This is a genomic window from Acinetobacter silvestris (assembly GCF_002135235.1).
In the GTDB taxonomy this organism is placed as follows: Bacteria; Pseudomonadota; Gammaproteobacteria; order Pseudomonadales; family Moraxellaceae; genus Acinetobacter; species Acinetobacter silvestris.
This window is the reverse complement of sequence record NZ_NEGB01000001.1, coordinates 288358-346028: the sequence shown is the minus strand read 5'-3', so window position 1 is coordinate 346028 and position 57671 is coordinate 288358. Positions and strand designations below refer to the sequence as shown.

The window sequence follows — 57671 nt, the reverse complement described above, 5'->3', positions numbered from 1 at the left end:
TCGTGAACGGGTTAAAAATTAGGTCGATAGTCAAAATTTTGTAACGTAATTGAATCTGAAAATGGACGAATCGACTTCTTTGCCAAAGTTACACTGTTAATGAGGTTGTTGGGAAAGATTTGAATGGTGTTATTAAACTCTTCGACATTTCGGTTAAAGATGGTAATCGCAGCACCGACATTTTCATTTTGTTCTTGAATATCATCCATCATCTTTGCATACAAAGTATCTGCTTTTAATTCTGGATAGTTTTCAATCACGACATTTAAGCTACGCATCACATCTTGGTTGAGCTTTTCAATATGTTGTAAATGTGAGACATCGGCATGATCGAGATTTAAATTCAAAATTTGTTGGCGTAATTCTGTCACTTTTTCTAAAGTCGATTTTTCAAAGTGAGTGTATTGCGCTAGCGTTTGCTCTAAAGCCTCCAAAGTTTTAACTTTTTGGCGTTCAAAATTGGCCACTTCAGCCCACGCTCGTTTGGTTGCATTAAAATAACGAACAATGTTATTACGAATTGAAATCGCCCAAATTGCAGCGATAACAAAAATACCAATAAAAATCAATAAACCCATAGTCGTTATTCCTTGTTTATTTGTTATGCAATTAAGTTTAGCATGCTCTGTTTGAAATTTTCATATTCAGGTAAGGTCAATGTACGCAAATGGCCTCTTAATACAGAAATATCGGTGATGTCTTGTTTCTTTCGAGATACACGTAATAAGTTTTGCTCACCAATATAGCAGAGTATATTCTCTTGAAAATGATAGACCACATCACCTGAATAATGCTCAAAAAAATCACTTAACTTTAAGGTTAAACTGGGGCTAATGGTTCGTGCAAGTTGATGCTGATCATAGCCAAAGATATGTAGGTTTTGATTGACTAAGATATCACTGGTTAACCAAGTTTGGGTATACGGATAAATAAACTCATCATGTTGATTGCTGGCAGCAAAACCTAAAGCTGGCATTTGAAAGATAAAAGCCCCCCATTGATCTTTATGGATTTCCTTTATTTTTTGTTTTTCAGTATCTAAACCACGTATAGAGAGTTCATTGGCATAGTGATATTGAAACAGCATCACTTGGTGCTCAATTTCTCCATCATGCCAAGTTGTAGATGCAAACTGGATAATTTCATTAGAAACATTGCCTTGAGAAAACAAAGGAAAAGTTTGTTTCAACTTGCTCAGGACCAATAATGGATTACTGGTGGCTGAAATATAGCTTGGCATCTTATTAAAGTGTAAATCGTAGCGAAGTAATAATATTCGTTGTTCTAAATATTGAGTGATCTCCACAATAGGATCCTCACTTTCATAGATAAGATAAGCAAGGAAACCACAGAGGAAACTTGCCAGCAAACTTAAAGGATAGGGGAAATAAGGATGAATAAACCAGCCAATAAGGATGGTTAGAACAGCAATAATAATGAGTAAGCGTGGAATGGTATTATAAAAGGATAAATCTTTGCTTGTACCCCAAGGATGTAAGGCATCTAAAATATCTTGTGCAGACGTTGCTTGTCTGCCGATATCCCAAAGACGCGCGATATTTTCCATGACTTGTTTATTTTTTTTAGTTCTAAGATGAAGAATGTACTGTACGGTATCTAGAGGCATGAAATCTGTATGAGCTTAAGTGGCAGTTAAGGGGATTTAAGCACAAGTATTAAATCGTAATGTGCTGGATTATGCGCTAAAAACAATCTATTTGAAATTCTATCTCTTTAAATTTTTGAGTATTTTTATTGATAAAAGAGCTGGTTGTTGCCAGCTCTTTTATTTCAGCTTTAGATTCGATCAACCAACATAGCATCACCATAACTAAAGAAACGGTATTGTTGAGCAATTGCATGCTGATAAGCATTTAAAATATTTTCTTGATTGGATAATGCTGAAACGAGCATTAATAGTGTTGATTCAGGTAGGTGGAAGTTCGTGATTAATCGATCTACCACGCAGAATTGATAACCTGGATAAATAAAAATTTGTGTATCACCCATCCACGCACCAATTTTGCCACCGCAGGCTTGAGCTGCACTTTCCAATGCACGAGTCGCAGTGGTCCCAACGGCAATGACTTTATTACCACGTGCTTGGGTCTCTTGAATGAGTTTGGCAGTTGCTTCTGGCACATCGCACCATTCACTATGCATCACATGATTTGCAATATCTGTAGTGCGTACAGGTAAAAATGTGCCTGCGCCCACATGCAATGTCACGAAAGCTTTATGGATGCCTTTTTGTTCCAATTGATCTAATAAGTTTTGGTCAAAATGTAGGCTTGCTGTCGGTGCAGCAACACTGGCTAGTTTGGTGGGATCATTAAATACGGTTTGATAACGAACGGTATCAATTTCTTCTGCTTCACGATTGAAATAAGGCGGGATTGGTAGTTGGCCATAACGATCTAAAACTTGCAAAATAGGTTGTGAAAATTCAACTTCAAACAAATTTTCATGACGACCAATGACTGTGACTTTAATTGCATCTTCACCAATAAAGAGTTCAGCTCCCGCTTTGGGTGAATTACTGGCTTTAATATGACAATGCGCAATTGTTTGATTAAAAATACGTTCAACCAAAACTTCAACGGCACCACCAGTAGCGCGCTTACCTTTAAGGCGAGCTTTCATCACTTTAGTATCATTCAGCACCATTAAATCACCTTCTTCGAACAGATCTAAAATATCTGTGAAGTGAAGATCTTGATAACTGCCACTGGTATTTAAATGAAGGAGGCGAGAAGCACTGCGAGTTTCTAAAGGATAACGGGCAATAAGTTCATCGGGGAGGTCAAAATTAAAGTCAGAAAGTTGCATCATGGAATACGATAAAAACTGCGAAGTAAAAACTGGAGCTAGTATAGTCTTTTTTCGATTTGATGGCTAAAATTGCTGATTTATACATCAAAATAACCAATTGTGATTTAAAAATAACCAATTGTAAAAAGTTGTCGTTGACAACAAAATCAAACACGCTATTATACGCACACAACCTCTCCCGAGGTGGTGAAATTGGTAGACGCGGCGGATTCAAAATCCGCTGTCAGAGATGACGTGTCGGTTCGAGTCCGACCCTCGGGACCAAATTCAGAATCATGAGATTCTAAAAACCCCAAGCTTGTACTAAAGGCTTGGGGTTTTTTATTGTCTCAATAAAATGTGATTAGATTGCATGGTATTTATTTTTTATTATAATAAGTTATTGTTTGTATTTTAAAAATAACTTTAAAGTGAAGCGTGAAGTGAAATAAATAACGTTTTGCTTTCGATAAAGAAATCTATTCAGTGTTTCTTCTTAACGAAACAGTATGAATTTAAAAATATTATTGATATATTGGATTGTGTAAGTTTTGTAAAAATATAAATAAAATACTCATCATTGCTAGAGAGGCGGGGTATGAGGCTAGAATTTTTAGAACTTGGTCAGGCTGATCAACTCAGTGCATGCAAATTATCTTTGTTATTAGGCGTTTTTACCGCAGATAATCGTATTGATGGGTTTTTAAAATGTGCACGAGGGATTTTACAAGCAGATTGTGCAATTTTAGCTTTTCATCATGAGCCATATATTTGGTATTCATCTCAGGATGGCTTTAAAGCATTACAGGCAAAAAAAGAAGCCAATTTAACGCCTTATTTTGCAGGTGATTGGGTGCTTGATTTGCATCATGAGAACTTTCCGGCTTTTTCACAACATATTCAAGATCTTGGGGTTAAGCATCATCGAATTGTCGCTTTTGATTTAAAAATCAATACGACGGAATCTATTGGTCAAGTCATTTTATTTGATCAAAAAAAAGAATCCTACAGTGCGCAAAATTTAGAACTGGTACAAGAGTTTGCCATGAGTATCATGGATATTATTGAGTTGCGTTTAGAATATGATGAGTTAAAAGAATTATACGAACAACAATCTGCATTAAATTCAAGTAAGACAAAATTTTTCCAAATTATTGCGCATGATTTACGCGCGCCATTTCATGGTTTAATTGGCTTCTCTGAGGTCTTGGCAGAAGAGCGCGATACTTTAGCTGAGCCTGAAATTCAAAATATTGCTGAATATTTGCATGATACGACTCAGTCGACCTATAACTTGTTAGAAAATTTGTTGAATTGGGCCATGGCTGAAGGTGGTCGTTTTGTCTATCACCCAATCCATTTTAATTTAAAGCAAGTGACGCAAATTGTTTATGCAGTACTCAATACGCTTGCAGTTAAAAAAAATATTGAACTGATCGAAGATGTTTCTGAGGACATTAAGGTGTTTGCAGATATCAATATGATGACATCGGTGATTCAGAACTTGGTGTCAAATGCTTTAAAATTTACCCATGTTGATGGCTCGGGCAAAGTTTCGATTCGCGCCAGATCATCCGCACAGGGTGTAGAGGTTGAGATTCAAGATTCGGGTTTAGGTATGACAAAAACGCAAATCGAAACGATCTTTGATCCGCATATTCAAGTGAGTCTAAAGGGGACATCGGGCGAAAAAGGGACGGGTTTAGGATTGGTGCTGTGTAAACGATTTATCGATTTAAATTACGGGAAAATTACCGTGCAATCGAAAGAGGGTGAAGGAACCACATTTAAAGTATTATTACCAACAGCGGCAAAGACGAGTTCTGTTTTGCAGGTGCAAGAGTATTTACATCAATAAGCATTTAAAATTCAAATAAAAGTAAATTAATTTTTCTCAAATTAGTTTTCACCTGCTATAAATAAAACATAATTAAGACGTACAGGCTTTTCCGATGAACGCTGAACAATTGCAAAAAACTTTACGTGCAAGTCAGTATGCAGAACAAGTATTAAATTTACATCAAGCTGTTTTAGAACAAGATTATGCAGTTGATCAATTTAGTAGTTCCTTCTCAACGGAAAAGATTCAGCATCTAGTACAAGACGCTTTAGTCTCCATTCATGATGAAATGACGTGGATGCATACAATTCGTGTATTGCGTGCTCGTCTAATGTTTCGTTGGATTTGGCAAGATGCCAATCAAATGACTGAGGTCGTGACATTAACGCGTGAGCTTTCCGATTTTGCCGATGCCAGTATTATTGCTGCAAAAGCTTTTGCACGTGCTCCGTTGGTGGCGAAACATGGAGAGCCGATCGGTTATTCCGGTAAGGTGCAAGATCTGATTGTGATCGCCATGGGGAAATTGGGTGCACAAGAGCTGAATTTATCCAGTGATATTGATTTAATTTTTGCCTTTGATGAACAAGGTGAATGCAATGGGCGCAAGTCGATTGATGTGCAACAGTTTTGTATTCTTTGGGGGCAAAAGTTGATTTATCTGCTTGACCACATCACGGCAGATGGTTTTGTTTTTCGGGTCGATATGCGTTTGCGCCCTTGGGGTGATGGTTCTGCCTTAGCCATCAGTCATGTCGCGCTGGAAAAATATTTGAGCCAGCATGGGCGTGAATGGGAGCGTTATGCATGGATTAAAGCCCGCATTGTTTCGGGGGGTAAGGAGGGCGATGATTTACTCGAGATGACTCGTCCTTTCGTGTTTCGTAAATATGTCGATTACACTGCATTCGAAGCGATGCGCGAAATGAAAGCCATGATTGAGCGTGAAGTTACACGCCGTAATATTGAAGATGATATTAAATTAGGTGCCGGTGGTATTCGAGAAGTTGAATTTATTGTCCAAGTTTTCCAGTTAATTTACGGTGGTTCAAAACTAGAATTACAAGATCGGCAATGTTTAGTCAGTTTGCAGCATTTGGGTCAGGTGGGGCTTTTAGAACAAAATGCTGTCTCAGACTTAGAGGATGCTTATTTATTTTTGCGCCGTGTTGAACATGCGATTCAGGCATTAAATGACCAACAAACACAGTCACTTCCTACAGAGCCAGATTTACGCCATAGAATGAGTGAAACATTGGGTTTTGAGAGTTGGGAAGCATTCATTGCGTGTTTGAATCAAAAGCGTAGCAAAGTGATTTACCAATTTGAGCATCTTATTAAAGAAAAAGGTTTGGATGCTACAGTTGAAAACTTTGGTCAATTGGAAAAGCAATTGGATGTGGTTCTTGATGAAAAAACTAAAAACTTAATTCATGAGTTTTGGTTTGGTCATGCGATTAAGAAATTACCTGCTAAAGCGGTACAGCGTTTAAAAGAGTTTTGGCCACATTTAATTGAAGTTGTTTTACAGTCAGATAAACCACAAATTGCATTGCTGCGCTTAATGCCTTTAATTGAATCTGTCATGCGTCGGACTGTGTATTTGGTGATGCTGATTGAAAGTAAAGGTGCCTTACAACGCTTGGTGAAAATGGCAACGGTCAGCCCGTGGATTTGTGAAGAGCTCACGCATTACCCTGTATTGCTTGATGAATTTTTATCCATGGATTTTGAATTGCCGAAGCGCCAAGATTTAGAAGATTCATTACGCCAACAATTATTACGCATTGAAATAGATCAAGTTGAAGATCAGATGCGGGTGTTAAGATTGTTTAAAAAATCCAATGTCCTGACTGTGGCTGCCAGTGACGTATTGGCTGAAAGTCCGTTAATGAAGGTGTCTGATGCCTTAACCGATATTGCTGAAGTGTCCGTCAGTGCCACTCTCAATTTGGCCTATCAAACGGTGGCTAAAAAACACGGCTATCCATTGGATGTGGAAGGGAACAGATGCTCATTGAGTCATTTAGCATTTGTGGTGGTGGGGTATGGAAAAGTCGGTGGAATTGAACTGGGATATGGGTCAGATTTAGATCTAGTCTTCATTCATTATATGGATGAACAGGCAGACACGGATGGTCATAAAGTTATCAGCGGTTTTGAATTCGCTATGCGTGTTGCACAAAAATTTATGTCCTTAATGACGACCCAAACTTTAGATGGGCGTGTGTATGAAATTGATACGCGTTTACGACCATCCGGTGAAGCGGGGTTATTAGTCACCAGTTTGAAAGCATTTGAACAATATCAAATAAAACGTGCTTGGGTGTGGGAGCATCAAGCTTTAGTGCGTGCACGCTCAATTGCAGGTGAGCAAACTTTACGAGATAAATTTGAACAATTGCGCTGTCGCATTCTAACTTTACCGAGAGATGAGCAGACGGTTCGTGCAGAAGTATTGAAAATGCGTCAAAAAATGAAGGATCATCTTGGGTCATCTAAAGAACAGAAAAAAGATGGAATTTTTCATTTAAAACAGGATGCAGGAGGTATCGTTGACATAGAATTTATGGCACAGTATGCCGTGTTAGCCTGGAGTGGGACGAATAAAGATCTCGCCCATTATTCCGACAATGTACGAATTTTAGAAGATGCTGCAAAAGCCGGTTACTTATCCAGTAACGATGTATCTGCTCTGATTCAAGCCTATCTCAGTGAACGAGCCGAGAGCCATCGCTTAGCCCTTGCAAACCACAGTATGCAAGTTAGTGCAGCAGATTGGCGCGATACCCGAGAGGTCGTTTGCAAGTTATGGCAAAGATTAATTGATCCAGCTGCGGTTTTCGCGTTGGAAAGTGAATAATTGTATAAAAATTTGGAGTGTGTGCCATGAACTTGGCTGATCGTGATGGTTTTATTTGGCAAGATGGACAATTGGTTGACTGGCGTGAAGCGAAAATCCACGTCTTAACTCATACATTACATTATAGTATGGGGGTCTTTGAGGGTGTCCGTGCTTATGAAACGCCTAATGGTACTGCGATTTTCCGTCTCCAAGATCATACGAAACGTTTGCTAAACTCTGCAAAAATTTATCAAATGAAAGTACCATTTGATCAAAAGACTTTAGAACAAGCTCAAATTGATGTGGTACGTGAAAATAAATTAGCATCATGCTATTTACGTCCAATTATTTTTATTGGTTCGGAAAAACTCGGTATTGCAGCAACAGACAATACCATTCATGCGACTGTCGCTGCATGGAGCTGGGGTGCTTATCTTGGTGAAGAAGCGATGACCAAAGGCATTCGTGTAAAAACCTCTTCATTCACACACCATCATCCCAATGTGACTATGTGTAAAGCGAAAGCATCAGGTAACTACACCTTGTCTATTTTGGCACATCAAGAAGTTGCACATTCAGGCTATGATGAAGCAATGTTGATGGATCCTCAGGGTTATGTGTGCCAAGGTTCTGGCGAAAACGTTTTCTTAGTCCGAGATGGCGTAATCCATACCCCAGATATTTCGGGCGGCGCTTTAGACGGTATTACTCGTCAAACCATTATTACGATTGCTAAAGATTTGGGTTATGAAGTGATTGAACGTCGTATCACTCGTGATGAATTTTATATTGGTGATGAAGCATTCTTCACGGGTACTGCAGCAGAAGTTACTCCTATTCGTGAATATGATGATCGTGAAATTGGCAATGGTACACGTGGTCCAATTACTGAAAAAATTCAAAAAGCTTACTTTGATGCTGTTCAAGGTAAAGATCCAAAATATGCACACTGGTTGACTTACATCAAATAAGTCTAGTGTTATAGAAAAAGGCATTGTTCTCTCACATGAGAACAATGCCTTTTTTGTGCAAAAGGATTAAGTAGCTATTCTAAGATTGGGAGATATTTTCCTGTGATGCGGGTATAGTGTAGCTTTTATATTCTTTACCCACCCATTGCATATGATAGGGATCATCATTTTTTTTATAACCATGAGTATCTAATTCATCACCCATTATTTTCCAAGTTTCAAAACTTTTGTCTTTATCTTCACCTTGTAAGTTGATCGGTTTGGTTTTAATAAAATAGGTTAAATAAGCAAATAGAGATTTTTTAGGCACTGAAATTTTTGGGTAGATGTCTAATAAAATAAGCGATGTTGCACGATGATCTAGATGATCACCAGGATTTCTCTCTGAATCTTCATCTGTAATATAGAAAGCGGCTTCTTGAGCGTTTGCCATTTCTAGATTAATAATGTTAATTAAAGATTCTTTAATATCTTCAAGTGAATATTGCTGCTGGTGAACAACATCATAGATATATTGGCTTTTATGCTCAACAAGTTCATCTAATGAAGTGGTTTTATCTGCATCTGTTAATCTTAAATTATACAGGACAATACTTGAGCCGATAGAAATTCGAGTCACATAGCGTTGATTGATTAATACTTCATTTTCAACAACCTGATCTTTGTTATTGTTCCAAAAGGAAATGGCTGCGGTATGGGCTTTTTCACGAGCATGCCACCAAGAAATTGCGCGGAATACTTTTTTTCTATTTTTTCGGTTTGCATCACCACCCGTTAGAACAATAAAAACTTTCTTATCATCTGGATTATCAATAATTTGATGACGAGCTTCACAGCCCATAAACAGTTCAATATCATCTGGATGTGCCACCGTAAAAAAAGAAATTTTTGCGGTATTCTGAATAGCTGCTAAGTCAAGAGTAGTGGTTTTGGGAATGGCATGAGGAGATTTTATGCGGTAACCAAACGTTATGATGAAACGAAAGAGAAAAAGAAAGAAGTTTTTCATTTGAATACACCTAAGTTTTTTATTGTATGTAAAAAACATTTGAGTTACAGCGAAATTGAGGCAAATAGTATCGAATTTTCGCTTTTATAGGTAGTTTTATTGCAACAAACATTGCGCTTAAGCGCTATAACAGAAAAGCAGGTTAACGACTGCTGTATTGAAAGAGATGGTATTTAAGCATTGGTTGGACATTGTCGAAACAGATAAAAACGATGTTATATGTGATAGCTACTTGATATTCAAAGTATATGTAAATAAGTACTGTATAAGCATGTATTTATTCATACAGTAAACGTCAGCAAGCATTTTATTCTTAATATATAATGTTTTAAATTGGCGTATAAAAGAAATGTTAAGGTCTGACTATGACTCACGATGTTATTCCACAAAGTTTATCGGATACTGAGCAAAAAAATGTCATCTTGTGCATGAAATGGGGAACCAAATACGGTTCTGAGTATGTAAATCGTTTGTACAATATGGTAAAACGACATACAACCGTTGATTTTCAGATGGTATGTTTAACTGATCGTACCGAAGGCATTACTCCAGAAGTACAGTGTTTTCCAATTCCCTCTTTAGCTCTTCCTGAAGGGAGTCCTGAGCGTGGTTGGAATAAGCTTTCAACTTTTGAACCAGACTTATATGGTTTAAAAGGTAATGCGCTATTTTTAGATCTTGATGTTGTTATTGTTGATAATATTGATGACTTCTTTACCTACCCAGGTGACTTCCTCATTATTCATGACTGGAAGAGACCTTGGCGCATTACAGGGAATAGTTCGGTTTATCGTTTTAAACTCGGTGCATTTCCAGGGTTAATGCCTTATTTTCGTGAGCATTTTGATGAAATTCGTGAGAAATTTCGCAATGAGCAAGCTTATTTATCATGGTATGTCGATCAAGAAAAGAAACTCAGCTACTGGCCTGACAGTTGGTGTAAGAGTTATAAATATCATTGCTTGCAGAAAATTCCATTGGCATATTTTAAGCCACCAGTAAAACCTCAAGACGTTAAAATTATTATTTTCCATGGTGAAATTAATCCACCTGATGCAATTAATGGTGGCGGCGGTAAGTGGTATCGCTATGTCTTGCCATCGAAGTGGATTAAAGACGCTTGGCAATAATTTTTTTCAGATTTAGAGTGTGTTGTTATGAGTGATGTACTTCAGCCTGTCGATATCGTGATTACATGGGTAGATGGAAATGATATTGAACTGAGTAATAAGCGTCAGGGATATATGACAGAAACGGTTGCACGTGATGCTGCCAGTACAACACGCTTTGCAAATAATGAAGAAATTTATTTCTGTATTGCTTCTATTTTAAAGTATGTGCCTTATTGTGGAACAATTTATGTTGTTACGGACAATCAAAAGCCAGAATGGTTAGAACAGTTTGCCGTACAGAATATTTGTGCAACAGATAAAATAAAAGTCATTGATCATCGAATCCTATTCTCAGGTTATGAAAGTAGTCTGCCTACATTCAACTCGTTGACGATAGAGACGATGTTGTGGAATATTCCGGGATTATCAAGTCGGTTTATTTATTTAAATGATGATGTTTTTATGAATGCTCCTTCTGAGCTTTCAGACTGTTTTGTGGATGAAAAAGTTGTCATTTATGGTCAATGGAAAAGTAATTTTCTGATTAAGATGAAATATCTTTTTAGAAAATTTTTACATCAAACCATGGGTAAAAAATTACAACCTAAATTTACCACTGCACAAATGTTAAGTGCGGATATGGTTGGGCTTCAGCGTTATTACGAATTGCATCATCGTCCACATTTTATTAAAACTGAAGTGCTGCAAGATTATTTTATGCAGCATCCTGAAATTTTGAAGCAGCAAATTAGTTTTAAGTTTAGATATTTTGAGCAGTTTTTGCCTATAGGTTTAGCCAATCATCTGAGTATCCAACAGGATCTAGCCATACTTAAGCCTGATGAAAAAGTTGCATATTTAAAGCCTGATGATGATATTTCTAGATTTTTGAATGCATTACAGAATGATGAAATTAAGTATGGTTGTATTCAGAGTTTGGATTTGATGGCTGAATCGAAACAAGTATTGGTTCGCACTGCAATGATAGAAAAGTTTGGTGATTTTTTACCGAAAGAATTGAAGGGTCAAGTAGTATGATGAAAGTAGAAACATATCTAATTAATTTAGATGGTAGTGATGAACGCTTAAAAAGTGCGACTGAACAATTAAATTCTGAACAGGTGAGTTTTACTCGTTTTGCTGCCGTTGATGGTCGTGGTAAACCATTATCAAGTTTCAAAAATTACAATGACCAAAAAGCGGTAGAGGTAATGGGGCGTAGTTTAATTAGTTCTGAGCTCGGCTGTTATTTAAGTCACATAGGTTGTTTGGAAAAATTTTTAATGACAGATTCAGATTATCTAATTGTCGTTGAAGATGATATTCGTCTTTTAGATGGATTTAAAGTAACGGTAGATGCCATGCTTGAATGGCTACATCAAAATCCTGATGTTGATTGGTATGCGATGAATTTAGGTGCCAAGAAAAATAAGATGTCTAAAAAATTATTTACTTTTGAAGGACGCGATTTAGTTCGTGCTTATTATTATCCTATACGTTTTATTGGGATGATTTGGTCAAGAAAGGGTGCTGAAGCATTCTTAGATCATGCTAAAGAAATGTACATGCCGGTGGATAATTTAGCCCAATCATGGCTTTCACAAAATGGTAAAGGTTTATCTGTATGGCCTGCTGTGGTGAAGCCCAATGGTTTGGATAGTGATATTGATGGTGCTGCTGCAACGGATAGTATTCGACGTAATGATAAATCTGGCCGCCAACTTTCATATGGTTTAAAAAAACAAAAGCGGATGTGGCGTGATCGTTTTAATGCTGTGAAAAATATGATTCTTTGATGAGACTATTACATTTATTTAATGTTACTCCATATTTTAATAATGAAATTATTCGGTTAGATTAAGTTCATATAGGTCTTATTGATGAAAATATTTAAAAAAATATTTTACCTGACAAAATTTTATGTCATGTACTTTTATAAAATGAGAGAGAAAAATCCAGCCATAGATAATTATGCAGATATTTTGGTGCTTAATCCGTTAGAAAAACCAATTGAGATTCCTAAAAAAATTTGGATCTATTGGGAAGGTGATTTCCCTGTATTTGTAGAAAAGTGTATTGAAAATATTAAAAGAATAAACTCAAATTATGAGGTTAATATTCTTAATCCGCAGAATGTAAATCAGTATAGTGATATCAATTTTGCAGCACTAAAATCCGCGACGCCACAACAGAAGGCAGATTTGCTGAGGTTTAATCTAATTTATCTTCATGGCGGAATATGGTTAGACGCAAGTATTATCGTTTATGAAAATTTAGACTGGATTCAAACCCTGCTGAGTGAAAAAAAGACGGATAGCTTTGCTTTTTACCGCAAAAAAAATACGACGAATACGCAGTATCCTGTATTGGAAAATTGGTTGTTGGCGAGCGTGGCAAATAATCCATTTTTTAAAGCATGGTTTGAAGAATTGTATCGAGCAATAGAGCAAGGTCCCAAAAAATATATTAATACCATTAAACAAACAGATGTTAATCATGCTGATATTTTTCAGCAGATTGGGCGTTTAGAATATTTGGTTGCTTATGTTGCATGCCAAAAAGTAATGAGAACGAGTTTTCTAAGTATTACCCTGATTAACTGTGATGAAAATGCATTTTTTTATCAGGTCAACAATAGCTGGGTCAAAGAAAAAACGTTGATTAATATGGCTGTAAATTATCCGCCTGACGTTTATCCTAAGTTAATCAAATTGGCAGGAAAAGAACGGAATCATCTTAAAATTTACTATGAAAAAGGAATGTATTTTAAAGGTTCATTATTAGATATTTAACATATGGATTATAGCTTTCTAAATAAAAAATTATTTTGATAGACATTTTCTATGAAGGGAAAACCTAAACGTTGCTTAAATGAGTAAATACAAGGTTTTCCTATCCAATAATGTGAATTATAAACGAGTTAGATGGAGTAGCTATTTTTTTTCAAAAGATTCAATTAAGCTGTTTTTTGAAAGATTATAGACCTTAATCTGTTTGAGTTTAAAAAACTCTGCGGCTGTGTCAAATGCTTGTACAACAGCTGCTATATTTAAGTCGAGACATGTTGCTTGCTTGTTGTGATGCTGCTCATAAAACCGTGGCTGACTGAAATTATTCATATCGAGACCTGCAATATGAATTTCTTTATAGTTCAAAGCGTAGATGACCTGTAAGGCAACGTAGGCAACGGTGTAATAGTCAAAAACGGCATCAAATATATCTTCAGAAAATCCAAAATCATGATGAAAATAATAATTGGGCTTGTGTTTATCCACAGTGGTGGATTGACCTAAGAAAACATCAATAACGTTATGGCTTATGGTCTCAATTACTTTTATTGAACATTTAATGTTGCTGATCTGAACTCTTCTTAAAATCAGATCTAAACATCGTGGGGTTGTGAAAAAAGTACAATCGCAGTTCAAAACTTGTAGGACTAAATCGAAGCGATTGACTATGAAATTATGATCAATAATTATGTAATGTTTAAATTTAATTGGAGTTAAGCTAATTGCGCCATTGACCCCAATATAATCAAAATCTAGTTGTGTAAACAATTGAGGATCGAGCTCTTTAATCGATGGCCCTGTTGCAACAAGCATGCATTTTTTCTGGTTTGTAGGGAGGGGGCACATATTATCGGAGACTAGTTTTTTTTGAAAATAGACTTGTTGCAAATGCCCTTGTTTACTACGTTGTAATTGATAGTAGGGCCAATAACGTCGATTATGTTTAAAGCTTTTTGGGGAAAATGTTTTATATAAAAATTTATAAATATTTCTAATAAATTTATTAGAAAAAAACTGATACATAAGGTAAATTCCTTTTAATATAAATCAATTTGTTAAAATAATGCATCATTTTATAAAGTTAGAATTACTCTACATGAAATGGAAGGGTAATACAGGGTTTTCTAAAAATGAATGATTGTTTCAATAGTAAATTGTTGAATCGTAATATTATAAATGATAAAAGTAAGTTGGTTTGAAATAATTAATTTATTTAAAAAATTATAAAATTCTAATAATTTTTTTATTAATTTAAAACAGTGTATTAGTGTGGTGCATTGCAGGATTACCTTTGATAAAAATATAATATTATTGAAAGATCTAACTTCTTACATTATTTTGAGCACTCTTTTGATTTTTTCCGTAAAGGAACTAAAGCATAAATGCAAGAAGCTGATTCTTTTTACATCTTTTTTATTCAGTCTTTTCTGAGTTTTTTACATAAATTGACTCGCCATATCATTCCATATAGATTAATCATCTAAAGAAAATCGCTTTGTTTTAAAGCTGGATTTAATGTTGGATAAAATCCGTGAAAACCAATTTTTTTCTGAAGGTGAGCGAGTGAATTTGTTGCCGTGATAATTCATTTGACTAGCTTTAGCAAAATGACCATAAGGCGTGATTTCATAATTTTCAGGTTTATAGCCAGCTGCTAAAGCTTCATTATAATATTGATCAAATAATACGGAGAGATCCGCTCTTGGATGTGGGAAAGTTTGACCATCAAACCAATGCTTTTGCCCTGCTGCTTCTAAACGAGAGAACGAATATTTATGGCTAAATTGTGTACCCATATCAGAGTAATGCAAAATTTTAATTTGGTCAGCAGCTAGGCCTTCACCATCTATACAATTATAACTATCTTGATAAGGTTGTACTAGGTGGGGCTGATCTTTTAGGAGTTGCATCATATTTTTATGACTATCTGGATTCGATTGCAACTCATTCAGTTGAAGCAAATATTGTTTTGCTTTTTCACAATCCCATAGACAAGTGCATAAGCGAGCAGAGTTTTTGCCGCCTTTGGCAATGACAATTGCTTGATCATCTATAGGGTGGCTCCATAATTCAGCAATATCACTCAATATAACAACATCTGCATCCATATAGATAGCACGACCTTTGAAGTTGCAATGTTCAGGTATTGCCCAACGGAAACCAGAGAAAGGCGTTGCCCATTTGGTTGTGTGCCATCCTTGTCCAGTTTCTTGATTGGTGTACCAAGGACTTGCTGGATCATGGCTGAGCTGCATCCATACAATTTCAATAGGGTGTTGAGTGTGTTTGTGGATACTATAATCCAATACCATCATTTGTTCGAGATCACAATTGTTTGGATCACATCCAATAAATATTTTGATGACTTCTTCTTGGTTCATTTGGGAGGCACGGTTATTACTTTAGAATAAATTATAGTATAAAAAAAATGCATAAGGCCAGTTAAAAATGCTAAATTTAACTAATTTTATTTATGTTTTTATTGTGTTTTCAGAGGGAGTACATTTTAGTTTTGTACTTTTGATTTAATCTTTATTTTTATAGAGCTTGAAATAATAATTCAATCCTATAATTAGGGTTTTTAAAAGAGCTTAAGCTTTTGTTTTTGTATCGATATGGTTTGTATTTGAAATATATTTTATTGAATTAAAATGATTTTATTTAAAAATATAAATATTTTGTGTGAGTTTTTAATATATTTATTACTAAGTTGAACGAGATTATATGAGTATGTTTTAGATAGAATATTCTATAGCTAATTTCATCATTTAAATTTCGGAAAAAATAATAATTCAGTTGGGTTTAGGTAGTGTTTTGTTGAATAATCATAATTTTATTTAAATTATTATTAGAGCCGTGTATTGAATATGATTAAGGGGTGAGTTAAATTTAAGAAACTTCAGCGAGTGGTTGAGCAATTGAGCTTAACTGGTGCTTCTAATAGAAAAAGTATAGGTTTTTTATGTTAACTATTTTTGGATTTCATACAGATGATCCACTCTATACCAAGCATGCCCAAATATTGCGTGCTTCAGCTGAGAATTTTGATATTAATATTTATTTGGAATCATTTTCAAAAGATGATTGGCAAAAAATTATTGCATTTAAACCGGCCTTTATTGCAAAAATACGTCGAGAAATTCAGGGTCCAATTTTATATATAGATGCAGATGCTATAGTTTTAGAAGATATCCGCCCTTATTTTAATGCAATAACAGAAGATATTGCTGTGCATTATATAGACGAAAAACGATTGATTAGCAGTACCCTTTTTATAAATGAGACACCAAATGCACATTTATTAATGGCGGAGTGGGAAAAGCGAATGTTGTCTCAGCCAGAGCGTTGGGATCAAGTTGTTTTGCAAGAATTGGTCGATGAATGGGTTGCTGAAGGACGCATTACATTAAAAAAATTACCACCTAATTATACTTTTATTTTTGATACATCGAGAAAGTTATATGGTGATAGTGTTGAACCAAGCATTGAGCAGCTACAAGCCAGTCGAGATATGCGTTGGATACAGAAATATCAACGAAGAAATCGACTTCATCAATGGTTAATGCGAATCCCTTATTTGTTGAGAAGTACACGTAAAATTGTGCATAGACACAATGTAGTAAATGTTAGGACTGAACAGCTTGGCATCAATATTCGACTAACTTTAGAGGATTTAATCTAAAGGCTGAAGTTGAATTGAAAAAAGATGATGTATTAATTCGTGTATAGATTCTTTTTATCAGCCAATCTTCTAAATCTTTTGTAACTCCATAAATATTGTTCTGGAGCGGCATTAATCATACGCTCCATTTCTTTATTTAATGTATCGACAGAAACCTGCAGGTCTTTAGATAAAATATCTTTTGAAAGCTCATAGACATGAAGATCAAAACCAGATAAATCATCTCTTCGAATACAACTCAAACCAATAACTGTGCATTGGGTTTTACTGGCCAGTTTGGAGAGCAATGTTGAAGATAAAGTATTTTGTCCAAAAAAAGGCGAGTAAATACCACCTGATGGTTTAGGTACATGATCCGGTAAAATAACGCTACAACCACCTTGCTTCAGATACTTGAAAATGGCTCTAACACCTGTTTCATCTGTGGGTACTAAGGTGGTATTTAAGCGTTGGCGTGCTTCCAACATAAAACGATCTATATCTTTATTTTTATTGGGTTTATACATAATGGTGGGAGAGGTTTGTAAATTTAACCATGCATTTATAATTTCCCACGTACCAAAATGTGGCACTGCAGCAAGTACCCCCTTGTTATCCCCAAGGGCTTTTTGGAATATTTCGGCACCATGTATGTCCTTAATTAAGGAAAGTGCATACTCAGGTGGTGAGCCCCAAACTTTGACTGATTCTGCATAAGTCATACATTGGCTTTTTAAGCTGCGCTTTGATAATTGTTTTAATTCTAAGGTCGATAATTCAGGGTAAGCTGATTTTAAGTTGATTTCGGTGGTTTTTCTGGCAGATGAATGTGTGATAAATAGGATTGTACCTACAGCTTTGGCAATAGATTGAATGATTCCTAATGGCAAAAGTGCAAATTTTTTGAGAGCTGCATACATAAATTTGATATTTCACAAAACTAATTAATTGACATTATCATTATTTCCTTTCAATACCATATAAAGTAAGGCACCAAAAAGTAAAAAGCCACCGCCAAAACAGCTAAGACAAAAGAGTAAAATACGTTGTGTTGTTACTAAACCAAACAGCTGATTGTTCAGAATATAAAGTACAAAACCCCATTGAATCACGGCAAAAGCCATTAGGACAAATGCACGACGACGGACTTCTGGACGCATAGCCATTTAATAATACTCACAACAGAATAAAACCAGTAGACAGTTATTATGCCATTGTTGAGAGTTGATCTCAATGCCATAAAAAACCCTGCGCATGGCAGGGTTTTTTGAATAGAAAATTAAGCCTTAAGCTTGTTTTTCTTCTGCTTTAGGTTTTTCACGTAAACGAATACCCAAGTCACGCAATTGGTTTGCTTCAACTGGTGCTGGGGCTTGAGTCAATGGACATTCAGCTGTCTTAGTTTTCGGGAATGCAATCACGTCACGAATAGAAGATGCACCTGTCATCAACATTACTAGACGGTCTAAACCGAATGCTAAACCACCATGCGGAGGTGCACCGAATTTAAGTGCGTTTAATAAGAAGCTGAATTTCTCTTCGGCTTCTTCTTCATTAATACCCAAGGCTTCAAAAATGGCTTTTTGCATTTCTAAGTTAAAGATACGGAGTGAGCCACCACCAACTTCAGTACCGTTCAATACCATGTCGTATGCAACTGACAGCGCAGCACCTGGGTTTGATTTCACTTCTTCAACGCTAGATTTTGGAAGTGTGAATGGGTGATGCACAGATGTCCATTTGCCATCATCAGTTTCTTCAAACATTGGGAAGTCTACGACCCAAAGTGGCGCCCACTCACATGTTGCAAGCTTCATGTCATGGCCGACTTTAATACGTAAAGCGCCCATTGCATCGTTTACAACTTTGGCTTTATCCGCACCAAAGAACACGATGTCGCCATTTTCAGCGCCAACACGTTTCAATAAATCAAGCACGATTGGCTCGATGAATTTAACGATTGGAGACTGAAGACCTTCAATGCCTTTTTCAAGTTCGTTGACTTTGATATAAGCCAAGCCTTTCGCACCGTAGATGCCAACGAATTTCGTGTATTCGTCAATTTGGCTACGTGGTAATGCGCCTGCACCTGGTACACGAAGTGCAACAATACGACCTTTCGGATCTTTAGCAGGGCCTGCGAATACTTTGAACTCAACGTCTTGCATCATGTCTGCAACGTCAACCAGTTTCAAAGGAATACGCATATCTGGTTTGTCAGAAGCATAGTCACGCATTGCATCTGCGTAAGTCATACGTGGGAATTTGTCGAAATTCACGTTTAAAAGTTCTTTAAACATTTTAATTGTTAACGTTTCCATCAAATCCATAATGTCATCGTCACTCATGAACGATGTTTCAACGTCGATCTGGGTGAATTCTGGTTGACGATCCGCACGTAAGTCTTCATCACGGAAACATTTTGCAATTTGGTAATAACGATCAATACCACCGACCATCAACAATTGTTTAAACAACTGTGGTGATTGTGGAAGGGCATAGAAGCTACCGTTAGAAACACGACTTGGCACTAAATAGTCACGTGCACCTTCAGGAGTTGCACGGGTCAAAATAGGTGTTTCAACGTCTAAGAAACCATTGTCTTCGAAATAGTTACGAATAAGATTGGTAAGTTTAGAACGGAAACGTAAACGATCTAACATTTCAGGACGACGAATATCAAGGAAGCGATATTTCAAACGAATTTCTTCAGAAATATTGGTGTTTTCATCATTCAAAGGGAATGGCGGTGTTTCAGAAGCAGCAAGAACTTCAATGTCTTTGCCCAATACTTCAATTTGACCACTCACGATATTTGCGTTTTCAGTACCTTCGTAACGACGACGTACGCGGCCTGTAATTTTTAATACGAATTCTGAACGTGATTTGTCTGCAGTTGCAAATGCTTCTGGGGTATCTGGGTCGATAACCACTTGCACAACACCATCACGGTCACGCATATCGAGGAAAATCACACCACCGTGGTCACGGCGACGGTGTACCCAACCGCATAATGTAACGGTTTGGTCAATTTGAGCTTCGGTTAAAGAACCGCAGTAATGAGTGCGCATCATAGCGTAAAACATCCAACTATATGGGTAAAGGAAGCGAATACGTAAACAGCGTACCGCCTTTGAATGTTGGATTATGCCTCTTTGAGTATTTTGTCACAAGGAGCAGATCAAAAAACCACGAAATTTCAATCAATTTCAGGCGGATTAGCTATGTCTACAATCTTGGCAAGGTGTTAAAAATTAGTCGAATTGATGCTTTCGGTCTAAAAATAAGAAAAGGATGCAGCCTAAGCTAAAGGTGATTAGTGCAGCTTGAGCAAATTGGTTGATGGATTTTCCGATATACCAATATAGGTCGGTTACCATTGGATTAGATTGAGCCAGTTGTACGAAATGAATATAAGAAATACCCCCACTCAATAAGGTGAGGAATAATAGCAGAGCTGCATAAATTTTAATTTTGCTATGGATGGGCTTATTTTGTTTGTATTTAAAATAGTAATGTACACTCATCCAACCTAAAAAGGGTAAAGCGAGAATAGAGCTGCCGATTTGTAGTATGCGATGCATCGGGTAGGTATATTCAAAAAGCTTTACGGGGCTATTTAAAAAATGCTCAAAGGCAAAAGTTCTAAAGTCGGAATGGGTTAAACCATCCCAAATCAGGTGGGTTACGATCCCTATAATTGATGCAAAGATGAGGCTAAGTAGAAATCCGATCACCTTACTTAGGCTGACTAAATTGAGCGGTTTTTCTAATCCAATGAATCGGAAAATAACCGATCTATACAGACCATACCAGAGTAGGCAAAAGCTGAGGGAAATGAATAAATTTGGAAAAATTAAGCTTTGCCATTGATGTGTGAAATCATAATCTACTGTAGTAAATAAGCGATATAAATCAGGAGTCATGGTGCCTATTGCTAAACCAGCGATCGGTAAGCGATAGCCAGTTAATTTAGCAATAGGTGGGGCAAGTACGGTATGTGAAACGGTGAAGGGCATTCTTGAATTTTCTTTAGGTGAAACAATTATGTAAGTTGAATGGCATTATTGTCGTCCTTATTTAAATTTTCAATATAAATAATGTTCATTAAAGTTAAAATGATTAAAAATAAAAACATAGTTGGAAAAGAAAAATAGAATACATAATCACTCATGCTACAGATGATGAGATAAATTGTACTGATTAAACCGGAGAAAGCTAACAGTTGAGTGTGTTGATTCGAATTCTTAATCATATTTTTAATGAAAAAATAAAGGCTAAAAGAGGCCAAGATGAGAATGTTGATGAGCCCTAAGATGCCATGTGCTGCAAGTTCTTGGAAAATAATATTATGTGCATGCGGTTGGCAGTTGGGGATTTTATTTTTTGCATGCGGTTGGCAGATATTGTTTCTAAAATTTATAAAGCCTTGACCAACATAGGGTGATTGTTTGAATTGATCAAGTGCAAATGCCCAGAGTGCAAATCGTGTACCTATACTGGAATTATAATTATTTTTTTCCATTAATGATGCATCACTTTTTAAATGATCAACACGTTCTAAAATAGGTGAATTAGGCATGAAAATCATACCCAATGTGAGAATGCCTGAAGCAAGAAGCATAAAAATAGTGTGCTTAAAATGGGTTTTATAGAAGTAGGCAACTATCATTAAAAAAGCGATTGGGATACCTAACCATGCACCACGACTGCCATGTAATGTAATCATTGAAATATTGATTAAGCAAATTGTGATAAAGAGAAAAGCAGATTTACTTTTTAATTTAAAACTGAGAACAAGCCCAATTAGACTGAGTGCAATGATGCAATAATCGTAAAGAATGATGGATTTAAATTGAGGAATCAATAAACCTCGCTCAAAATCAAATCTAAAATTCAAATAAGTATTAAAAATCAGTGAAAAAACAATACTAGCGAAGATAATTTTTTTAAAAGTGCTCGATGTGAAATTTGAAAATTTAAACAATGTGCCTAAGAAGATCAGTGGAATAACATAGAGAAATTGATGAATAAATTGATCAGCTTGTTGATTAAAATCGGAATCTAATGATGTTTGGTGATCATGAAAAATATATTCATTTAAAGTAATTGCTAAAACTGAAGAAATAGCAATGACGAAGACCAAAGGGGAAATATATAAGCGTCTATTTTTTATCAAATATAGGATAAATAAAGCCAATGGAATATAAGCTAAAGACCAACTGCTTCTATCATCAGTAATGAGATTGATAAAAAAGTTAAAATAAAAAATGATCAGTCCAAAAAGAATAAAAGGTTTTAGTACACTGTTTTGTAATGAAATCATTCAATTGGACTCTACAAAAAATCTGAATTTCGTATTTTCAAAATGCATATAAAAATTGAAAACAAGATCAAGATTTTAACATAAGAAAAGGATTCTCTTCTCAGCTGAAGCACTTAAATGGATAAGTTAGCTATTGTAATTTAAGTGAAATGTTATAGTGTTACATTTATTAAAAACATTGAGCTTTGAGAGCAATTTATGTCATTTTCTAAAAGTGTTCTAACACTTTCAATATCCGCCATTGTTTCAACTATTGTATGGGCGGAAGATTCAAGTGATTCAGTACAACAATTAGCAACCATTACATTATCAGCACATCCTTTGGATCAATCTGATGCTGATTTTGGGGTTGCAGATCAAACTGTGCAGCAACTACAGCTACAACAAGGCGGAACAACGCTTGGTGAAGCACTTAAAAATGAATTAGGGGTACGTTCCAATAGTTTTGGAGCAGGTTCAAGCCGACCTGTCATCCGAGGGCAAGAAGGTGCACGTGTTAAAGTCACGCAGAATGCGACTGAAAGCATGGATGTTTCGAGCCTTTCACCTGATCATGCGATTACTATTGATCCCCAACTGGCAACCAAGATTGAAGTTATTCGTGGGCCATCAACCTTATTGTATGGTGCAGGCTCAGTCGGCGGTTTGGTCAATGTTATAGACAGTAAAATTGCCACTCAAATGCCCGAAAATGGCTACGAAGGTGATATTGGTGTTCGCTATAACACGGGTAATGATGAAAAACTTGCACATGTAGGCGCGACAGTAGCTTTGGGTTCAAATTTAGCCTTACGGGTTGAAGGTTTAACAAGAGATACCAATAATTATATTGCGCCAAACTACAGTGTCATAGAAGAGCATGGTGACCATTCACACACGACTCAAGAGCGTCGTGTAGATAATACTTTTTCAACATCAGATAATGTGAATGTTGGATTATCATGGGTTGGTGAGCGTGGTTTTGCAGGTGTGGCTTATAGCAACCGACAAGATCAATATGGTTTACCTGGACATAGCCATGAATATGAAAGTTGTACGCTGAGCGCGAGCAGCTCAACTTTAGTGGGCTGTGGTGTAAATCCAACAGAAAATCATGAGCATGCAGAAACAGGGCCGTGGATAGATTTAAAAACGCAACGTTATGATTTCCGTTCCGAATTGAATGACCCTTTTGCAGGATTTAACAAATTACGTGCTCAAGCCAGTTATACCGACTACCAACATGATGAAATTGAAGATGGTTCGGCAATGACCATATTTAAGAGCAAAGGCTATGAAGGACGGATTGAACTGGTACATAACCCTATTGCCAATTGGGAGGGGGTGGTTGGAGTTCAAGCAAGTCAACAAAAACTGGATATTTCAGGTGAAGAAGCCATTCTTTCACCCAATAAAACCCAAAAATATAGTCTGTTTGGTTTAGAGCATAAACAATGGAATGATTTACACTTTGAATTGGGTGCACGTTTCGATCATCAGCACATTAATATAGATTCAACTCAAAAAGACTTTGCTGGTAATGCTTTTTCTTATTCAGGTGCTGTGAATTGGGAATTTAGACCTAATTATAAACTTTCATTGCTGGGTTCTCATCAGGAACGTTTACCTTCGGCTCAGGAGTTATATTCTGAGGGTGGACATTTCGCGACCAATACCTATGAACTAGGTAATGAAGATCTAACGAAGGAAAAATCAAATAATGTGGAGTTGGGGCTGCATTATGATGATGAAAAACTCAGTTATCACGTGCATCTATATCACAATTGGTTTGATAACTATATTTACGCCAAAACCTTAGATCAATATAAAAATTTTCGTTTAATTAATTACACTCAAAATGAAGCTAAATTTTACGGTACTGAAGCTGAAGTCGCCTATCAATTCAGCCCAATTTATAAAGTGAGTTTATTGGGGGATTATGTCCGTGGAAAAATTGATGCTGAGAATGCCCCACGGATACCAGCTGGTCGTTTAGGAACACGTGTTAATGCTGACTTTGATGATCATTGGTCAGGTTCAGCTGAGTATGCACATGTGTTTAAGCAAAATGATAGTGCGTCATATGAAACGGATACACAGGGTTATAACATGGTTAATATTGGAGTGGCGTATAAGTATCCAATGTCAGGTAAACAAGAAGCTCGTGTATTTTTAAATGCCAATAATTTGCTCGATGAAACTGTCTATGAACATAGTTCGTTCCTAGCCAATATTCCACAAATTGGGCGTAACTTTGTTATGGGTGTTGATTTTAAATTTTAAGCATTTTCATTTTTTCACCAAATCATGATTGAAAAATAAAGAGATAAGACCTAGTCTGAACAGATCAGATTAGGTCTTATTTTATGCGTATCTTTAATAAAATTCACAATAAACTGAATTGGTCACGCCGCCGTTATTTCGGTGCAATTTTAGGAGTTTTAGCTCTAGGCTATTTTGCATCTGCTCTTTATCAGGTTTATAAACCATTACCTGACGGTTTAAATTATACCGGTCCATTACGTCACGCAAATGTGAAATTTATTGCAGATCAAACCTATCTTGATGCTCAAGGTAAGCAACACGTCGATCATCAAATTTTTAATCAGATTCTAAAGTTGATTGGTGAAGCTCAAAGTACCATTGTGATTGATATGTTTTTATTTAATCAGGAGGTTGGTGGTTCTCAAGTTCAGCAACGAGCCTTATCCAAACAACTGATAGATGCTTTGGTGAATCAAAAAATTGTGAAACCCACCCTCGAAATTAAATTTATCACTGACCCAATTAATACCGTATATGGCGGCATTTTATCTGAGCAATATCGTCAATTACGTCAGGGCGGCATTGATGTGATTGAGACCAATCTCATCCCGCTACGTGCATCAAATCCAGCATGGTCTGGTTTTTGGTATTTGTGCTGTCAGGATGTGGGCAATAATCCAGAGAAAGGTTGGTTGCAGAACCCATTTGGCTCAGAAAAAATTACTATTCGTAGCTATTTAAATTTATTTAATTTTAAGGCGAATCATCGTAAGACCATTGTGGTCGATACTGCGGATGGATGGCAAACCATTGTCACTTCGGCAAATCCGCATGATGGCAGTTCTCGCCATTCTAATGTTGCACTTTTAGTTTCAGGTCCTACTGCAATTGACGTTTTAAAGTCTGAGCAACCTGTAGCTCATATGTCAGGGGGCGACACACCTTTTGTCGTGATGGGGAACTTTGAGGGAAAAACGACTGAGCCACAAGTTCAAGTATTAACAGAAGCTGCGATTTACAAGGCTGTTCTAAACTTATTAGCAACCGCTAAAGCCAATGATCAAATTGATTTAGCAATGTTCTATTTATCGGAACGGAAAGTTGTTCAAGAATTAATTTCCGCGAAACAGCGTGGTGTTAAACTACGTATTTTACTTGATCCGAATAAAGATGCATTTGGACGCCAGAAAAATGGTATTCCAAACCGCCAAGTGGCTTCAGAATTGAATGATGCTGGAATTGAAGTTCGTTGGTGTAATACTCAAGGTGAGCAGTGTCATAGTAAAATGATGGTAAAACACAATGCTCAGTCTGCTGAAATGATCTTAGGTTCTGCAAATTTCACAGCACGTAATTTGAAAAATTATAATCTGGAAACTGATTTACGTGTAGTAGGAATGCCACAACAACAGGTATTTAAAGATGCAAACCAGTATTTCAATACTGCATGGTCGAACTTAAATGGTCGGGAAATTAGTGTTAATTATGCAACCTATGCCGATGATTCAAAATTAAAGTATGGGCTGTATCGCTTTATGGAATGGAGTGGTTTGTCAACTTTTTAAGTTGGCATCATTATGAAAAGATGAAATTTTTAATACAAGTCCCTCAAAATGAGGGACTTTTTTATAGTATATTTATTGCGGATTTGGTGGGATTAATTGATCTAAATCTTTATCAGCGATTTGATCCAGTTCTTTTAAATCCGTTTTGATTTTCCACTGCGTTTCATCTTCAACAGGGTTAGGTAATCGAGCTTCTAACCAGTCACAAATAACATCTGGACTAAAATCTGCATGATTACATTGGATGACCCAAGCTAAAAAATACTTGGCCTCACCATTCATATAGGGTGGCGGTGAGACAGGTAGGAATTGGGTCGGTAATCGCTCATTTTTCGAAATATAATTGAGTACGTGACCTAGCTCTTGTACCGTTTGCCAAGCCAATGGATGCTCAACATTAATTTGAAATTTAAACCACCATGTATGTTTTCCATCTGAACCATAACTATCAATCAACGCTTCTTGAATACTTGGAACTTTGCAAAAAAATCGATGTAGACGGTCAAAACTGAGTTCAGCCACGGTACAGCATCCATGAGGTTAAAATCGCATATTAACAGATATGTTTACTTAAACTGTAGTACAGCATTCTTTGCTAAGCATTGAAAACATAATTTGTGTATTATTTATTCAATATTTATCTTAAATTTAAGATGATGCTCAACATGTGAATGGCGTATATAGGCAATGACATGAAAAAAATATTCATTTTGACGGTTCTTACTTTGATGATTTCAGGTGGATCTGCTTCAGTTTTGGCAGATGCAAAGGATTGGAGTAATTATCGTGGCGTTGAACGGAAGCAACCGCATAAATATCCATATACTTCAAGCTATCAGGGCTATGCGGATCCTTATGGACATCCATTTACGCAGGAGTACCCGATTCGACCGCCACAAAATCAAAGACCACCGCATTGGGGCTATCCTCAGCATCCGAGCCCGAGTTATCCAAGCGATCCAGAATATCCACAGCAAAATGGTGTCACGATTATTTACAAGCAGCAGTTGCCAACACGCACAGAATCTCGGACTGAAAGCTATGGCTTTGTGAATGGGGATGCCGATTCTAAAATTGAAAGTTCAAGGTACACCCTAATTAGCGATTGGCGACGTTATGGTTTACCCGATCCACAAGTCGGGATGCACTGGATTTTCCAGAATGGTCGTTATGTACAGATAGCCAATGATCGTTGATCTTTGAGGATTTTTTATATTTTTTAAACTAAGGGTCTAAGGATACGGGGTGTATTTTTGTTCATAGTTTCTATTTAATCATTACATTTTTTTTCAGATTGCATATTTTTATCCATTATTTCTACTCGCTGCACGCCTATTCTAAAACGATAAAGTAACGAGGGGACAGATATGAACAAGTCTCTTATTGTGAGTGTCGTCAGCATTGCTCTGTTGGGGTCATCAATGATCACACAGGCCGATGATCATGGCTGGGGCAATTATCGGGGTTCCAATCCTTACAGTCATCAACATATGTCGCGAGAGCGATCTTTTGAGTCGCATCGCAATGATTTTGATCGTCGTGATGATCAAGGGTATTATCGTTATAGAAATTATGGTGCGCATCATGATCGAGAAAATGTCTATTATGGTCATCGATATAATCAGCATTGGAGATATCGTGTAGGTGATCGTTTACCCGATTATTATCGAAATTCATATTACTCTGTGAATGATTGGCGTGGCTATCACTTGTATGAGCCACCACGGGGTTATGGATGGGCGAATATCGATGGTAACTTTGTATTAGTTGCTCTTGCGAGTGGAATCATCGCTCAGGTTTTATTGAATGGTGGATATTAGCGGAATTTCAGCTTTTTGTTCGGTACTTATGAATAAAATTTGGAAGTATTAATCCAATGAACTGTTAATTTATTATGTAGCATTCCCTCTATTGTAGAGGGAATAGCAGGATGAATCGGAAAGTTTGGTAAAATGCTGAAGCGAATTTAATGCGCTAAACATGTGCTTTTTTATGCGAGTTCATCATCCTCAGGGCGAGGCGTTTTTCCATATGCTAATGGTTTTGTTGTATGTTTATCTCGAACCACAGACGGATAATTCCATGAAGCGTATCTTACAATTAAAATCGCGATGGCTAAAATAAGAATAGAACCAGTGATCAGGATTAAATCCATACTGGCTTTATGTTCATGTTGAATATTGGAAATCAGTAATCGAGTCAGTGCTGTAATCGCGACATAAATCAGAAAGCGAACAGGCATATGATTGGTTTTAAAATAAATTCCAACCATTGCACCAAGTTCTAAATAAATGAAAATTAATAAGATATCATCAATGCTTGCGTATTGTTTAACCGTTAAAATTTCAATAATCGTATGGATGGCTGACCATGCGATCATACAACCAATAATAAATAAGGCGATATAGTGAAATGCTTCCACCGCAAGATTACCAAAGCGATCCAGTAAACTTTCTATCTTTTCAATTCTAGGATCTTTATTGCTCATATTTGCCTCCTTGTTATTTGATGACTGTAACTTAATTGAGTTAACACTATGCAAATTTCATGCACATGAAACAAATATTAAAATGGATGCAAATGTATATGCAGCACAAAAAATGTTAAGTTCTTCCTAAGCAAGCCCAAACAATAATGATGACAGAGAGCGTTTCTCATGTATTTACCCACCCACTTTTTAGCAGAAAACGTAGACGAATTATTTGGACTTATACGGCATTATCCATTAGGTAGTCTGATCATGATGAATGATGGGGAGATTGAAGCCAATCATATTCTTTTTGAATTAGATACTTCGATGGGGGAGTTTGGCGTATTAAGAGGGCACATTGCAAAAGCGAATCCATTGTTTAGCCTATTAGAACAAGAAAAACCTGCCTATATTATTTTTCAAGCGGAACAAAATTATATTTCACCCAATTGGTATGAAGGAAAACAAGAACATCATCGGGTGGTTCCGACGTGGAATTATCGTGTTGTACATGTGAAAGGTCGTGTTAGGTGTATAGATGATGCAAAGTATTTACGTGGTGTCTTGGCAGGATTAACTCGTAATCATGAGTCTGTACAAGAAAAACCATGGCGAATGACGGATGCACCAGATGATTTTATTGAGGAACAATTAGAAAAAATTGTGGCGCTTGAAATTGTGATTTCCTCAATGGTAGGTAAATTTAAAGTGAGTCAAAATCGTTCTGAAGCCGATGTTAAGAACATTTCAAATGCCTTAGAAAATACGAATCCTCAAATGAGTAAGGCAATGAGGAAATATTATCCATAACCATAAAAAAACGCCTGAAATGACAGGCGTTTTTACATCACTAAAATTTAAGCTTGGTTAATGAAGTAATCTTCACTGAAGTCCATAATGACTTCTGAACCCGCTTTGATCTTCATAATACGTGAACTTAAATCTGGCAAGATGCGTTGAATAAAGTAATGAGTCAGTGCAAGTTTATTTTGATAGAACTCACCCTCTTTAGCATATGCTGCCTTAGCAATTTTTGCGAACATGTAGCTAAAGCTTAATAGGCCAACAGCATGTAAATAATCAACCGCAGCTGCATTCGGGAACTCTGCATTTTCTTGTGCACGTTCTAAAATATGCTGGGTAATCATTTCTATTTCTGTTGCAACGTCTAAAGTCGCATCTTTAATAAAGTTTAGATCAGTGTCTAAGTCATTGGCAAAATCACGAATTTCAGCAATATATTCAGCAATGAATTTACCATTACATTTAATGGTTTTACGACCAATTAAATCTTGAGACTGAACGCCGTTGGTACCTTCATAAATTTGAGCAATACGCAGGTCACGAACGCATTGTTCCATACCCCATTCACGGATATAACCATGACCGCCAAATACCATTTGTGCATCGATAACTGCATCAAAAGCAGTATCGGTTAAATAGGCTTTTGCAATTGGAGTCAATAATGCAACGCGGTTATTTGCCGCAGCAATTGCTTCAGGATCGGTTGAGAATTTAGTGATGTCGAGTTGCTGACCCACGTAAACTGCAAATGCACGAGATGCTTCGTTATTGGCACGTGCATTGAGTAACATACGACGTACATCGCCATGTACTAGAATGCTGTCAGCTGGTTTGTTTGGTGATTTCACACCAGTCACACTACGGCCTTGTACGCGGTCTGTCGCATATTGTGCAGCATTTTGATAGGCATATTCAGAAGCGCCTAAGCCTTGAATACCCATAGATAAACGTTCGTAATTCATCATCACGAACATTGCTGCTAAACCTTCATTTTCTTTACCAACGAGGTAGCCTTTCGCCGCATCAAAGTTCATGACACAAGTCGCAGAGGCTTTAATACCCATTTTATGTTCAATCGAACCAGGGCCAGCAGTATTGCGCTCACCTAAAGAGCCATCAGCATTAACTAGGAATTTAGGTACAATGAACAATGAAATACCACGTGAACCCGCAGGTGCATCAGGTGTTTTTGCTAAAACGAGGTGAATGATGTTTTCAGCAAGGTCGTGATCACCACCAGTAATGAAGATCTTGGTTCCGGTGATGTTATACGTTCCATCTGTATTTGGTTCAGCTTTGGTTTTAATAATACCCAAATCAGTCCCAGCATGTGGTTCTGTTAAACACATAGTACCTGACCATTCACCCGAATAGATTTTAGGTAAATAGGTTTCTTTTTGTTCTTGCGATGCATAGCTATTTAAGGCCATACCTGCACCAACTGAAAGAAGTGGGTAGAGCATAAAAGATGGATTGGTTGCGAAAAGCATTTCATCTGCAAGTACAGTCAGCATTTTTGGCATTGCTTGACCGCCCCATTCTTCATCAGCGGCTAATCCGATCCAACCGCCTTCAGCATATTGTTGAAATGCTTCTTTAAAACCAGCAGGTGTGGTTACTGCACCATTTTCATAATGTGCGCCTTGTTCATCACCAGTACGATTGAGTGGTAGGGTGACATTTTGAGCGAATTTTGCCATTTCTTCTAGAATGGCTTCGGCAGTTGCAGCATCAACATGAGCAAGATTTTCATTGGATTGCCAGAATTGTTCTGCTTTAAATACATCATTAAGGATGAATTTCATATCCGCAAGTGGCGCATTATAAATTGGCATGATTCTTACACCTGATTTTGTTTAAATTAGATCATATTCGTCAGTCTAAGCTATGCTTAATGGGCAGGTTAGACGACGAAGGGTTAATATTTGTGTATTTATAAAGAAAAAGGACAGCCAAAGCTATGACTGTCCTTTTGCTTTTTCTGTACTCAAGCGTACAGTTTTTTTAGAATGCGAAGTGTTCCGCATCTAAAGACATCAATGGCTCTAAGCCACCTGCAATCACATCTACATGAGAGCGAACGCGTGGTAAAATTTTCTTAAAGTAGAAACGAGCAGTGGTTACTTTTGCGTTGTAGAAATCAACTTCAGTTGTGCCTGTCGCTAATGTTTCTTGCGCTACAAGTGCCATACGAGCCCACAGGTAAGCAAGAGTTACGTAGCCAGAGAAGTACAGGAAGTCTACCGCAGCAGCACCGACTTCATCAGGGTTTTGCATCGCACGCATACCAATTTGCATAGTTAAATCACCCCACTCTTTATTGAGAGCAGCAAGTGATTCAACAAATTCGCTCATTGCAGCGTTGTCTTTGTTGGCTTCAGCGAATTTGTGAATAATCTTAGTGAAGTCTTTCAACATTGCACCTTGAGTACCCAAAACTTTACGACCTAACAAATCCAGTGCTTGAATTTCAGTTGTACCTTCGTACAAGCAAGCAATACGTGTATCACGTACAATTTGTTCCATGCCATGTTCAGAAATAAAGCCATGACCACCGAACACTTGCACACCGTGTTTCGCAGATTCTGAACCTGTTTCAGTTAAGAATGCTTTTGCGATCGGAGTAAGCAGTGACAACATGTTGTCAGCAAATTTACGTTCTTCTTCAGTTGTACCTTGTTCAACAGTATCTGCATATTGAGATAGTAGGTAAACCAATGCACGACCACCTTCAGCAAATGCTTTTTGAGTTAAAAGCATATTACGTACAGCAGGGTGAACAATAATCGGATCTGCTTCTTTTTCTGGCGCTTTAACACCTGAAAGTGAACGCATTGCTAAACGATCTTTCGCATATGCAAGCGCACCTTGGAATGAACCTTCAGATGCTGCAAGACCTTGTACAGCAGTACCAATACGAGCAGTGTTCATAAAGGTGAACATGCAGTTTAGACCACGATTTTCAGGGCCAATCAAGAAACCTTTTGCGTTATCAAAGTTGATAACACACGTCGAGTTACCATGAATACCCATTTTGTGTTCGATTGAGCCACAACGCACTGCATTGCGGTCAGCCATTGAACCGTCAGCATTTACGTTGAATTTAGGTACGATGAATAACGAAATACCTTTAGTGCCTTTAGGTGCGCCTGGTAGACGAGCAAGAACGATATGAATAATGTTCTCAGCCATGTCGTGTTCACCAGCAGAGATAAAGATTTTCTCGCCAGAGATTGCAAAGCTACCGTCCGCATTTGGTTCAGCTTTAGAACGGATAATACCAAGGTCAGAACCTGCATGAGATTCTGTTAAACACATGGTACCTGTCCATTCACCTGTTACAAGTTTAGGTAAATAAAGCGATTTTTGTTCGTCAGAACCATGATGCTCAATCGTACGTACTGCACCGTGAGAAAGACCTGGGTACATACCCCAAGACCAGTTTGCAGTACCGACCATTTCTGAAATGGTGGTGCCTAATGAACCAGGTAGACCTTGACCGCCATGTTCTTCTGGTACGGAAAGCGATGGGAAGCCAAGTTCGATATATTTTTGATATGCTTCTTTAAAACCTGTTGGAGTTGTAACAACGCCATCATTCCAAGTACAACCTTCACGGTCGCCGACTTGGTTAAGAGGGGAAAGTTCATTTTCACAGAAGTCAGCAGCAGCTTCTAAATACTGATCAACCAACTCACGGCTTACGGTGTCTTGATACGCTGGAAGTTTTGCATAGTGTTCTTCAGCATTTAATAATTCATGTAAAACGAATTGCATATCACGTAAGGGCGCTTTGTATTGTGGCATAACGGTTTTCCTCAATACTGGTTAAACCAGATTTATAATCTTAATAAAAGATGTCCGTCATTAACGACATGACACATCACATATTTGTTCTAGTACATCGTGCAACATCTTATAGCGAGGCACAAGATAACTGCGTTGTTTCTCTGTGACTGTAAAGTCAAAGATTTTTTTTAATAATTGTCTAAGTGAAGGAAGTATATGAGTTTTTATGGTTGATATGACGAAACAAATGGTCAAAATCGTAAAAAGATATGTCAAATAAAAAAGGTACTCTTGAAGAGTACCTTTTTTATAATGAAAAATCACCAGAGATTAAATGAACATGCTTTATAAATATCCATCATGGGTATTTACTGAGCTTGTAAATTTTCCATTGGTCTTGGCACTTTAAATTGGACTCGACAAGTACCATTTATGCTTTTATCACCCATTTTTACACGGATCGCTTGGCCATTCGGTTGACCTACACAAGCCTGTTGAATTGCTTCCCATTTGGCTTGACGTTCAGTACGTTTTTGCTCGAATTGTTGTTTCATTTGGGCACGCTGTTCTGCCGTCATTTCCTGCATACGTTGTTTATCATGATGACCGTACATCATTCGATTGTTGTCATGACGTAACTCATGTCGCATTTCACGCATATATTTATGATCTACCTTAAAGACCATATTACAGGACCCTATAATGGTTTTATCACCTGTATTAATTTGGACAGTTTCTCCAACTACTTTTCCATCACAGGCTTTTTTACCTTGTTCACGTATCACTTTATGCTGAGCACGCAGTTGTTGTACTTGCTCACGTTGTTCAGGAGTCATATGGCGCTCGCCTTTATGCTGTCCCATCATATGTGAGCCATAATTGTCTTTAGGGGCAGTGGTCGATTGACATGCACTCAATGCACCTACACTGATGAAACTTACGGTGAGGAGTGCTATTTTTGTCATTGCTTTCATTGAGGATACTCCAATGAATGTTTTATGTTTATTGATCAGTTAAAGATTAAATAATAATGATGTAGAAACAATGGAGAGTTTTCCTTATGACTGTTAGATACAATGTTAGTTATAGAACAAAAAGGTGAGTCCTGTTTTGAAGATACGTCGAGTTCCCATCGCATTACGCTTATTCCTAACTGTACTTTTAACCACACTGGTCATTACAACGGTGAGTTTGGGGGTATTGCATTGGACGATGCAAAAAAACTTTGCCAAATATGTGGCAGATGTGGAGATGCAGAAACTCGATCATCTGATTGAAAACTTGGCAGAGGTGTATGGGGTTTATCATGATTGGGGGAATGCCGTTCAAGCACAGATTTTTCAAATAGAAGGGCAAGCTGCTCCAGATGATTATGATCGGCTCTCGCGTTGGTGGTTAAGACGGCATACGATATTGCGCTGCAACAGCGTTATTTCAAAGAACATACCTTGATGAATCAGTTGGCACAGGAAAACTCCCAAAGTAAGCAACGGATTGATCAAGAAGAACTTAAAATTTTAGAAGAAAACCTACCTTCAGAATATCAACCTTTTGAAGGCTTGAAGTTTCCATTAAGTGCTAATCAAAATTTATTTAAGCCTTCGGATAAAAATAATAAAAATTCAGCCTTAATTTCTCCAGAACAACAAAACGGAAAAAAACGCTTTATTTCTATGCCCGATCGGTTGGGATTAAGTTCACGTTTATCTCTATATAATGAAAAACATCAATTTATATTAGGTGAAGCATCCAATGATCAGGTGGCATATCGCCCGATTATGGTGAATGATAAAGTCGTGGGATATTTGGGCTTAAAACCAGTATTGGATCAGGATGATGCACTGAGTATTAACTTCTTCAGTAATCAAAAACGTTATTTATTATTGATTTATATCTTGACGATTTTGGCCAGTTTGGTTGCATCCTTACTATTGGCTACATATTTTAAACAGCCGATTCAGCGTCTTTTAAATGCCACACGCGAGCTCACCAAAGGTAATTATCAGTATCAAGTCAAGATTAATCGGAATGATGAGCTGGGTGATCTTTCGACTGAAATTAATCAATTGGCGGTTATTTTAGAACAGCATGAAAATTCGCGCCGTCAATGGGTGGCCGATACTTCGCATGAGTTAAAAACCCCTTTGGCGGTATTGCAAGCACAGATTGAAGCCATGCAAGACGGAATTCGAAAGCCAACTCCAGAACATTTTGAGTCGATGCTTCGACAAGTCACCAGTTTGAAAAAACTCACCCAAGACTTAGCAGACTTGGCACAAGCTGAAGCGCAGCAATTAAAATGTTACTTTGCCGAAATTGATCCTTGGACAGTTATTTTACAGGAAGTTGAAAACTTTAAACCAAAATTTGAACAAGCGCAGTTATCCATCTCGACGCAAGGAGAGGGTGTGAAATTACAATTAGATATAGATCGCTTTAAGCAAATTATGGTCAACTTGTTAGGTAATAGTATTCGCTATACCGAAGCTGGAGGAGAGGTTCGTGTACATACAGTACAGGATGCCGATTCTTGGACAGTATATGTGGATGATAGCCCGCTGGGACTGAATGATGAGCAATTGGCATGTCTTGGCGAACGCTTTTATCGAGTAGATGATTCACGTACCCGTAGTACAGGTGGTACCGGTCTAGGGTTGGCATTATCTGGTAAAATTGCTCAAGCTTTGGGTGGAACGCTTAGTTTTGAACATTCACCATTGGGTGGTTTGCGCTGCAAACTAACTTTTCCAAAATACACAAAGGTTTAAAAGGGAAATATTGTATGAAACATATTATGCTTGTAGAAGATGAAGTGGAACTTGCTCAATTGGTGCGAGATTATCTTGAAGCAGCAGGCTTTGAAGTCAGTATGTTTCATGACGGTCAAGAAGCTTATGAGAGTTTTCAACAACGAAAACCAAGCTTGATGGTGCTCGATTTGATGGTGCCACGCATGGATGGTCTCACCATGTGTCGTAAAGTCCGTGAGCAGTCTGATTTACCGATTATTATGGTAACAGCACGAACAGATGAAATTGATCGTGTCCTAGGTTTGAATATGGGGGCAGATGATTATGTCTGTAAACCATTTAGTCCCAAAGAGTTGGTTGCGCGGGTGCAAGCCGTATTACGCCGTTTAGAACGTAAAGCTGAGCCTGAAGATAACAACTTATTCCGTATGGATAAAGCACAACAACGTATTTGGTATCAACAAAAGTCGTTGAATTTAACACCAACTGAATTTCGCTTACTTGAATTGTTCTTAGAGCATGTTGGACAAGTGTATTCTCGTGCACAACTTCTAGACCATATTAACCCTGATAGTTTTGATGTTGCGGATCGTGTTATTGATAGTCATATCAAAAACTTACGTCGTAAAATTTCAGATGCCGCAGAAACGGGGAATCGTCATGAATGGATACAAGCCGTTTATGGTATAGGCTATCGTTTTGAATATCCAGAAGATTAAGTTTTCAGCGAAATAAGTGCACTTTTGTGGATAAACACAAGGTTATCCACAGAAATTGTGTATAAATACAAATTTTCGGATTTTAATTGATTAATTAAACAGCCTTATTAATACATTTATTCTAATGCAGTAGCGATCTTCAAAGTATTTTTTTGAGCCTTAGTTAATTTCTGAGTGACCAGTTCATAAGAGGATTGGACCAAATCTGTAAGCAAGTCTTGATTAATTTGATCACCTTCATAAATTGAAATCCAATGACGTTTATTCATATGGTAGCCAGTATGAATCGATTCATAAATATCTCGCAGCATTTCGGAGTGCTGTGGTTCACATTTTAAATTAATAAACTTTTTACCTTGTAGGCTTGAGCTGAGCATGAACATTTTGTCCATGACTTTAAATACAGGAATGTCGTCACCAAACGGATAGCTTACCTCTGTGAGCGGGAGTTTTTTCGCGACTTCTGAAGCCAGTTTTTGTATTTCATCAGCAGTCATTTGAATTCTCTAGTTTAACTATTATGGATAAATTTCTATAGGTGTATGGTTATCCACTAATTTCCAAATTTCATCCATATCTATATTTCTAACTGCAATGCAGCCCCAAGTCCAATCATTCCGTGGCATATATTGCATAAGCATTGGCAGTTTTTGTAGTTGTTTGTTGCTGGCCGAACCATGAATCATGATATCACCGCCAGTAGAAACACCCAATTCTTTGGCTTTGGCAATATCTTGAGTATTGGGATAAGAAATATGTAAAGACTTATAAAAAGCACTTTGGGAATTTCGCCAGTCAATCCAGTAACGCCCTTCAGGTGTTTTGCCATCACCTTCTTTAATTTTATGCCCTAAAGGATCAAAACCGAGTCGCATTACATAACTGCGAATAATTTGTTCATTATGTAAAAGTTGAACTTTACGTTCAGCTTTATAAACTTTGACTTCGGTAATGGGCGTTTCAGTACGAATTTTATGAATATTATGCTCAGTTAAGGTTTGGGTCGGAGCAGCAAGATGTAGCGTTGGTAAATACTTTTCATATTTATAATAGGTGTAACTTAGAACAGTCGCAATGCTGCACAAGAGAAGAATAAACACTAATTTTTGTTGTTTCATTAGAGCTGTAATGAGGTAGTTTTATCCGTAGGTTAACGTTTATTGTATCTGCTGTCTGTTGTGCTTATTTTATACTGTGGATAAATAGACGTTTATCCACAGAAATGAGGGGTATAATTATTCTATGCGAGAATAGATCATGATGAACAACTCACCATGACTTCTGGCACATCACTTGGAAGTGGCGCTAAATCTTCAGCTTTTTCCAAATCAGTTTGTTGGGTAAACGGTTGGCTGAGTAGTTTAAATAATCGATCTACTTCTGAAAAATCATTTCGTTCAGCCAATTCAATGGCTTTTTGCGCCATGTGATTTCTTAAAATATAAATGGGATTGGCTTCAAACATTGCTGCATCTAAAGCATCAATATCCTGATTTGTTCGAATCGTCTCATACTGTGTTAAAAAGGCTTCAAACTGACGACGATCGAGACAATCATCTTTAAGGGCTTCATATTCTTGATTTTGCAAGCGAATAAAACTCGCGGTGTAATCTAATTGCTCAGATTGTAAAATATTTAAAAAAGCCATGCCGCAATCAAAACTGTCTTTATGAAAATTAGGCAGTCCCATCTTTTGGCATAGACCCTGTTTGTAGTGTTCCAAAAAGGTTGTTTCAAAGTGCTCTAAACAGTGTGCTAAATCTTGTTTAAATTTTTCTTTTTCTTCTGGTTTAGCTAAAGGAATTAAATTATTTAACCAGTTCCAGAGGTTCCAATGAGCGATACTTGGCTGGTTTTGATAGGTATAACGACTATTATAGTCACTGTGATTATTGATCCAATTGGGGCGGAAGCGTTCCATAAAACCATAAGGGCCAAAATCTAAAGTTGAACCAGTAATATTTAAGTTATCGGTATTCATCACCCCATGCGCGAAACCGATCAATTGCCATTTTGAAATCATGACAGCAGTGCGCTGAATCACTTTACTGGCAAAAGCTAAAAGCGGTTGTTCTGCATCTAAGCACTCAGGGTAATGCCATTCCATACATTTTTGAGTGAACTCTGGCAATAATTCGGGTTGATATTGGTTAATCCACTCAAAATGCCCTAAACGAATATGACAATCTGAGGTGCGTAACATCATCGCACCTAATTCTAATTTTTCGCGTTGTACACCTTGGGTTGATGAGGTAAAACCCACTGAATTACTGGATGGTATGCCTAAATGAGTCAGGGCATGACCCGCTAAATATTCACGAATGACTGAGCGTAAAACAGCGCGTCCATCGCCCATACGTGAGTAGGGGGTAGAGCCAGCACCTTTTAAATGTAGATCGATGGTTTGGTTATTTTTATCTAAAACTTGGGCGATGAGTAAACCACGGCCATCACCGAGTTGTCCTGCCCATTGTCCAAATTGGTGTCCTGCATAGACCATGGCTAGAGGATGAAATTCAGCAAAAGTTTTCTGTCCGCTACAAATTTCAACCCACTCGGTTTTTTCTTGTTGAGACCACTGTAATTGATCCGCCAATGCCTCATTGAAATGTCCAGCTTTTGCACCTTTTAAAGGAATGGGCATTTGCTGATGATAGAGCTTCGGATTTAGAGAAGGATAGCGGGGATTAAATTGCATAGCACGGCATACTGAATAGTTTAATTGACTATACTGGATATCGTGGCATGATCAAAATACTATTAATCGACAATAAAAAGCTTCGCTCCGATGGATGTTGATGAGCGGTGTGCTTCTGCCTGATCAGCCACTTGATAGCTCATTCCTGCAGTGAGTGTAAATGTTCGACCATCTTCCAGTTCTGTTTCTAATTGTCCTTCTAAACAAAATAAAATATGTCCTTTTGAGCACCAATGATCTGCTAAATAATCTTTAGAATATTCAACAATTCGAACGCGAATATGATCAAATTGTTGTGTACGCCAAAGTGCATAACCTTGTTCACCATTGTGTTTTATGGGTTCTATTTCGTTCCAGTTGGTAGTACCAAAAGGGATATTATTAAGTTGCATAGATTGTCCATTTTACGAAATCGAAATTGAGTTCAAAGTACAGATAAAAGAAAAGCTCCCTTTTGGAGCTTTTCAATGAGGTTGGTCGATTAATCAGTCACAATGTTCTTTTTTACATTACGCATTAATGTTTCTAAACGTGCACGATGATAACTCAGCTTTTGTTCAACCAGTTGGAAGTCAACTTTCAGCTTGTCATCTATCTGATGGATTTTTTCTGCAACAGAAGCTTTCTTGGCTTGAATTTCTTGTTCTTTCAGCTTAGCCCAATCATTTAGGGTATGACTAAATGCTTCGTACTCTTGAGAAATACGTTGTTTCATTGCCAAAATATCTGCATTCACATCATGACCATAAACTGCCAAATCTTGTTCAGCATATTTAAATTTCATCGCTAACTCAGCTTTTTTGATATTAAAGCTTGGAATACGACGTAAGTTTTTAGCTAAACCAAGTTTAGAACACGACCAAATTAACCATTTTGTCGGATCATATTGCCACCATTTCACACCATTACGATAATCGTATTGGAAGATGTGGTGATAGTTATGATAACCCTCACCCCAAGTTGCAATGGCTAACCAGAAATTATCACGTGCAGTATTTTCATCTGTATATGGGCGTTTTCCCCACATATGACAGAGTGAGTTAATAAAGAAAGTCACATGATGGCTAAAGATCAAACGTAATAAACCACCAAGTAGTAACACGCCCCACATATCACCAACAGCCCAACCGATAGGCAGTAGAATGGCAGCATGAACAACAATCACCAAGGGAATATAGTATTTGTCCTGAAACATGACGACTTTGTCATTGAGTAAATCAGGTGCATTTTTATAGTTTGATTCTGCTGCAGGATAATTGCGCAGCATCCAACCAATATGTGCATACCAAAAGCCATTGTTAATTGAATATGGATCGTGTTCAACATCATCGACATGACGATGATGGGTACGATGTCCAGAAGCCCAAAATAAAATACTATTTTGCACTGCAAAAGTACCCATGATCATTAAAATAATCTTGAGAGGGAGAGTCGCTTCATAAGCACGGTGTGCCCATAAACGATGATAACCCGCAGTAATACCTAAACTACTCAGACCAAGTAAAGCAATTAAGCTGACCCAAGCACTGGTGCTAAAGTCATGGTGGTAGGCATACAATGGAATTGCAATAATTGCGACGATTGGCAAAAAGACAAGCGCAAAAACTCCGATCCAATTAATGGGGGCTTTGGGTAGGGGAGGATTCATCTCCAACAGCACTCCTAAAAAACCTTAAAAAGGTAAAAACGAAAGCATAGCTTAAGTGTTTTTTCTAGGCTATACGTTCGATGATATTAGCATGAGCGAACATCTGTTCACCAGTATTATTGTACATCTGTATTGATTAAAACAGTAACAGAATAAATTGTGCTTTTAATGGCTTTTATCGGAAGAGAAGATATTGAGTCAGAGCGACGATCCTAGATGTAAAAATGTACGTTTTAAGTAGGTCTTTCTGACTCAATACTGTCTATTTTACCTATTGATCATGTTAATTTTTTATATGTATTTTAAAAATACATATTTGTTATATGTAAGTTGAATTTTGATAGCTTTTATTTGATTTGCTGTAATTCTTGTTGCATGAGTTTTGGAAAATCTGTAATTAAACCTTGAATGCCTAAATCACGAAGCTGTTTTGCACGTTCAATACTGTTGACGGTCCATACACTCACATTTAACTGTGCATTTTGCGTCGCTTGAATCATTGCATCGGATGCAAGTTGATTCATCCAACCGATTTGGCAACATCCTAATTCTATTGCTTGTTCAATGGCTTTCTCTTGAATGTCATCTTCAATGAGTAAACCACGTTTAAAAGTAGATTTTTGTTGTTGTAAAGTCTGATGGATTTTGAGATCAAAACTAGTAATCACCGCGGACTGTTTAAAACCGTGTAACTGTTTTTGTAATTCGATGGTCAGTTTCTCTGCTTCTGCCATGCTATTGACAGCTTTTACTTCAACTTCAAGATGCTCAAAATTGTGCATAATGGCTAAAGCTTGTCGTAATGTTGGCGTGATTTGTTTGTCCCAATCCATCCAAATAAAGGCTTGATTATAGTTGGCTAAATCTTGGCTTGAGCATGCATAAATATTTTGGTCGATGCCTGTGGTTCGAATGAAATTGTCATCGTGCATAATAATCAGTTCATCATCTTTCAGTTGGCGTACATCAAATTCGACGGCACGAATACCCAAATCATGAATATATTGAAAACCCGCTAATGTATTCTCTGGAGCTTCCCCGCGTGCGCCGCGATGGCCGATAATTCGCATAATTATTCTAAATATTTTGCAATTAAATTATTTATAGTTAAGCACAAGATAAAAATGAATACTATTCAAGATATTTTATTTGAATGTTTATTTCTGAGATAAATTTAGATTGTCTTAATTCAGTTTTAGTCTTTTGATCACATGGTATTTATATTTTCAGACACTACACTTTATAGCATCTGAAAATGGTAAAGGGTGGCCGCTATTTTGCTCATGATCTAAGAGATCACATTTTTATGCTGCTTTAACGTGAAAAATGATTAGATGGTTTCATTAATATTTTTTTGCCAAAGCACTTCGCTACCACCTTCAGCACGTTGTAATGCGCGTGAAGCGACAAATAACCAATCGGATAAACGATTGAGTAATTGTAAAGCTGTAGCTTGAATATTTTGGTCACGGCTCTGTACGGTCATTAAGCTACGTTCTGCACGACGGCAGATAGAGCGAGCCAGATGTGCATAGCTGCAAGCTAAGGTTCCCGCAGGTAAAATGAATTCTTTCAGCATCGGTAAAGATTCATTCATACGGTCAATTTCTTTTTCAAGAAATTCAATGCAAATAGGTTGTAGAAGATTGTAGTTCGGAATACATACTTCACCACCGAGATCAAATAACCAGTGTTGAATCAGGCTTAAAGATTTATCCCAGGGCGCTTTGTCTGCAATATGACTGGCAGTAATTTGTGAGCGTAGAATACCGATTGCTGAGTTGAGTTCATCCACATCACCCAATGCTGCAATGCGTAAATCATCCTTTGCAACACGTGAGCCATCACCTAGCCCCGTTGTTCCTGAATCACCTGTACGCGTATAAATTTTACTTAAACGATGTCCCATCATTACTCCTTAAATTTGGTTAAATATTTAAATGCATTAAAAAAGGATAATGCCACATGTATGACATTATCCTGAAACTTACAATTTTGGGATAATTAGTATTTAAGTGTCACACCAACGGAAGCTAAACGCCCACCATTGATATAATAAATATTTGAACCGTTATATGCCGTTTTATAATTTACATCACCAATATTTTGAATATTGGTAAATAGTTTAACATTTGGATTAACATTCCAGTATGCATTGACATCGGTAGTCACATAGCCTGGGGTTGTAGTTGGTGTTGTCGATGGATAATCTGCAAAATCTTTAGATTTTGATTTAGCAGAGACTGAAGCACTGATACCAAATTGTTCATCTTGCCAACCTGTGGTCAGGGTTGCACTTTGACGCGGGCGACGCGTTAAATCATCTTTAGTTTCATCATTTTTAGCTTGTACATAAGCATAAGAAAGATTTAAAAACAATTCATCTTGTTGCCATTTTAGCCCTAGTTCACCACCAGTAAATGTCGCTTTATTCAGGTTAATTAGGTGCATACCAGAATAAGTAATTAAATCGGTAACTTGATTGCGATAAGCAGAAAAACCTAGAGATAAATTGTGAGCGAGTTTTTGATCTAAACCAATTTCATAAGAAAAACTTTCTTCAGGTTTTAGATTAGGATTGCCACCCCAGCTAATTGCATACAGATCATTTGTAGTGGGTGCTCTAAAAGCAGTGCCGATATTGGTATAAATACTGGTTAAAGGAAAAATTTGGTAACGAGCCGCAGCTTGACCTACAGTTTTAGTTCCAAATTTTTTATTATCTTCAACACGGATCCCCACTTGAGTATTGAGTCCATGGTCTTGATATTGATGCTGGACAAAATAACCCGTTGTCGCAACATCTTCATTATATTTAACTGTACTCCATTCACTGATAGACAGTACGTCACCTTCAATATTTTTATGTGATACACCGGCTAAAAGGTTTTGCGCTGGCGTAAATTGCCACTTGGAATAAATTTCAGCTTCTTGTGTTTTACTATGCACAAAATCAGGTGAATTATTTTGCTGAAGTTCTTCTTTAAACTGAGATAAACGTGCATTCACCACAATATTAGGTGTGATATTTACCCGACTTTTAAGATTAATGATCTCATTCTTGAAATCTTGAGAAAGCGGGGTGCCGTAGTTGTCATAATCGCTATAGCCTTGATTTTCACTATAATCAAGCGATGCAGCAAAACGTTCCTGATCCACGCCTAGTTTAGCGCTATAACCTTTTTGATCATAACTTGCATTTTCACTGTTTGAACGATTTGTAACTGGAGTACCAGCAGTTTCTAAACGTTGTCCACGAATTTGTGCATAGACACCATTTTCGACTAAATCAGCTCCAATCACTGATTTATAGGTTTTATGCTCGCCGATTTCACCTGTTACAAATGCAGCATTTTTTTCAGGAGTTTGTGAGATGAGCTGAACGACACCACCAATGGCATCTGTACCATAAAGTACAGATGCAGGGCCTTTGAGAACTTCTATTTGTTTAATATCGGTTGTATCTAAGAATGCTAAAGATGCCGCACCTGTTGTTGCACTATTTAAACGAACACCATCTCTTAAAATAAGAGTGTGTGCTGAGTTTGTACCACGGGTGAAAATGGAAGCGATTTGTCCAAAGCCACCATTTTGTACCATATTGATGGCGGCATCGCTCATTAATAGATGTGGTAATTCAGCAATTGGAGATTGTTCCACAATTTGAGGTTCTATAATTGAAATACGCGCAGGAATGTTCTCAATTTTTTCTGCTGAGCGTGTTGCCGTAACCACAATAGTATCTAGTGTATTTGAGGATTGAGCACTTGGCTGTACTGATAGGCCTTGAGCAACAGCAGTAGTAGATAACCCCATCGCAATAGCGATAGCCCCTACAAGTGTGGTAGGTTTGAAAATAATAGACATGACATGCTCCATACATTCACTCCCCGTGAATGCTTGAGTTGAGGGTACAATGAGCAGGTATCCGGACTTAAATATAGAATCAAAAAGGATTCAGCTTGTTCCACCTTCCCACAAAAAATTGCAGTGGTGTAAATCTTTCGATTTATTGAGAACAATGTTTCATTTTTACCGTTGCGGGGGCAGTGTTGGATTTACACCAACTTCCCTAAGCTTAAAGCTAGACTCATCGCATTTTCGCGCAGTATAAAGTCAGTGCGATGTTTAAACAATGCTTAACAGATATTCATATTGAACTTTAACGCAACCGAGTCAAATTGCATTACAATGATTTGCCTTAAGCTTTATAGATTAGCTATAAACTCAAATAGATTAGAGCCTTGTGTATGCGTACCCGTGCCAAAATTTGCGGAATAACACGACCTGAAGATGTCAAATCTGCTGTTGATTTAGGAGCAGATGCAATTGGATTGGTGTTTTTTGAACCGAGTCCACGTCATGTATCTATTCAGTTAGCTAAAGTGTTGGCACAACATGTGCCTGCTTATGTCAGTATCGTTGGCTTGTTTGTAAATGCGACAAGTGCAGAGATTGCTCAAGTTTTAGATCAAGTGCCACTCGATATTTTGCAGTTCCATGGTGATGAAACACCTGAACAGTGCCAAGCAATAGCCCAGCAGAATAAGCGTCGCTGGTATAAAGCGATTCAGGTAAAACCTGAGCTTGATGTGATAAAAACGATAAAAAGTTATCAAGACGCTGGTGCTAGCGCAGTATTATTGGATGCATGGCATCCTGAACTGAAAGGCGGGACTGGACATCAATTCGATTGGTCACAGTTTCCAAAATTAGATATTCCATTAATATTGGCAGGTGGTTTAAAGCCTGACAATGTTGAAGACGCTATAAAGACCACTCAAGCATTTGCAGTAGATGTCAGCGGAGGCGTAGAATCCGCAAAAGGTATAAAAGACCAACAACTCATTGAACACTTTATGCAAGGAGTCCAGCGTGGATCAGCAAACTGTTAATCAACAAGATCAGGTGACTGACTATACTCAGTTCCCAGATGCAAATGGGCACTTCGGTATCCATGGCGGACGTTTTGTGTCAGAAACGCTTATGGCGGCTTTAGAGGATTTAGAAAAACTCTATTTTCGTATGAAAGATGATGCACAGTTTCTGGCAGAATTCGACCGTGATCTCGCCTACTATGTCGGTCGTCCTAGTCCGCTTTATCATGCTGAACGATGGTCAAAAGAGTTAGGTGGCGCACAAATTTATTTGAAACGTGAAGATTTAAATCATACTGGTTCACATAAAGTTAACAACACCATTGGTCAGGCCTTACTTGCCAAATTGTCAGGTAAAAAACGTATTATTGCTGAAACGGGTGCAGGTCAACATGGTGTAGCAACGGCAACGATCGCTGCACGTTTAGGGTTGGAATGTGTGGTATTCATGGGGGCTGAAGATGTTAAGCGCCAAGCCATGAATGTTTATCGTATGCGCTTGTTGGGTGCAACGGTAGTTCCTGTACAAAGTGGCTCTAAAACCTTAAAAGATGCCATGAATGAAGCAATGCGTGATTGGGTCACCAATGTAGATTCAACCTATTATGTCATCGGTACTGTGGCTGGCCCACACCCATATCCACAATTGGTGCGTGATTTCCAATCGATTATTGGTCGTGAAGCGCGGAAGCAAATTCAAGAACAAGCAGGCCGTTTACCCGATGCTTTAGTTGCTTGTGTCGGCGGTGGTTCCAATGCCATGGGCTTATTCTACCCATTCTTAAATGATGCTGATGTAAAAATGTATGGTGTTGAAGCGGCAGGCTACGGCATTGAAACAGGTAAACACTCTGCGCCTTTAAATGCAGGTCATGTTGGTGTATTACATGGCAATCGGACGTATTTAATGTCGGATGAGCAAGGGCAAATTAGTGAGACACATTCAATTTCAGCAGGGTTAGATTACCCAGGTGTTGGTCCTGAACATAGTTTCTTAAAAGATATGCACCGTGTCGATTATGTTCCAATCACGGATAATGAGGCTTTGCAAGGTTTTCGTGATTTAACCCATATTGAGGGAATTATTCCTGCGCTTGAGAGTTCTCATGCGATGGCATATGTGACTAAACTTGCTCCGACCATGTTGAAAGATCAAATTATTATTGCGACGGTTTCAGGTCGTGGTGATAAAGATTTAATGACGGTTGCACGTATTGATGGTGTGGAAATGGTTGAGATGTAATGCATCTTTAAGCATTAAAAAAATCGTGTTTAGTGAAAGCTAAGCGCGATTTTTTATGAATAAATATTTGTCCATCCTTTTTAAAGGAAGCATGAAAAGATTAATATTAAGGAGTAATAAGGGTGAGCCTTTTTATTGTGATGTTGGGTGGTCGCCATGTTCGAGCCAATACAGAAGTACATGATGTGGTTTTAGCAATAGGGGATTCGCTTGAAGATATCTATCCTCAACTTAGACAGGCATGGTTTGCTGAACAAGATGGCTTACATATTGATGCTTGGGCACAAATCAATGGGGTGGAATTCGAGGATACAAAATATCAGATACATTTCACTGATACCCAGCCGAATCCATCGGAACAAAAGCTTTATCTAATTAATTTAGGCGGTTATGACGCACGTGAATTTGGTGAATTGCATCGCTATGTTTTAGTGGTGGCACAAAATTCGATGGTGGCGAAAGAAAAAGGGAAACAGTATTTTGCACAACATTGGCAAAAGCAACATACAGACCGAGTTTTAGATGTCGATGATTGTATCGCCATTGATCATGTACATGGCAGATATGTACAATTGCTTCAAGGTGAGTTTGAAGGCAATACTTGGGAAAATACCTATCTTAGAATTTAGGTCATCATTTTTAAAACATTAAAACTAACTTAATTATAAAAAAAGAGCATCATTTTTTATAATTTCATCGTTTAACTTTATTGAAACACTACAACTTAACAGCACTATTTACATAACATGAGCCTAGACTAATAACTTAACTTAATTCTTTGGAGTGTTCGATATGAGTGGCTTACTTGACGAACTTGGTAAAATTGCAGGTGCGGTTATTGCTGAACAAGGTGTAGATAAATTAGATCCAGATGCTAATTTATTGGAAAAAGCGGCTGGTGCATTGGCGGGTTTTGAAGCTGCAAAAATTGGTGAAAATAAATTCGAAAATCATGAGGATGAAGAACAGCCTCAGGATGATCAGTCTTAAGCAAAATTAAGATGAACGATTGAAGATGTATTGATAGAAATCTAGTCAAATCATATAAATGTTGCAGATTATCATGAGGGCTAATAATGTTGAGATCCAAAGAAATTAAGCAGCTGATTTAGATTTAAAATAATGCGTTATAAAACGAAAAGGGCATATTCTAGTATGCCCTTTTTAATTATCATAAAAAGAGATAACTAATTGAAAATAAATTTAATGTATGTAGATAAACAGGAATTTAACCAGTAAACGCAGTAAAATAAGATGTGAAGGATTACTTATCAATAAAACCGCTATGAAATATGTAAAAAACACATTTAGTTGATAGTTGAAATCTCGTTATGCTATCCGCCGTTATAATGATATTACTAGCTGTACGCCATGTATTTATATACTGATTTCGATCAACAACTGATCAATGAACGTGTTGCACAATTCCGTGATCAGACGGAACGTTATTTAGCCGGAAAACTCACTGAAGATGAGTATCGTCCGCTTCGTCTGCAAAATGGTTTATACGTACAGCGCTATGCACCGATGTTACGTGTAGCTGTACCTTATGGTTTAATGAACTCGAATCAATTACGTAAAATTGCGCAATTGGCAAAAGAATATGATCGTGGTTATGCACATGTATCAACACGTCAAAATATTCAGTTTAACTGGCCTGCACTCGAAAATATACCTGATATGTTGGCAGAACTGGCAACAGTTCAAATGCACGCCATTCAAACTTCTGGTAACTGTATTCGTAATACCACGACTGACCAATATGCCGGTGTGGTTGAGGGTGAGATTGCCGATCCACGTCCAACGTGTGAATTGATTCGTCAATGGTCAACATTCCATCCTGAATTTGCATTTTTGCCACGTAAATTTAAAATTGCTGTGTCTGCATTGGCGGAAACAGATCGTGCAGCAGTTTCATTCCATGATATTGGTGTCTATATCGTGAAAAATGAAGCAGGCGAAATAGGCTATAAAATTAAAGTCGGTGGTGGTTTAGGTCGTACACCTGTCATTGGTAGCTTTATTCGTGACTTCTTACCACGTGAAGATTTAATTGCCTATTTAGAAGCAGTTTTACGTGTCTATAACTTGCATGGCCGCCGTGACAACAAATATAAAGCACGGATTAAAATTTTGGTTAAAGCTTTAACGCCTGCGGTATTTGCAGAAAAAGTTGAAGCTGAATTTGCGCATACCATTCAGACTTTGAAAATTCAGCCTGAAATTTTGACAAAATTAGATGAAGAATTTACCCCATTTGATTATCAAGATTATGCAGATGAAGATTTTACTGAATTGTTTGCAGTGCATCCAAAATTCAAACAATGGTTCAATATCAATACCAATGCACATAAAGTAAAAGGTTATCGTATTGTTACGATTTCATTGAAACGTGCGGGTATTGCGCCGGGTGATATGAGCACTGAAGAAATGAACTTGATTGCTGATTTAGCAGATCAATATACGTTCGGTGAACTTCGTACCACACATGAGCAAAATATTTCACTGGTTGATGTACCACAAAAAGATTTATTTGCAGTATGGCAAGCACTTGAAGCGAACAACTTAGCACGTGCGCATATTGGTTTCATTACCGATATTATCTGCTGTCCGGGCGGTGATTTTTGTTCATTGGCAAATGCGAAATCCATTCCAATTTCAGAAGCGATTTCTCGTCGTTTTGATGATCTAGATACGATTTATAACTTAGGTAAATTGGATCTCAATATTTCTGGTTGTATGAATGCTTGCGGTCATCACCATGTGGGGAATATTGGTATTTTAGGGGTCGACAAAAAAGGCGCTGAATTCTACCAAATTACCTTAGGTGGTAACGCGGATCATGATGCTTCAATTGGTGATATCTTAGGGCCATCATTTGCAGCAGATCGTGTTCCTGACGTGGTTGAAGAAATTTTAAATACCTATCTTGATCTTCGTACTGAAGGTGAAGAATTTGTAGAAACTTATCGCCGTGTTGGCATTCAACCCTTTAAGGAGCGTGCATATGCTTAATACCGCACTTCAAGTGCTCTCTAAAGATGGCACGATTGCAGACAATACTTATCAAGTGATTGGCGAAGATGGCGTATTGCCACAAGGCGATGTGGTTCTAACCGTTGAACAGTTAGAGCAAATTGCAAATGTATCCGGCAAAAAAGCGCTATACATTACTGTGGATACTTCTCCTGAAGTGAACGAATTTCCACTGGATCAACTCGATGCAATCTTTATTGAGTTTGCAGGCTTTAACGATGGTCGTGGTTATTCATTTGCTGCATTGCTACGCCGTCAAGGTTATCAAGGCGAACTTCGTGCGATAGGTGATATCTTTAAAGATGTGTTGAACTATTTAAAGCGTTCGGGTTTCGATACTTTCGTGGTGAAAGAAGGTAAAGATATTCTTGAAGCAGCGGTCGGTCTCAATGATTTTAAACATCCGTATCAGGCATCAACAGCAGTTGCACAGGCAAGTTATCAAACTGGTGCTTAATTTCAATTAAGTCATCAATAAAAAAGCCGGCAGAATGTCGGCTTTTTTATGTTTAAGGAAAATATTACATTGCTTCTAGTTGGCAATTGACCATCCATTTCACCCCAAATTGATCGGTAAAAGCGCCATACAATGCGCCCCAAAAGGTCTTTTCTAAAGGCATTTCAATTTGACCATTGACAGATAATGCATCAAATAAGCGTTTTGCTTCGGCTTGCTCACTGGCATCTAAATTAATCGAGATATAGTGATTATTACCTTTGGTAAATGGGATTTGAGTTTGTGCGCAAAATTGATCTGTTGTATCAGAGCCCATTAAAACAGTGAAACCATTGATTGGTAGTGATACATGTAAAATATAATCTTTTTCTTTACCTGAAACTTGAGCATCAGGAAGTTCTGAGTAACGCTTCATCAAGGCAAACTCACCACCAAAAACCGATTTATAAAAGTTAAAAGCAGCTTCAGTTTCGCCTTGGAAATTGAGGTAATGATTGAGTTGCATTGTGGTGATCCATTTTTTGTTTTAAAAAAATAATTTAACAGTTTTCTTATTAAGAAGAGATGAAAAAGTGTAAACATTAAAAAAGCCTTCTACATAGAAGGCTTTTTATTATCTATTTATAAAATAGAGTGTTACTTAAAGTATTTCAATCGCTACAGCAGTCGCTTCACCACCACCGATACAAAGTGCAGCAATACCTTTTTTACCACCAGTACGTTTTAATGCGTGGATTAAAGTCAAAATAATACGTGAACCTGTAGAACCGACAGGATGACCGAGTGCACAAGCACCGCCATTGATATTGACTTTTTCAGCATCTAATTTGAAATCATCAATCGGACACATGGTGACCATGGCGAAAGCTTCGTTAATTTCCCAAAGATCGACATCAGAAGCCGTCCAGCCCGCTTTATCCAAGGCTTTTTGAATGGCACCCACTGGTGCAATGGTAAATTCTGAAGGGTGCTGAGAGTTTGATGCGTAAGCCACAATTTTCGCAAGCGGGTGTAAACCTTTTGCTATTGCATTTTCTGCTGAGGTTAATACTAATGCAGATGCACCATCAGAAATTGAACTGGCATTGGCAGCGGTAATCGTCCCATCTTTGGCAAAAGCAGGGCGCAATGTTGGAATTTTATCAATATTGGCATTAAATGGTTGTTCATCTTTATCAATGACAACGTCGCCTTTACGTGATGAAACCGTAACAGGTACGATTTCATCGGCAAAATAGCCTTCGGTAATGGCAGTTTGTGCACGTTTAAGTGAACGAATAGCGAAATCATCCATTTGTTCACGAGTATAGCCACGAGTATTGGCCATATCTTGAGCAAAAGAACCCATTAAACGACCTGTTTCAGCATCTTCTAAGCCATCAAGGAACATATGATCTTTGATTTCACCATGACCCATGCGATAACCACCACGTGCTTTTGGCAACACATAAGGTGCATTAGTCATCGATTCCATGCCGCCCGCAACCACAATTTCAGCAGAACCCGCTTTAATCATATCCGCTGCTTGCATCACAGCTTTCATGCCAGAACCACAAAGTTTATTGATTGTTACCGCACCGGTTGAGTCTGGAAGACCTGCTTGGCGCATCGCTTGACGGGCAGGCCCTTGTTTTAATCCAGCAGGGAGTACACAACCCATAATGACTTCTTCGACATCAGTTGGCTGTAATCCTGAACGAGAAATTGCTGCTTGTATAGCGGCTGCTCCCAACTCAGGTGCTGTTACACTTGCAAGGCTACCTTGGAAACCGCCCATTGCTGTACGAGCACCATTCACGATTACGATATCTGTCATTGTTTTAATCTCCAAAATTATTTCTAGTTTCTATCCTAAACTTAAGCAGTATATAAAAAAACCGAAAAGAATAAAGTGAGATTACGCCATAACCTTAGACGCATGAGTACTCAATTTTTAACATACAGCATTAGGTTCTTTCTTTAAATTCCCCATCATACCAATAGGGAAATGCTTGTTATATTCAGAGTGTTTAAAATTACAATAATGAAATGCACCCATTGAACCGCGTGTTAAACCAGTATCACCTTGAAAGGTCAGCGTATTCGTGTTAGATGCGCTGCCGTTCCATTTCAATTGGCCATATTTAATATCGGTAAAAATTTTTGAAAATACAGTTTCATTTAAATCTAGCCTTTTATTTTTATTTGTATCGGAAAATATAATGATACCTTTGTGCCACATATTATTTTGGCAGGTATTTAAATCTTCAGAAGCACAAATGACAATGTCTGAGTGATAAGTTAAAGCTGTATTCTTAGCAAAATCAACATGCTGTTTTAATAATGGATAGACATGATTGACTTCTCGTTTTTCATTTAAATTATGATAAGAGGGAATCGCAATAGTTACGATAATGGCTAAAACAGCGATACAAATCATAAATTCAAAAAGTGTGAAAGCACTTTCTTTATAAGAAAAAAACATAAACTAGTCTTCTTTTAAATAAGGATTTATTTTAATTTTCAATTCATTAGCTAATATCGAAACGGAGTAAAATATGTATTACTATCGCTTTCGATTGCTGCTAAAATGACAGCCGTAAAAGATTAAGGTATTCACAAAAGAAAATTGAGTAGAAAGTTACCGAATTACAACGGAAATTGTAAGTAATTTTGTCAATAATTTACTTGATTAAAGTTATCAAGTACTTGGAAAAGTATTCAAGTGTTTGTATGATTCAACGTGAGTAGCTTAAAAATAATACTGGGGTATATAAAAGCTTATCTCAGGAAGCCAGTAAATTTTAGGCTGAGCTTGAACAACAATTTGTTATCTCTGGAGGATATCCATGAAATTGAGCCGTATCGCACTTGCTATGCTTGTTGCTGCACCATTAGTCGCTGCTAACGCTGGTGTAACTGTTACACCTTTAATGCTTGGCTACACATGGCAGGATACTCAACACAACAACGGTGGTCATAAAGGCGAGTTAACTAACAGCCCTGAATTGCAAGACGATTTATTCGTTGGTGCAGCACTTGGTATCGAATTGACTCCATGGTTAGGTTTTGAAGCTGAATATAACCAAGTTAAAGGTGATCTTGACGGTACTGGCGTTGCTGGTTCTGAATATAAACAAACTCAAATCAATGGTAACTTCTATGCTACTTCTGATTTGATCACTAAAGACTATGACAGCAAAATTAAACCTTATGTATTGTTAGGTGCTGGTCATTACAAGTATAAACTTGATGATATGTCTTATCATTCTAATGAAAAAGGTACTTTAGGTAATGCAGGTATCGGTGCTTTCTGGCGTTTGAACGATGTTTTATCACTTCGTACAGAAGCTCGTAGTACTTATAACTTTGACGAAAAATTCTGGAACTACACAGCACTTGCTGGTCTTAATGTAGTTCTTGGTGGTCACTTGAAACCTGCTGCGCCTGTAGTAGATGTTGTTGTTGTAGAACCAGTTGTTCCAGTTAAACCAGTTCCACAACAGTTGACTGAAGACTTGAACATGGAACTCCGTGTGTTCTTTGATACAAATAAATCAAACATCAAAGAGCAATACAAACCAGAAATCGCTAAAGTAGCTGAAAAATTAACTGAATACCCGAATGCGACTGCTCGTATTGATGGTCATACAGATAATACTGGTCCACGTAAGTTAAATGAACGTCTATCTCTTGCTCGTGCTAACTCTGTTAAATCAGCACTTGTAAGTGAATATAATATTGATGGTTCTCGTTTAACGACTCAAGGTTTTGCATGGGATCAACCGATCGCAGACAACAACACTAAAGAAGGTCGTGCTATGAACCGTCGTGTATTTGCGACGATTACTGGTAGCCGTACTGTAACTGCTCAATAAGATTTAACTCAGTAATCTGAGTTTTATCCAAAAAGCGACTCAATTCATTGGGTCGCTTTTTTTTTATTGCTTATGATTTTAATCTATATGCTGACATTAAGTGGGTGAGGTAATAGAAATTAAAAGATAAATATGAAATATACTGAATTAGATTGTTTATCCCTACAGTGATTTTAATCTAAAATTCGATAAAAAAAGTAATATTACAAGCTGTCTACATTAAATTATTGAAAATATTTAAAGAAAAAAGCCAGTTATCGAAAGAACTGGCTTAAATCAAATATGATATTAAAAAATAAGTTTAACTAAACTCAGCTATAGAGCGCTCTTTGGCCCATTCACGGAGGATAAATTTTTGTAATTTTCCTGTCGATGTTTTTGGGATTTCAGTAATCACGACATCTTTAGGGACTTTAAAGCGAGCTAAATGTTGCTTACAGAATTCGATAATTTCTTCTGGTGTTGTTTCAGCCCCTAGTTTGAGCTCAATAAAGGCACAAGGGACTTCTTGCCAGCGCGAATCGGGCTTTGCGACTACAGCGGCTGTCATAATTGCAGGATGGGTATACAGTACTTCTTCTACTTCCAAGGACGAAATATTTTCACCACCTGAAATAATAATATCTTTCGAGCGATCCATGATTTTTGCATAGCCATCAGGTTGGCATACGGCGAGATCTCCGGTGTGGAACCATCCTCCTTTAAAGGCTTCTTCGGTTGCTTTGCTATTTTTTAGATAACCTTTCATCACGATATTACCACGGAACATAATTTCTCCCATGGTGCTTCCATCATTTGGAACCGGTTGCATCGTTTCAGGATCAAGGACACGCATACCATCTTGCAGGGGATAAGGAACCCCTTGGCGTGAATGTAATTGTGCTTGTTCTTGAATCGAAAGCTCACTCCAACCTGCTTGCGAGGCACATAATGCAGATGGTCCATAAGTCTCAGTGAGTCCGTAGACATGATTGACCTGAACACCAATATGATGCATTCCCTCAATAATTGCCGCTGGAGGTGCCGCACCGGCCACCATGACTTCAACCTGATGATTGAACTTAATTTGCTTGTCTTCCGGTGTATTAATCAACATGGATAGGACAATGGGTGCACCACAGAAATAATCGATTTTATGTTGATCAATGAGTTTATAAATTAATTCAGGATCCGTTTTACGCAGGCAGATGTTCGTTCCTCCGTTTGCAGCGATCGTCCAAGCAAAACACCAACCATTGCAATGAAATAAAGGAAGCGTCCAGAGATAAGTTGCGCGCGGTGTCATACCACAGGCAATAATATTACTGGCTGCATTGATGTACGCTCCACGATGGTGATAAACCACACCTTTTGGATTACCAGTTGTACCAGATGTATAGTTTAAGCTAATTGCATCCCATTCATCATGAGGTAAATGCCACTCGAAATTTGGGTCACCAGCATTAATGAAATCTTCATATTCAATTTGACCAATACGTGCGGTTAAATCATTTTTATCATATTCAGTATCGGCCACATCAATAATATAGATATCTTGAGCTGTGAGTGAGACCGCTTCTTGCGCTAATTCGGAAAACTCAGGATCGACCAATAAAATTTTTGATTCGGCATGTTCTAACATAAATGCTAAAGTTTTGGCATCTAAACGCGTATTTAAGGTATTGAGTACAGCACCTGCCATAGGAACGGCAAAATGTGCTTCGAGCATGGCAGGAATATTGGGCAATAATACTGAAACGGTATCATTTTTTTTAATGCCTAAATTTTGTAGTTGATGGGCAAATTGACGACAACGCTGATACGTTTCACGCCATGAAATACGGCGTGAACCATGAATAATGGCATCTTGATGCGGATAAATATAAGCGGCACGTTCAAGGTAGCGTAAAGGTGATAACGCTACAAAGTTGGCAGGGGTGCGTGGTAATTCATCATAAGCACTGATCATTAAAAACTCCATGTAATATTTTTTAATCGCTATGCTTAAAATATATGCATAAATAGAGAAAGATACATTTATTCTTTAGTCTATTTCATGATGATAGAAATAGTGGTGAAATTTTTAATACCTTTGTTTTTTTATAATATTGATGTTTAATATTTTTATAATCAATTGATTACTGAATAAAAGTCGTTATAAAAAAACTGGACGTATACATCTGTATTTTTTGAGAAAGAAGGTGCTATCTGTTATCTCGCATTTACAGGCTGAGTGAAAGTCTGGTAAATCATAAAAAACCAAGATACTGGCGAAGTGAATATTTTATTGTTGAGCCCTCCAGTAAAATTTAATTTCCAGCCCATTTTTTATTGCACAAAATTGATTAACTTTTGATCTAAAATGTGATTAGATTCAATCAACTTTACGACAAGGATTATGTCATGTTATATAAAGTAGGCTGGAATAAACAAGAAATACAGATTAGCCCGAAAGGCTATGCCATGTTTGGATATGGCATGTGGGGACATCGTGCAGATGAAAAACGAACCGCTTTATATGCACGCAGTATTTCTATCCAATACGGTTTATCTGCGCCACTCATATTTTGTTGCCTAGATTTTGGCTGTATTACACATGCCATGCGTAGTGGAGCAATTGAGCAATTACAACAACGCTTAGGTGTAGGCTTTCAAGAGCAAAATCTAGTTTTAATGGCAACGCATACCCATTCTGGACCTGGTGGTTGTGGTCATGAAGCGCTATATAATATGCCGACGCCAGGTTTTGTTCCTCAACATTTAGATGCAGTGGTTCAAGCCATTGTCGAGAGTGTTTGTAATGCTTTGCAGCAGGTAGAAGATACAGAAATTGCTTTAACCACAATTCAATTTGATGATGCTACCCCGATTGCATGGAATCGGTCTATCAAAGCTTATAATCGTAATCCTGATGTTATATCGAGAACGGAGCAAGAAACTCATTTAGCGTTAAGTCGTGAAATGCAGTTGATTGGTTTTTATCGTCAGAATCAGTTGCAGTCTTTTATTTCATTATTTGGTGTGCATGCCACCTGTTTAGGCAATAGCTTAAATGCCTACGATGGCGATAATAAGGGCTATGCAGCCAGCTTAAGTGAAGAGTTTTTAAAACAAAAAGGTATTGTTAATCCTGTTACGATTTTTGCTCAAGCCACTGCCGGTGATGTATCG

50 protein-coding genes, 1 tRNA gene, 1 pseudogene and 1 riboswitch (1 of these 53 running past the window's edge) are annotated in these 57671 nt (G+C 37.5%); of the genes and pseudogenes, 24 read left to right on the top strand and 28 right to left on the bottom strand.

The annotated features are described in order from the left end of the window. Window positions 1-11: 11 nt before the first annotated feature. The 3 genes from B9T28_RS01655 to queA all read right to left on the bottom strand — a co-directional run bounded on the left by B9T28_RS01655 (window position 12) and on the right by queA (window position 2829). Window positions 12-578, bottom strand: coding sequence for a LemA family protein (locus B9T28_RS01655; protein WP_086202219.1), 567 nt, complete (start codon window positions 576-578; stop codon window positions 12-14). A 23-nt stretch (window positions 579-601) separates the two neighbouring features. Next, on the bottom strand, window positions 602-1627 hold the full coding sequence (locus tag B9T28_RS01650) for a hypothetical protein (RefSeq protein ID WP_086202218.1): 1026 nt from the start codon (window positions 1625-1627) through the stop codon (window positions 602-604). Between the two features lie 170 nt (window positions 1628-1797). Then, window positions 1798-2829: a tRNA preQ1(34) S-adenosylmethionine ribosyltransferase-isomerase QueA gene (queA, locus tag B9T28_RS01645; RefSeq protein WP_086202549.1), complete on the bottom strand. Its 1032-nt coding sequence runs from the start codon at window positions 2827-2829 to the stop codon at window positions 1798-1800. A 180-nt stretch (window positions 2830-3009) separates the two neighbouring features. Here queA and B9T28_RS01640 point away from each other — a divergent pair. From B9T28_RS01640 to B9T28_RS01625, 4 genes are all read left to right on the top strand, one after another. Beyond that, window positions 3010-3096 (top strand) — tRNA-Leu (locus B9T28_RS01640). A 313-nt stretch (window positions 3097-3409) separates the two neighbouring features. Continuing rightward, window positions 3410-4669, top strand: coding sequence for a sensor histidine kinase (locus B9T28_RS01635; protein ID WP_086202217.1), 1260 nt, complete (start codon window positions 3410-3412; stop codon window positions 4667-4669). A 94-nt stretch (window positions 4670-4763) separates the two neighbouring features. Next, the gene (gene glnE / locus B9T28_RS01630; protein WP_086202216.1) at window positions 4764-7514 is read left to right on the top strand and encodes a bifunctional [glutamate--ammonia ligase]-adenylyl-L-tyrosine phosphorylase/[glutamate--ammonia-ligase] adenylyltransferase; all 2751 of its coding nucleotides are present in this window, start codon (window positions 4764-4766) and stop codon (window positions 7512-7514) included. Between the two features lie 26 nt (window positions 7515-7540). Beyond that, a complete protein-coding gene (locus B9T28_RS01625; RefSeq protein WP_086202215.1) occupies window positions 7541-8467 on the top strand; it encodes a branched-chain amino acid transaminase in 927 nt (308 codons plus the stop codon). Between the two features lie 79 nt (window positions 8468-8546). On the opposite strand, the gene B9T28_RS01620 is transcribed toward B9T28_RS01625, so the two are convergent. After that, window positions 8547-9476: a PIG-L family deacetylase gene (locus B9T28_RS01620; protein ID WP_086202214.1), complete on the bottom strand. Its 930-nt coding sequence runs from the start codon at window positions 9474-9476 to the stop codon at window positions 8547-8549. Window positions 9477-9841: 365 nt separating this feature from the next. On the opposite strand from B9T28_RS01620, the gene B9T28_RS01615 reads away from it, so the two are divergent. The 4 genes from B9T28_RS01615 to B9T28_RS01600 all read left to right on the top strand — a co-directional run bounded on the left by B9T28_RS01615 (window position 9842) and on the right by B9T28_RS01600 (window position 13380). Continuing rightward, window positions 9842-10606, top strand: coding sequence for a glycosyltransferase (locus B9T28_RS01615; protein ID WP_086202213.1), 765 nt, complete (start codon window positions 9842-9844; stop codon window positions 10604-10606). 27 nt (window positions 10607-10633) lie between these two features. Next, the gene (locus B9T28_RS01610; protein ID WP_086202212.1) at window positions 10634-11626 is read left to right on the top strand and encodes a Stealth CR1 domain-containing protein; all 993 of its coding nucleotides are present in this window, start codon (window positions 10634-10636) and stop codon (window positions 11624-11626) included. Then, window positions 11626-12384 (top strand): glycosyltransferase family 25 protein, encoded by a 759-nt coding sequence (locus B9T28_RS01605; protein ID WP_086202548.1) that lies wholly within the window; start codon window positions 11626-11628, stop codon window positions 12382-12384. Before B9T28_RS01610 ends, B9T28_RS01605 begins: the two co-directional genes overlap by 1 nt. Window positions 12385-12468: 84 nt before the next feature. After that, a complete protein-coding gene (locus B9T28_RS01600) occupies window positions 12469-13380 on the top strand; it encodes a glycosyltransferase family 32 protein (RefSeq protein WP_086202211.1) in 912 nt (303 codons plus the stop codon). A 141-nt stretch (window positions 13381-13521) separates the two neighbouring features. On the opposite strand, the gene B9T28_RS01595 is transcribed toward B9T28_RS01600, so the two are convergent. Next, window positions 13522-14400, bottom strand: coding sequence for a WaaZ-like lipopolysaccharide core biosynthesis protein (locus tag B9T28_RS01595; RefSeq protein ID WP_086202210.1), 879 nt, complete (start codon window positions 14398-14400; stop codon window positions 13522-13524). Window positions 14401-14849: 449 nt separating this feature from the next. Then, window positions 14850-15758, bottom strand: coding sequence for a glycosyltransferase family protein (locus B9T28_RS01590; RefSeq protein ID WP_086202209.1), 909 nt, complete (start codon window positions 15756-15758; stop codon window positions 14850-14852). Between the two features lie 581 nt (window positions 15759-16339). Here B9T28_RS01590 and B9T28_RS01585 point away from each other — a divergent pair. After that, on the top strand, window positions 16340-17059 hold the full coding sequence (locus B9T28_RS01585; RefSeq protein WP_086202208.1) for a putative nucleotide-diphospho-sugar transferase: 720 nt from the start codon (window positions 16340-16342) through the stop codon (window positions 17057-17059). A gap of 32 nt (window positions 17060-17091) precedes the next feature. On the opposite strand, the gene B9T28_RS01580 is transcribed toward B9T28_RS01585, so the two are convergent. The 5 genes from B9T28_RS01580 to B9T28_RS15095 form a co-directional block, all read right to left on the bottom strand. After that, complete coding sequence (locus B9T28_RS01580) at window positions 17092-17958, bottom strand: lysophospholipid acyltransferase family protein (RefSeq protein ID WP_086202207.1); 867 nt, start codon at window positions 17956-17958, stop codon at window positions 17092-17094. Window positions 17959-17982: 24 nt separating this feature from the next. After that, window positions 17983-18204 carry a hypothetical protein gene (locus B9T28_RS01575; RefSeq protein WP_086202206.1) on the bottom strand — a complete coding sequence of 74 codons (222 nt, stop codon included), beginning with the start codon at window positions 18202-18204 and terminating at the stop codon, window positions 17983-17985. 120 nt (window positions 18205-18324) lie between these two features. Then, window positions 18325-20112 carry an aspartate--tRNA ligase gene (gene aspS / locus B9T28_RS01570; RefSeq protein ID WP_086202205.1) on the bottom strand — a complete coding sequence of 596 codons (1788 nt, stop codon included), beginning with the start codon at window positions 20110-20112 and terminating at the stop codon, window positions 18325-18327. Between the two features lie 180 nt (window positions 20113-20292). Beyond that, on the bottom strand, window positions 20293-21057 hold the full coding sequence (locus B9T28_RS01565; RefSeq protein ID WP_086202204.1) for a DUF4184 family protein: 765 nt from the start codon (window positions 21055-21057) through the stop codon (window positions 20293-20295). Between the two features lie 26 nt (window positions 21058-21083). Beyond that, window positions 21084-22364, bottom strand: a complete 1281-nt coding sequence (locus B9T28_RS15095; protein ID WP_086202203.1) for an O-antigen ligase family protein — start codon at window positions 22362-22364, stop codon at window positions 21084-21086. A gap of 198 nt (window positions 22365-22562) precedes the next feature. Between B9T28_RS15095 and znuD the strand changes: the two genes are divergently transcribed. Both znuD and B9T28_RS01550 read left to right on the top strand, forming a co-directional pair. Then, window positions 22563-24626 carry a zinc piracy TonB-dependent receptor ZnuD gene (gene znuD, locus B9T28_RS01555; protein ID WP_086202202.1) on the top strand — a complete coding sequence of 688 codons (2064 nt, stop codon included), beginning with the start codon at window positions 22563-22565 and terminating at the stop codon, window positions 24624-24626. 83 nt (window positions 24627-24709) lie between these two features. Beyond that, window positions 24710-26173, top strand: coding sequence for a phospholipase D family protein (locus B9T28_RS01550; RefSeq protein ID WP_086202201.1), 1464 nt, complete (start codon window positions 24710-24712; stop codon window positions 26171-26173). A gap of 72 nt (window positions 26174-26245) precedes the next feature. On the opposite strand, the gene B9T28_RS01545 is transcribed toward B9T28_RS01550, so the two are convergent. Next, window positions 26246-26695: a hypothetical protein gene (locus B9T28_RS01545; protein WP_086202200.1), complete on the bottom strand. Its 450-nt coding sequence runs from the start codon at window positions 26693-26695 to the stop codon at window positions 26246-26248. Window positions 26696-26865: 170 nt separating this feature from the next. On the opposite strand from B9T28_RS01545, the gene B9T28_RS01540 reads away from it, so the two are divergent. Both B9T28_RS01540 and B9T28_RS01535 read left to right on the top strand, forming a co-directional pair. Continuing rightward, the gene (locus tag B9T28_RS01540) at window positions 26866-27369 is read left to right on the top strand and encodes an RcnB family protein (protein ID WP_086202199.1); all 504 of its coding nucleotides are present in this window, start codon (window positions 26866-26868) and stop codon (window positions 27367-27369) included. Between the two features lie 171 nt (window positions 27370-27540). Further along, a complete protein-coding gene (locus B9T28_RS01535) occupies window positions 27541-27993 on the top strand; it encodes an RcnB family protein (protein ID WP_086202198.1) in 453 nt (150 codons plus the stop codon). A gap of 170 nt (window positions 27994-28163) precedes the next feature. Here the strand turns inward: B9T28_RS01535 and B9T28_RS01530 are convergent, their stop codons facing one another. Continuing rightward, window positions 28164-28661, bottom strand: coding sequence for a phosphate-starvation-inducible protein PsiE (locus B9T28_RS01530; RefSeq protein WP_086202197.1), 498 nt, complete (start codon window positions 28659-28661; stop codon window positions 28164-28166). Between the two features lie 168 nt (window positions 28662-28829). On the opposite strand from B9T28_RS01530, the gene B9T28_RS01525 reads away from it, so the two are divergent. Beyond that, on the top strand, window positions 28830-29453 hold the full coding sequence (locus tag B9T28_RS01525; protein ID WP_086202196.1) for an FMN-binding negative transcriptional regulator: 624 nt from the start codon (window positions 28830-28832) through the stop codon (window positions 29451-29453). Window positions 29454-29500: 47 nt separating this feature from the next. On the opposite strand, the gene B9T28_RS01520 is transcribed toward B9T28_RS01525, so the two are convergent. From B9T28_RS01520 to B9T28_RS01510, 3 genes are all read right to left on the bottom strand, one after another. Next, window positions 29501-31282, bottom strand: a complete 1782-nt coding sequence (locus tag B9T28_RS01520) for an acyl-CoA dehydrogenase C-terminal domain-containing protein (RefSeq protein ID WP_086202195.1) — start codon at window positions 31280-31282, stop codon at window positions 29501-29503. Between the two features lie 169 nt (window positions 31283-31451). After that, window positions 31452-33254, bottom strand: a complete 1803-nt coding sequence (locus B9T28_RS01515; RefSeq protein ID WP_086202194.1) for an acyl-CoA dehydrogenase C-terminal domain-containing protein — start codon at window positions 33252-33254, stop codon at window positions 31452-31454. 350 nt (window positions 33255-33604) lie between these two features. Continuing rightward, window positions 33605-34210: a hypothetical protein gene (locus B9T28_RS01510; RefSeq protein ID WP_086202193.1), complete on the bottom strand. Its 606-nt coding sequence runs from the start codon at window positions 34208-34210 to the stop codon at window positions 33605-33607. A 136-nt stretch (window positions 34211-34346) separates the two neighbouring features. Here B9T28_RS01510 and baeS point away from each other — a divergent pair. After that, window positions 34347-36004 (top strand): annotated as a pseudogene (gene baeS / locus B9T28_RS01505) (sensor histidine kinase efflux regulator BaeS). 14 nt (window positions 36005-36018) lie between these two features. Beyond that, complete coding sequence (locus B9T28_RS01500; RefSeq protein ID WP_086202192.1) at window positions 36019-36705, top strand: response regulator transcription factor; 687 nt, start codon at window positions 36019-36021, stop codon at window positions 36703-36705. Window positions 36706-36821: 116 nt separating this feature from the next. Here B9T28_RS01500 and B9T28_RS01495 read toward each other — a convergent pair whose 3' ends face one another. The 8 genes from B9T28_RS01495 to B9T28_RS01460 all read right to left on the bottom strand — a co-directional run bounded on the left by B9T28_RS01495 (window position 36822) and on the right by B9T28_RS01460 (window position 44918). Then, window positions 36822-37202, bottom strand: a complete 381-nt coding sequence (locus B9T28_RS01495; RefSeq protein WP_086202191.1) for an MmcQ/YjbR family DNA-binding protein — start codon at window positions 37200-37202, stop codon at window positions 36822-36824. 21 nt (window positions 37203-37223) lie between these two features. After that, window positions 37224-37823, bottom strand: coding sequence for a L,D-transpeptidase family protein (locus tag B9T28_RS01490; RefSeq protein ID WP_086202190.1), 600 nt, complete (start codon window positions 37821-37823; stop codon window positions 37224-37226). A gap of 137 nt (window positions 37824-37960) precedes the next feature. After that, window positions 37961-39403: a protein adenylyltransferase SelO gene (locus B9T28_RS01485; protein ID WP_086202189.1), complete on the bottom strand. Its 1443-nt coding sequence runs from the start codon at window positions 39401-39403 to the stop codon at window positions 37961-37963. A gap of 62 nt (window positions 39404-39465) precedes the next feature. Further along, the gene (locus tag B9T28_RS01480; RefSeq protein WP_086202188.1) at window positions 39466-39795 is read right to left on the bottom strand and encodes a DHCW motif cupin fold protein; all 330 of its coding nucleotides are present in this window, start codon (window positions 39793-39795) and stop codon (window positions 39466-39468) included. A gap of 89 nt (window positions 39796-39884) precedes the next feature. Continuing rightward, window positions 39885-41051: an acyl-CoA desaturase gene (locus tag B9T28_RS01475; protein ID WP_086202187.1), complete on the bottom strand. Its 1167-nt coding sequence runs from the start codon at window positions 41049-41051 to the stop codon at window positions 39885-39887. A 347-nt stretch (window positions 41052-41398) separates the two neighbouring features. Continuing rightward, complete coding sequence (locus B9T28_RS01470; RefSeq protein WP_086202186.1) at window positions 41399-42121, bottom strand: glycerophosphodiester phosphodiesterase; 723 nt, start codon at window positions 42119-42121, stop codon at window positions 41399-41401. 260 nt (window positions 42122-42381) lie between these two features. Next, a complete protein-coding gene (locus tag B9T28_RS01465; protein ID WP_086202185.1) occupies window positions 42382-42960 on the bottom strand; it encodes a cob(I)yrinic acid a,c-diamide adenosyltransferase in 579 nt (192 codons plus the stop codon). 95 nt (window positions 42961-43055) lie between these two features. Continuing rightward, window positions 43056-44918: a TonB-dependent receptor plug domain-containing protein gene (locus B9T28_RS01460; RefSeq protein WP_086202184.1), complete on the bottom strand. Its 1863-nt coding sequence runs from the start codon at window positions 44916-44918 to the stop codon at window positions 43056-43058. A gap of 35 nt (window positions 44919-44953) precedes the next feature. Continuing rightward, a riboswitch (cobalamin riboswitch) is annotated at window positions 44954-45160 on the bottom strand. 141 nt (window positions 45161-45301) lie between these two features. On the opposite strand from B9T28_RS01460, the gene B9T28_RS01455 reads away from it, so the two are divergent. The 6 genes from B9T28_RS01455 to B9T28_RS01430 all read left to right on the top strand — a co-directional run bounded on the left by B9T28_RS01455 (window position 45302) and on the right by B9T28_RS01430 (window position 50664). Continuing rightward, a complete protein-coding gene (locus tag B9T28_RS01455) occupies window positions 45302-45946 on the top strand; it encodes a phosphoribosylanthranilate isomerase (protein ID WP_086202183.1) in 645 nt (214 codons plus the stop codon). Beyond that, window positions 45927-47171, top strand: coding sequence for a tryptophan synthase subunit beta (gene trpB / locus B9T28_RS01450; RefSeq protein WP_086202182.1), 1245 nt, complete (start codon window positions 45927-45929; stop codon window positions 47169-47171). The genes B9T28_RS01455 and trpB overlap by 20 nt, the downstream gene beginning before the upstream one ends. Before the next feature lie 140 nt (window positions 47172-47311). Next, on the top strand, window positions 47312-47800 hold the full coding sequence (locus B9T28_RS01445; RefSeq protein WP_086202181.1) for a DUF1543 domain-containing protein: 489 nt from the start codon (window positions 47312-47314) through the stop codon (window positions 47798-47800). A gap of 163 nt (window positions 47801-47963) precedes the next feature. Beyond that, the gene (locus tag B9T28_RS01440) at window positions 47964-48161 is read left to right on the top strand and encodes a hypothetical protein (protein ID WP_086202180.1); all 198 of its coding nucleotides are present in this window, start codon (window positions 47964-47966) and stop codon (window positions 48159-48161) included. Between the two features lie 381 nt (window positions 48162-48542). Next, on the top strand, window positions 48543-50186 hold the full coding sequence (locus tag B9T28_RS01435) for a nitrite/sulfite reductase (protein WP_086202179.1): 1644 nt from the start codon (window positions 48543-48545) through the stop codon (window positions 50184-50186). Next, window positions 50179-50664 (top strand): DUF934 domain-containing protein, encoded by a 486-nt coding sequence (locus B9T28_RS01430; RefSeq protein ID WP_086202178.1) that lies wholly within the window; start codon window positions 50179-50181, stop codon window positions 50662-50664. The genes B9T28_RS01435 and B9T28_RS01430 overlap by 8 nt, the downstream gene beginning before the upstream one ends. 64 nt (window positions 50665-50728) lie before the next feature. Here B9T28_RS01430 and B9T28_RS01425 read toward each other — a convergent pair whose 3' ends face one another. The 3 genes from B9T28_RS01425 to B9T28_RS01415 form a co-directional block, all read right to left on the bottom strand. Further along, window positions 50729-51169, bottom strand: a complete 441-nt coding sequence (locus tag B9T28_RS01425) for a VOC family protein (RefSeq protein ID WP_086202177.1) — start codon at window positions 51167-51169, stop codon at window positions 50729-50731. A 135-nt stretch (window positions 51170-51304) separates the two neighbouring features. Next, entirely contained in the window at window positions 51305-52480 is a 1176-nt protein-coding gene (locus tag B9T28_RS01420; protein WP_086202176.1) for a thiolase family protein, read from the bottom strand. Between the two features lie 117 nt (window positions 52481-52597). Then, entirely contained in the window at window positions 52598-53128 is a 531-nt protein-coding gene (locus B9T28_RS01415) for a GspH/FimT family pseudopilin (protein ID WP_086202175.1), read from the bottom strand. A 364-nt stretch (window positions 53129-53492) separates the two neighbouring features. Here B9T28_RS01415 and omp38 point away from each other — a divergent pair, with 364 nt between their 5' ends. Next, a complete protein-coding gene (gene omp38, locus B9T28_RS01410; protein ID WP_086202174.1) occupies window positions 53493-54521 on the top strand; it encodes an outer membrane protein Omp38 in 1029 nt (342 codons plus the stop codon). Between the two features lie 301 nt (window positions 54522-54822). Here omp38 and B9T28_RS01405 read toward each other — a convergent pair whose 3' ends face one another. Then, window positions 54823-56469: an acyl-CoA synthetase gene (locus tag B9T28_RS01405; RefSeq protein ID WP_086202173.1), complete on the bottom strand. Its 1647-nt coding sequence runs from the start codon at window positions 56467-56469 to the stop codon at window positions 54823-54825. Window positions 56470-56903: 434 nt separating this feature from the next. On the opposite strand from B9T28_RS01405, the gene B9T28_RS01400 reads away from it, so the two are divergent. Then, window positions 56904-57671, top strand: the start of a protein-coding gene (locus B9T28_RS01400) for a neutral/alkaline non-lysosomal ceramidase N-terminal domain-containing protein (protein WP_086202172.1). It continues 972 nt past the right edge of the window; only the first 768 of its 1740 coding nucleotides appear in the window; the start codon lies at window positions 56904-56906; its stop codon lies beyond the right edge, outside the window.

What these genes read in the sequence shown, in the direction of transcription:
- B9T28_RS01655 (WP_086202219.1), bottom strand. Translation starts at nt 578, where the DNA reads ATGGGTTTATTGATTTTTATTGGTATTTTTGTTATCGCTGCAATTTGG.
- B9T28_RS01650 (WP_086202218.1), bottom strand. Translation starts at nt 1,627, where the DNA reads ATGCCTCTAGATACCGTACAGTACATTCTTCATCTTAGAACTAAAAAA.
- queA (WP_086202549.1), bottom strand. Translation starts at nt 2,829, where the DNA reads ATGCAACTTTCTGACTTTAATTTTGACCTCCCCGATGAACTTATTGCC.
- B9T28_RS01635 (WP_086202217.1), top strand. Translation starts at nt 3,410, where the DNA reads ATGAGGCTAGAATTTTTAGAACTTGGTCAGGCTGATCAACTCAGTGCA.
- glnE (WP_086202216.1), top strand. Translation starts at nt 4,764, where the DNA reads ATGAACGCTGAACAATTGCAAAAAACTTTACGTGCAAGTCAGTATGCA.
- B9T28_RS01625 (WP_086202215.1), top strand. Translation starts at nt 7,541, where the DNA reads ATGAACTTGGCTGATCGTGATGGTTTTATTTGGCAAGATGGACAATTG.
- B9T28_RS01620 (WP_086202214.1), bottom strand. Translation starts at nt 9,476, where the DNA reads ATGAAAAACTTCTTTCTTTTTCTCTTTCGTTTCATCATAACGTTTGGT.
- B9T28_RS01615 (WP_086202213.1), top strand. Translation starts at nt 9,842, where the DNA reads ATGACTCACGATGTTATTCCACAAAGTTTATCGGATACTGAGCAAAAA.
- B9T28_RS01610 (WP_086202212.1), top strand. Translation starts at nt 10,634, where the DNA reads ATGAGTGATGTACTTCAGCCTGTCGATATCGTGATTACATGGGTAGAT.
- B9T28_RS01605 (WP_086202548.1), top strand. Translation starts at nt 11,626, where the DNA reads ATGAAAGTAGAAACATATCTAATTAATTTAGATGGTAGTGATGAACGC.
- B9T28_RS01600 (WP_086202211.1), top strand. Translation starts at nt 12,469, where the DNA reads ATGAAAATATTTAAAAAAATATTTTACCTGACAAAATTTTATGTCATG.
- B9T28_RS01595 (WP_086202210.1), bottom strand. Translation starts at nt 14,400, where the DNA reads ATGTATCAGTTTTTTTCTAATAAATTTATTAGAAATATTTATAAATTT.
- B9T28_RS01590 (WP_086202209.1), bottom strand. Translation starts at nt 15,758, where the DNA reads ATGAACCAAGAAGAAGTCATCAAAATATTTATTGGATGTGATCCAAAC.
- B9T28_RS01585 (WP_086202208.1), top strand. Translation starts at nt 16,340, where the DNA reads ATGTTAACTATTTTTGGATTTCATACAGATGATCCACTCTATACCAAG.
- B9T28_RS01580 (WP_086202207.1), bottom strand. Translation starts at nt 17,958, where the DNA reads ATGTATGCAGCTCTCAAAAAATTTGCACTTTTGCCATTAGGAATCATT.
- B9T28_RS01575 (WP_086202206.1), bottom strand. Translation starts at nt 18,204, where the DNA reads ATGGCTATGCGTCCAGAAGTCCGTCGTCGTGCATTTGTCCTAATGGCT.
- aspS (WP_086202205.1), bottom strand. Translation starts at nt 20,112, where the DNA reads ATGATGCGCACTCATTACTGCGGTTCTTTAACCGAAGCTCAAATTGAC.
- B9T28_RS01565 (WP_086202204.1), bottom strand. Translation starts at nt 21,057, where the DNA reads ATGCCCTTCACCGTTTCACATACCGTACTTGCCCCACCTATTGCTAAA.
- B9T28_RS15095 (WP_086202203.1), bottom strand. Translation starts at nt 22,364, where the DNA reads ATGATTTCATTACAAAACAGTGTACTAAAACCTTTTATTCTTTTTGGA.
- znuD (WP_086202202.1), top strand. Translation starts at nt 22,563, where the DNA reads ATGTCATTTTCTAAAAGTGTTCTAACACTTTCAATATCCGCCATTGTT.
- B9T28_RS01550 (WP_086202201.1), top strand. Translation starts at nt 24,710, where the DNA reads ATGCGTATCTTTAATAAAATTCACAATAAACTGAATTGGTCACGCCGC.
- B9T28_RS01540 (WP_086202199.1), top strand. Translation starts at nt 26,866, where the DNA reads ATGAAAAAAATATTCATTTTGACGGTTCTTACTTTGATGATTTCAGGT.
- B9T28_RS01535 (WP_086202198.1), top strand. Translation starts at nt 27,541, where the DNA reads ATGAACAAGTCTCTTATTGTGAGTGTCGTCAGCATTGCTCTGTTGGGG.
- B9T28_RS01530 (WP_086202197.1), bottom strand. Translation starts at nt 28,661, where the DNA reads ATGAGCAATAAAGATCCTAGAATTGAAAAGATAGAAAGTTTACTGGAT.
- B9T28_RS01525 (WP_086202196.1), top strand. Translation starts at nt 28,830, where the DNA reads ATGTATTTACCCACCCACTTTTTAGCAGAAAACGTAGACGAATTATTT.
- B9T28_RS01520 (WP_086202195.1), bottom strand. Translation starts at nt 31,282, where the DNA reads ATGCCAATTTATAATGCGCCACTTGCGGATATGAAATTCATCCTTAAT.
- B9T28_RS01515 (WP_086202194.1), bottom strand. Translation starts at nt 33,254, where the DNA reads ATGCCACAATACAAAGCGCCCTTACGTGATATGCAATTCGTTTTACAT.
- B9T28_RS01510 (WP_086202193.1), bottom strand. Translation starts at nt 34,210, where the DNA reads ATGAAAGCAATGACAAAAATAGCACTCCTCACCGTAAGTTTCATCAGT.
- B9T28_RS01500 (WP_086202192.1), top strand. Translation starts at nt 36,019, where the DNA reads ATGAAACATATTATGCTTGTAGAAGATGAAGTGGAACTTGCTCAATTG.
- B9T28_RS01495 (WP_086202191.1), bottom strand. Translation starts at nt 37,202, where the DNA reads ATGACTGCTGATGAAATACAAAAACTGGCTTCAGAAGTCGCGAAAAAA.
- B9T28_RS01490 (WP_086202190.1), bottom strand. Translation starts at nt 37,823, where the DNA reads ATGAAACAACAAAAATTAGTGTTTATTCTTCTCTTGTGCAGCATTGCG.
- B9T28_RS01485 (WP_086202189.1), bottom strand. Translation starts at nt 39,403, where the DNA reads ATGCAATTTAATCCCCGCTATCCTTCTCTAAATCCGAAGCTCTATCAT.
- B9T28_RS01480 (WP_086202188.1), bottom strand. Translation starts at nt 39,795, where the DNA reads ATGCAACTTAATAATATCCCTTTTGGTACTACCAACTGGAACGAAATA.
- B9T28_RS01475 (WP_086202187.1), bottom strand. Translation starts at nt 41,051, where the DNA reads ATGAATCCTCCCCTACCCAAAGCCCCCATTAATTGGATCGGAGTTTTT.
- B9T28_RS01470 (WP_086202186.1), bottom strand. Translation starts at nt 42,121, where the DNA reads ATGCGAATTATCGGCCATCGCGGCGCACGCGGGGAAGCTCCAGAGAAT.
- B9T28_RS01465 (WP_086202185.1), bottom strand. Translation starts at nt 42,960, where the DNA reads ATGGGACATCGTTTAAGTAAAATTTATACGCGTACAGGTGATTCAGGA.
- B9T28_RS01460 (WP_086202184.1), bottom strand. Translation starts at nt 44,918, where the DNA reads ATGTCTATTATTTTCAAACCTACCACACTTGTAGGGGCTATCGCTATT.
- B9T28_RS01455 (WP_086202183.1), top strand. Translation starts at nt 45,302, where the DNA reads ATGCGTACCCGTGCCAAAATTTGCGGAATAACACGACCTGAAGATGTC.
- B9T28_RS01445 (WP_086202181.1), top strand. Translation starts at nt 47,312, where the DNA reads ATGTTGGGTGGTCGCCATGTTCGAGCCAATACAGAAGTACATGATGTG.
- B9T28_RS01440 (WP_086202180.1), top strand. Translation starts at nt 47,964, where the DNA reads ATGAGTGGCTTACTTGACGAACTTGGTAAAATTGCAGGTGCGGTTATT.
- B9T28_RS01435 (WP_086202179.1), top strand. Translation starts at nt 48,543, where the DNA reads ATGTATTTATATACTGATTTCGATCAACAACTGATCAATGAACGTGTT.
- B9T28_RS01430 (WP_086202178.1), top strand. Translation starts at nt 50,179, where the DNA reads ATGCTTAATACCGCACTTCAAGTGCTCTCTAAAGATGGCACGATTGCA.
- B9T28_RS01425 (WP_086202177.1), bottom strand. Translation starts at nt 51,169, where the DNA reads ATGCAACTCAATCATTACCTCAATTTCCAAGGCGAAACTGAAGCTGCT.
- B9T28_RS01420 (WP_086202176.1), bottom strand. Translation starts at nt 52,480, where the DNA reads ATGACAGATATCGTAATCGTGAATGGTGCTCGTACAGCAATGGGCGGT.
- B9T28_RS01415 (WP_086202175.1), bottom strand. Translation starts at nt 53,128, where the DNA reads ATGTTTTTTTCTTATAAAGAAAGTGCTTTCACACTTTTTGAATTTATG.
- omp38 (WP_086202174.1), top strand. Translation starts at nt 53,493, where the DNA reads ATGAAATTGAGCCGTATCGCACTTGCTATGCTTGTTGCTGCACCATTA.
- B9T28_RS01405 (WP_086202173.1), bottom strand. Translation starts at nt 56,469, where the DNA reads ATGATCAGTGCTTATGATGAATTACCACGCACCCCTGCCAACTTTGTA.